57 protein-coding genes, 1 tRNA gene and 1 pseudogene (2 of these 59 cut by a window edge) are annotated in these 54992 nt (G+C 71.5%); 16 read left to right on the top strand and 43 right to left on the bottom strand.

The window, feature by feature from the left end:
• The 4 genes in view from E4V99_RS10620 to E4V99_RS10605 are tightly spaced (at most 32 nt apart) and all read right to left on the bottom strand, a layout consistent with a single transcriptional unit that may run on beyond the window.
• Positions 1 to 889: the 5' portion of an ABC transporter permease gene (locus tag E4V99_RS10620; RefSeq protein ID WP_135068491.1), read on the bottom strand. 164 nt of this gene lie to the left of the window's left edge; only the first 889 of its 1053 coding nucleotides appear in the window; its start codon is at positions 887 to 889; its stop codon lies off the left edge, out of view.
• Complete coding sequence (locus E4V99_RS10615; RefSeq protein ID WP_135117181.1) at positions 886 to 1857, bottom strand: ABC transporter permease; 972 nt, start codon at positions 1855 to 1857, stop codon at positions 886 to 888. Before E4V99_RS10615 ends, E4V99_RS10620 begins: the two co-directional genes overlap by 4 nt.
• Positions 1854 to 3350 (bottom strand): sugar ABC transporter ATP-binding protein, encoded by a 1497-nt coding sequence (locus tag E4V99_RS10610; RefSeq protein ID WP_135117180.1) that lies wholly within the window; start codon positions 3348 to 3350, stop codon positions 1854 to 1856. The genes E4V99_RS10615 and E4V99_RS10610 overlap by 4 nt, the downstream gene beginning before the upstream one ends.
• 32 nt (positions 3351 to 3382) lie before the next feature.
• On the bottom strand, positions 3383 to 4471 hold the full coding sequence (locus tag E4V99_RS10605; RefSeq protein ID WP_167747798.1) for a substrate-binding domain-containing protein: 1089 nt from the start codon (positions 4469 to 4471) through the stop codon (positions 3383 to 3385).
• A 202-nt stretch (positions 4472 to 4673) separates the two neighbouring features.
• Between E4V99_RS10605 and E4V99_RS10600 the strand changes: the two genes are divergently transcribed.
• Positions 4674 to 5423: a GntR family transcriptional regulator gene (locus tag E4V99_RS10600; RefSeq protein WP_135117178.1), complete on the top strand. Its 750-nt coding sequence runs from the start codon at positions 4674 to 4676 to the stop codon at positions 5421 to 5423.
• A gap of 30 nt (positions 5424 to 5453) precedes the next feature.
• Here the strand turns inward: E4V99_RS10600 and E4V99_RS10595 are convergent, their stop codons facing one another.
• Entirely contained in the window at positions 5454 to 6338 is an 885-nt protein-coding gene (locus E4V99_RS10595; protein WP_135117177.1) for a LysR family transcriptional regulator ArgP, read from the bottom strand.
• Positions 6339 to 6407: 69 nt separating this feature from the next.
• Between E4V99_RS10595 and E4V99_RS10590 the strand changes: the two genes are divergently transcribed.
• Positions 6408 to 7058, top strand: a complete 651-nt coding sequence (locus tag E4V99_RS10590) for a LysE/ArgO family amino acid transporter (RefSeq protein ID WP_135117176.1) — start codon at positions 6408 to 6410, stop codon at positions 7056 to 7058.
• Between the two features lie 26 nt (positions 7059 to 7084).
• The gene (locus tag E4V99_RS10585; RefSeq protein WP_135068505.1) at positions 7085 to 7360 is read left to right on the top strand and encodes an acylphosphatase; all 276 of its coding nucleotides are present in this window, start codon (positions 7085 to 7087) and stop codon (positions 7358 to 7360) included.
• A gap of 10 nt (positions 7361 to 7370) precedes the next feature.
• Here the strand turns inward: E4V99_RS10585 and E4V99_RS10580 are convergent, their stop codons facing one another.
• The 5 genes from E4V99_RS10580 to rplK form a co-directional block, all read right to left on the bottom strand.
• Positions 7371 to 8189 (bottom strand): amino acid ABC transporter ATP-binding protein, encoded by an 819-nt coding sequence (locus E4V99_RS10580; RefSeq protein ID WP_135117175.1) that lies wholly within the window; start codon positions 8187 to 8189, stop codon positions 7371 to 7373.
• On the bottom strand, positions 8176 to 8841 hold the full coding sequence (locus E4V99_RS10575; protein ID WP_135068509.1) for an amino acid ABC transporter permease: 666 nt from the start codon (positions 8839 to 8841) through the stop codon (positions 8176 to 8178). Before E4V99_RS10575 ends, E4V99_RS10580 begins: the two co-directional genes overlap by 14 nt.
• A 61-nt stretch (positions 8842 to 8902) precedes the next feature.
• The gene (locus E4V99_RS10570; RefSeq protein WP_135071396.1) at positions 8903 to 9706 is read right to left on the bottom strand and encodes an amino acid ABC transporter substrate-binding protein; all 804 of its coding nucleotides are present in this window, start codon (positions 9704 to 9706) and stop codon (positions 8903 to 8905) included.
• A 180-nt stretch (positions 9707 to 9886) separates the two neighbouring features.
• Positions 9887 to 10579: a 50S ribosomal protein L1 gene (gene rplA, locus E4V99_RS10565; protein ID WP_135068511.1), complete on the bottom strand. Its 693-nt coding sequence runs from the start codon at positions 10577 to 10579 to the stop codon at positions 9887 to 9889.
• Between the two features lie 13 nt (positions 10580 to 10592).
• Positions 10593 to 11024 carry a 50S ribosomal protein L11 gene (gene rplK, locus E4V99_RS10560; RefSeq protein ID WP_135068513.1) on the bottom strand — a complete coding sequence of 144 codons (432 nt, stop codon included), beginning with the start codon at positions 11022 to 11024 and terminating at the stop codon, positions 10593 to 10595.
• Positions 11025 to 11196: 172 nt separating this feature from the next.
• Here rplK and E4V99_RS10555 point away from each other — a divergent pair, with 172 nt between their 5' ends.
• Positions 11197 to 11721, top strand: coding sequence for a putative glycolipid-binding domain-containing protein (locus E4V99_RS10555; protein ID WP_135117174.1), 525 nt, complete (start codon positions 11197 to 11199; stop codon positions 11719 to 11721).
• Between the two features lie 9 nt (positions 11722 to 11730).
• On the opposite strand, the gene E4V99_RS10550 is transcribed toward E4V99_RS10555, so the two are convergent.
• Positions 11731 to 12324: a dihydrofolate reductase family protein gene (locus E4V99_RS10550; protein WP_135068517.1), complete on the bottom strand. Its 594-nt coding sequence runs from the start codon at positions 12322 to 12324 to the stop codon at positions 11731 to 11733.
• 28 nt (positions 12325 to 12352) lie between these two features.
• Between E4V99_RS10550 and E4V99_RS10545 the strand changes: the two genes are divergently transcribed.
• On the top strand, positions 12353 to 13222 hold the full coding sequence (locus tag E4V99_RS10545) for an AraC family transcriptional regulator (protein WP_135068519.1): 870 nt from the start codon (positions 12353 to 12355) through the stop codon (positions 13220 to 13222).
• A gap of 33 nt (positions 13223 to 13255) precedes the next feature.
• On the opposite strand, the gene E4V99_RS10540 is transcribed toward E4V99_RS10545, so the two are convergent.
• Complete coding sequence (locus E4V99_RS10540; RefSeq protein WP_135117173.1) at positions 13256 to 14239, bottom strand: WYL domain-containing protein; 984 nt, start codon at positions 14237 to 14239, stop codon at positions 13256 to 13258.
• An 87-nt stretch (positions 14240 to 14326) separates the two neighbouring features.
• On the opposite strand from E4V99_RS10540, the gene E4V99_RS10535 reads away from it, so the two are divergent.
• Complete coding sequence (locus E4V99_RS10535; protein WP_135068523.1) at positions 14327 to 14722, top strand: VOC family protein; 396 nt, start codon at positions 14327 to 14329, stop codon at positions 14720 to 14722.
• Between the two features lie 49 nt (positions 14723 to 14771).
• Here E4V99_RS10535 and nusG read toward each other — a convergent pair whose 3' ends face one another.
• From nusG to gabT, 9 genes and pseudogenes are all read right to left on the bottom strand, one after another.
• On the bottom strand, positions 14772 to 15965 hold the full coding sequence (gene nusG / locus E4V99_RS10530) for a transcription termination/antitermination protein NusG (protein ID WP_135117172.1): 1194 nt from the start codon (positions 15963 to 15965) through the stop codon (positions 14772 to 14774).
• A 62-nt stretch (positions 15966 to 16027) separates the two neighbouring features.
• The gene (gene secE / locus E4V99_RS10525; protein WP_135068527.1) at positions 16028 to 16303 is read right to left on the bottom strand and encodes a preprotein translocase subunit SecE; all 276 of its coding nucleotides are present in this window, start codon (positions 16301 to 16303) and stop codon (positions 16028 to 16030) included.
• A 46-nt stretch (positions 16304 to 16349) separates the two neighbouring features.
• Positions 16350 to 16422 (bottom strand) — tRNA-Trp (locus E4V99_RS10520).
• Between the two features lie 145 nt (positions 16423 to 16567).
• The gene (locus E4V99_RS10515) at positions 16568 to 17026 is read right to left on the bottom strand and encodes a hypothetical protein (protein ID WP_135068529.1); all 459 of its coding nucleotides are present in this window, start codon (positions 17024 to 17026) and stop codon (positions 16568 to 16570) included.
• Positions 17023 to 17913, bottom strand: coding sequence for a hypothetical protein (locus E4V99_RS10510; RefSeq protein WP_135117171.1), 891 nt, complete (start codon positions 17911 to 17913; stop codon positions 17023 to 17025). The genes E4V99_RS10515 and E4V99_RS10510 overlap by 4 nt, the downstream gene beginning before the upstream one ends.
• Positions 17913 to 19274: an NAD-dependent succinate-semialdehyde dehydrogenase gene (locus E4V99_RS10505; protein ID WP_135117170.1), complete on the bottom strand. Its 1362-nt coding sequence runs from the start codon at positions 19272 to 19274 to the stop codon at positions 17913 to 17915. The genes E4V99_RS10510 and E4V99_RS10505 overlap by 1 nt, the downstream gene beginning before the upstream one ends.
• Before the next feature lie 19 nt (positions 19275 to 19293).
• Positions 19294 to 19533, bottom strand: a pseudogene (locus tag E4V99_RS10500) (amino acid transporter); the annotation flags it as partial.
• A 67-nt stretch (positions 19534 to 19600) separates the two neighbouring features.
• The gene (locus tag E4V99_RS10495) at positions 19601 to 20962 is read right to left on the bottom strand and encodes an NAD(P)/FAD-dependent oxidoreductase (protein WP_135117169.1); all 1362 of its coding nucleotides are present in this window, start codon (positions 20960 to 20962) and stop codon (positions 19601 to 19603) included.
• A gap of 44 nt (positions 20963 to 21006) precedes the next feature.
• Positions 21007 to 22362, bottom strand: a complete 1356-nt coding sequence (gabT, locus tag E4V99_RS10490) for a 4-aminobutyrate--2-oxoglutarate transaminase (RefSeq protein WP_135117168.1) — start codon at positions 22360 to 22362, stop codon at positions 21007 to 21009.
• A 106-nt stretch (positions 22363 to 22468) separates the two neighbouring features.
• Here gabT and E4V99_RS10485 point away from each other — a divergent pair, with 106 nt between their 5' ends.
• Positions 22469 to 24001 (top strand): PucR family transcriptional regulator, encoded by a 1533-nt coding sequence (locus E4V99_RS10485; protein WP_245233159.1) that lies wholly within the window; start codon positions 22469 to 22471, stop codon positions 23999 to 24001.
• A gap of 102 nt (positions 24002 to 24103) precedes the next feature.
• Here E4V99_RS10485 and E4V99_RS10480 read toward each other — a convergent pair whose 3' ends face one another.
• Positions 24104 to 24952 carry an SDR family oxidoreductase gene (locus E4V99_RS10480; RefSeq protein ID WP_135068545.1) on the bottom strand — a complete coding sequence of 283 codons (849 nt, stop codon included), beginning with the start codon at positions 24950 to 24952 and terminating at the stop codon, positions 24104 to 24106.
• A gap of 66 nt (positions 24953 to 25018) precedes the next feature.
• Between E4V99_RS10480 and E4V99_RS10475 the strand changes: the two genes are divergently transcribed.
• Positions 25019 to 25603, top strand: a complete 585-nt coding sequence (locus tag E4V99_RS10475) for a TetR/AcrR family transcriptional regulator (protein WP_135068547.1) — start codon at positions 25019 to 25021, stop codon at positions 25601 to 25603.
• A 31-nt stretch (positions 25604 to 25634) separates the two neighbouring features.
• The gene (locus tag E4V99_RS10470) at positions 25635 to 26048 is read left to right on the top strand and encodes a DUF2834 domain-containing protein (protein ID WP_135117166.1); all 414 of its coding nucleotides are present in this window, start codon (positions 25635 to 25637) and stop codon (positions 26046 to 26048) included.
• A 175-nt stretch (positions 26049 to 26223) separates the two neighbouring features.
• On the opposite strand, the gene E4V99_RS10465 is transcribed toward E4V99_RS10470, so the two are convergent.
• Positions 26224 to 27459, bottom strand: a complete 1236-nt coding sequence (locus tag E4V99_RS10465; RefSeq protein WP_135068551.1) for a CoA transferase — start codon at positions 27457 to 27459, stop codon at positions 26224 to 26226.
• A 92-nt stretch (positions 27460 to 27551) separates the two neighbouring features.
• Here E4V99_RS10465 and E4V99_RS10460 point away from each other — a divergent pair, with 92 nt between their 5' ends.
• Positions 27552 to 28667 carry a CapA family protein gene (locus tag E4V99_RS10460; protein WP_135068553.1) on the top strand — a complete coding sequence of 372 codons (1116 nt, stop codon included), beginning with the start codon at positions 27552 to 27554 and terminating at the stop codon, positions 28665 to 28667.
• A 105-nt stretch (positions 28668 to 28772) separates the two neighbouring features.
• On the opposite strand, the gene E4V99_RS10455 is transcribed toward E4V99_RS10460, so the two are convergent.
• The 15 genes from E4V99_RS10455 to E4V99_RS10385 form a co-directional block, all read right to left on the bottom strand.
• Complete coding sequence (locus tag E4V99_RS10455; protein WP_135117165.1) at positions 28773 to 30383, bottom strand: ABC transporter substrate-binding protein; 1611 nt, start codon at positions 30381 to 30383, stop codon at positions 28773 to 28775.
• Positions 30380 to 31279 carry an alpha/beta hydrolase gene (locus tag E4V99_RS10450; RefSeq protein ID WP_135068557.1) on the bottom strand — a complete coding sequence of 300 codons (900 nt, stop codon included), beginning with the start codon at positions 31277 to 31279 and terminating at the stop codon, positions 30380 to 30382. Before E4V99_RS10450 ends, E4V99_RS10455 begins: the two co-directional genes overlap by 4 nt.
• A gap of 29 nt (positions 31280 to 31308) precedes the next feature.
• Positions 31309 to 32172: an ATP-binding cassette domain-containing protein gene (locus E4V99_RS10445; RefSeq protein ID WP_135068559.1), complete on the bottom strand. Its 864-nt coding sequence runs from the start codon at positions 32170 to 32172 to the stop codon at positions 31309 to 31311.
• Positions 32169 to 34148, bottom strand: coding sequence for a dipeptide/oligopeptide/nickel ABC transporter permease/ATP-binding protein (locus E4V99_RS10440; protein ID WP_135117164.1), 1980 nt, complete (start codon positions 34146 to 34148; stop codon positions 32169 to 32171). The genes E4V99_RS10445 and E4V99_RS10440 overlap by 4 nt, the downstream gene beginning before the upstream one ends.
• Complete coding sequence (locus E4V99_RS10435) at positions 34148 to 35080, bottom strand: ABC transporter permease (protein ID WP_240742899.1); 933 nt, start codon at positions 35078 to 35080, stop codon at positions 34148 to 34150. The genes E4V99_RS10440 and E4V99_RS10435 overlap by 1 nt, the downstream gene beginning before the upstream one ends.
• A gap of 135 nt (positions 35081 to 35215) precedes the next feature.
• Positions 35216 to 35689 carry a MarR family transcriptional regulator gene (locus E4V99_RS10430; protein ID WP_167747799.1) on the bottom strand — a complete coding sequence of 158 codons (474 nt, stop codon included), beginning with the start codon at positions 35687 to 35689 and terminating at the stop codon, positions 35216 to 35218.
• Positions 35690 to 35748: 59 nt separating this feature from the next.
• Complete coding sequence (locus tag E4V99_RS10425; protein ID WP_135068567.1) at positions 35749 to 36306, bottom strand: NYN domain-containing protein; 558 nt, start codon at positions 36304 to 36306, stop codon at positions 35749 to 35751.
• A 122-nt stretch (positions 36307 to 36428) separates the two neighbouring features.
• The gene (locus tag E4V99_RS10420) at positions 36429 to 37862 is read right to left on the bottom strand and encodes an AMP-binding protein (protein ID WP_135068569.1); all 1434 of its coding nucleotides are present in this window, start codon (positions 37860 to 37862) and stop codon (positions 36429 to 36431) included.
• A complete protein-coding gene (locus E4V99_RS10415; RefSeq protein ID WP_135068571.1) occupies positions 37855 to 38463 on the bottom strand; it encodes a phosphohydrolase in 609 nt (202 codons plus the stop codon). Before E4V99_RS10415 ends, E4V99_RS10420 begins: the two co-directional genes overlap by 8 nt.
• Positions 38456 to 40279, bottom strand: a complete 1824-nt coding sequence (locus tag E4V99_RS10410; protein WP_135117163.1) for a VWA domain-containing protein — start codon at positions 40277 to 40279, stop codon at positions 38456 to 38458. The genes E4V99_RS10415 and E4V99_RS10410 overlap by 8 nt, the downstream gene beginning before the upstream one ends.
• Positions 40276 to 40920: a potassium transporter Kef gene (locus E4V99_RS10405; RefSeq protein WP_240742705.1), complete on the bottom strand. Its 645-nt coding sequence runs from the start codon at positions 40918 to 40920 to the stop codon at positions 40276 to 40278. Before E4V99_RS10405 ends, E4V99_RS10410 begins: the two co-directional genes overlap by 4 nt.
• Positions 40917 to 42488 carry a MoxR family ATPase gene (locus E4V99_RS10400; protein WP_135117162.1) on the bottom strand — a complete coding sequence of 524 codons (1572 nt, stop codon included), beginning with the start codon at positions 42486 to 42488 and terminating at the stop codon, positions 40917 to 40919. The genes E4V99_RS10405 and E4V99_RS10400 overlap by 4 nt, the downstream gene beginning before the upstream one ends.
• Before the next feature lie 9 nt (positions 42489 to 42497).
• A complete protein-coding gene (locus E4V99_RS10395; RefSeq protein ID WP_135117161.1) occupies positions 42498 to 43568 on the bottom strand; it encodes an AAA family ATPase in 1071 nt (356 codons plus the stop codon).
• Positions 43561 to 44175, bottom strand: a complete 615-nt coding sequence (gene pnuC / locus E4V99_RS10390; RefSeq protein ID WP_135117160.1) for a nicotinamide riboside transporter PnuC — start codon at positions 44173 to 44175, stop codon at positions 43561 to 43563. The genes E4V99_RS10395 and pnuC overlap by 8 nt, the downstream gene beginning before the upstream one ends.
• A 35-nt stretch (positions 44176 to 44210) precedes the next feature.
• Positions 44211 to 45203 carry a hypothetical protein gene (locus tag E4V99_RS10385; RefSeq protein ID WP_135117159.1) on the bottom strand — a complete coding sequence of 331 codons (993 nt, stop codon included), beginning with the start codon at positions 45201 to 45203 and terminating at the stop codon, positions 44211 to 44213.
• Between the two features lie 90 nt (positions 45204 to 45293).
• Between E4V99_RS10385 and E4V99_RS10380 the strand changes: the two genes are divergently transcribed.
• Positions 45294 to 46493, top strand: coding sequence for a pyridoxal phosphate-dependent aminotransferase (locus E4V99_RS10380; protein WP_135068585.1), 1200 nt, complete (start codon positions 45294 to 45296; stop codon positions 46491 to 46493).
• Positions 46494 to 46639: 146 nt separating this feature from the next.
• Here the strand turns inward: E4V99_RS10380 and E4V99_RS10375 are convergent, their stop codons facing one another.
• From E4V99_RS10375 to E4V99_RS10355, 5 genes are read right to left on the bottom strand one after another with little or no spacing between them, the layout of a single operon-like run.
• The gene (locus E4V99_RS10375; RefSeq protein ID WP_135068587.1) at positions 46640 to 47776 is read right to left on the bottom strand and encodes a UDP-N-acetylmuramate dehydrogenase; all 1137 of its coding nucleotides are present in this window, start codon (positions 47774 to 47776) and stop codon (positions 46640 to 46642) included.
• A gap of 3 nt (positions 47777 to 47779) precedes the next feature.
• Entirely contained in the window at positions 47780 to 48175 is a 396-nt protein-coding gene (locus E4V99_RS10370; RefSeq protein WP_135068589.1) for a MaoC/PaaZ C-terminal domain-containing protein, read from the bottom strand.
• Complete coding sequence (locus tag E4V99_RS10365) at positions 48172 to 48624, bottom strand: MaoC family dehydratase N-terminal domain-containing protein (protein ID WP_135068591.1); 453 nt, start codon at positions 48622 to 48624, stop codon at positions 48172 to 48174. The genes E4V99_RS10370 and E4V99_RS10365 overlap by 4 nt, the downstream gene beginning before the upstream one ends.
• 37 nt (positions 48625 to 48661) lie before the next feature.
• Positions 48662 to 49456 carry a sulfite exporter TauE/SafE family protein gene (locus tag E4V99_RS10360; RefSeq protein ID WP_135068593.1) on the bottom strand — a complete coding sequence of 265 codons (795 nt, stop codon included), beginning with the start codon at positions 49454 to 49456 and terminating at the stop codon, positions 48662 to 48664.
• The gene (locus tag E4V99_RS10355; protein ID WP_135068595.1) at positions 49453 to 50304 is read right to left on the bottom strand and encodes a DUF2510 domain-containing protein; all 852 of its coding nucleotides are present in this window, start codon (positions 50302 to 50304) and stop codon (positions 49453 to 49455) included. Before E4V99_RS10355 ends, E4V99_RS10360 begins: the two co-directional genes overlap by 4 nt.
• 111 nt (positions 50305 to 50415) lie before the next feature.
• Between E4V99_RS10355 and E4V99_RS10350 the strand changes: the two genes are divergently transcribed.
• The 5 genes from E4V99_RS10350 to E4V99_RS10330 all read left to right on the top strand — a co-directional run.
• Positions 50416 to 51051, top strand: a complete 636-nt coding sequence (locus tag E4V99_RS10350) for an NAD(P)-binding domain-containing protein (protein WP_135068597.1) — start codon at positions 50416 to 50418, stop codon at positions 51049 to 51051.
• Between the two features lie 275 nt (positions 51052 to 51326).
• On the top strand, positions 51327 to 52583 hold the full coding sequence (locus E4V99_RS10345) for a SufS family cysteine desulfurase (RefSeq protein ID WP_240742900.1): 1257 nt from the start codon (positions 51327 to 51329) through the stop codon (positions 52581 to 52583).
• Entirely contained in the window at positions 52580 to 53014 is a 435-nt protein-coding gene (gene sufU, locus E4V99_RS10340) for a Fe-S cluster assembly sulfur transfer protein SufU (RefSeq protein WP_135068601.1), read from the top strand. The genes E4V99_RS10345 and sufU overlap by 4 nt, the downstream gene beginning before the upstream one ends.
• A 172-nt stretch (positions 53015 to 53186) precedes the next feature.
• Complete coding sequence (locus E4V99_RS10335) at positions 53187 to 54617, top strand: cystathionine beta-synthase (RefSeq protein ID WP_135071403.1); 1431 nt, start codon at positions 53187 to 53189, stop codon at positions 54615 to 54617.
• Positions 54614 to 54992 carry the beginning of a cystathionine gamma-synthase gene (locus E4V99_RS10330; protein ID WP_245233158.1) on the top strand. It continues 797 nt past the right edge of the window, so only the first 379 of its 1176 coding nucleotides appear in the window; it begins with the start codon at positions 54614 to 54616; its stop codon lies off the right edge, out of view. The genes E4V99_RS10335 and E4V99_RS10330 overlap by 4 nt, the downstream gene beginning before the upstream one ends.

The raw sequence follows: 54992 nt of genomic DNA, 5'->3' as shown, positions 1-54992 counted from the left end.
GGGCGCCGACGGACCAGCCGACGAGGTTCAGCAGCCCCGACAGCAGCACGAAGAAGAGGGCACCGGTCCAGGCACCGGTCGCGACCGGGCGTCCGCCGGAGATGAGGGTGCCGCCGATCACGACGACCGCGATCGAATCGAGCATGTAGGACGTACCCAGCTGCGTGCTGGGCGAGATGAACGCGGCCAGCAGGCCGCCCACCAGCCCGGCGAAACCGGCGCTGACGAGGTAGGCGGTCGCGGTGACGGCGACGACCTTGAGCCCCGCCCGCTCGGCGGCACGCTCGCTCTGGCCCACCGCGATGATCGACAGCCCGAGCCGGGTGTGGCGCAGCAGGAACCAGATGACCACGGTGACCAGCACGACGAGGAGGGCGATGAGGGGGATGCCGAGCACCTTGGCATTGACGAACGAGCGCAGCGCCGGATCCGCACCGCCCCGTGCGGCATCGGCGAGCAGCAGTGTCGCGCTGGTGACGACCAGACTCGTTGCGAGGGTGGCGATGATCGGGGGGACCCGCAGCAGCAGGATGGCTGCGACGCTGACGGCGCCCGCGGCGACTCCGGCGCCCGCGGCGGCGGCGAGGCCCACGACCGGTCCCGCCGTCGCTCCCACGGCCACCGAGACGTACGAGGTCATCGAGACGATCGTGCCGACGGACACATCGATGTTGCCGGGGCCGAGGGTGATGACGAGCATCTGCCCCAGTGCGACCAGCACGAGGAACGGCGCCAGCGAGAGCGCCTGGGTCAGCGGGTCGAGCGGCGCGCCGGGGCGCACCGCGACGATGACGGCCCACACCGCGAGCACGCCGATGAGGGACCACCCCCACGCGGGCCACGTGAGGCGGCGGCGCTCGGTCGGTACGGCGTTGTCGATGGCGCTCATCGGACGAACCTCTCGGTGATGATGCGGCCGGCCAGCACAGCGATGACGATGAGTCCCTGTGCGGCCGACTGCAGGCTGGAGGGCAGGTTGATGAGGCTCAGCAGGACGGTGATGAGCCCGAGGGTGACCGCCCCGAGCGTGGTGCCGATCGGCATTGCACGACCTCCGGCGAAGGTGCCGCCGCCGAGGATCACGGCGGCGATCGTCATGAGCGTGTACTCGCTGGCCGCGTTGATGTCACCCGACCAGGTCTGGGAGGCGAGCATGAGGCCGGCGAGGATCATGAGGATCGCGGCGATCACGTACGCGGCGATGCGGGTGGCGGCGAGCGATACGCCTGCCTTCTCGAGCGTCGGGGCCTGTGAGCCGAGCGCACGCATGCGCGTGCCGATGCGCGCACGACGCGTGACGTACCAGCCGATCAGCGTCGCGGCGATGATGAAGATCACGGGGGCCGGGAACCACGTGGGTCGCCACGTCGAGATGACCGACAGCCACGCGGGCGTCTCGCCTCCCGGCGTCGGGCGGATCTGCAGGCCGATGCCCAGCCACACGAACGACATGCCGAGCGTGATGATGATGGAGGGCACACCGCGCTGCTGCACGACGTACGCGATGACGGCGTAGGCGACGACGATCCCGACGATCGAGGCGAGCGCGAGCAGCGGCGCGTCCACGAAGAGCGTCGCGGCGATGACGGTGACCAGACCCACCAGGAACCCGATCCCGAGGTCGATGTCGCCGACGCTCATGATGATCATCTGCGCCTGCGCGGCGAGCACGAGGGGCACCGACGACATGAGCATGAGCGTCAGACCGGGAACGCTCAGGATGCCCGGCTGCAGCGTCGCGGTGATCGCGAAGATCGCCACCAGTGCCACGAGCGCGAGCAGAGCGGGCGATCCGTTCACGGCGCCGGCGCGCAGGCGCTGACCCGTGGAGGGGAACGAGACGGTGGCGGTGCTCATCGAGCGTCCTCCTGCGTGCGGTCGTCGCCGCCGAACGAGTCGGCGATGATGCGGTCTTCCGTGATGTCGTCGTCGGCGAGCTGGCTCACGATGCGGCCGGAGCGGAACACGTAGACGCGGTCGCAGTGCGCCATCTCGCTGTTCTCCGTCGAGTACCAGACGATCGAGCGGCCCCGGGAGGCTTCCACGCGCATGAGGGCGTAGAGCTCGTTCTTGGTGGCGACGTCCACGCCTCGGAAGGGGTCGTCCAGCAGCACCAGGGCCGCGTCCGTGGCGAAGGCGCGGGCGACGAGCACCTTCTGCTGGTTGCCGCCCGAGAGCGAGGTGATCGGCGCGCGGGCGCCGCCCTTGACGCTCAGGCGCTGCACCCATTCGTCCGCGAGCGCGCGCTTGCGGCCCGAGCGGATGACGCCGCCGGAGGAGAGCTGCCGGGAGGCCGAGACGGTGAGGTTCTCCGCGACGCTCCACAGCGGGAAGATGCCGCTGGTCTGACGGTCGCCGGGCACGTAGGCGCGGCGCTTGGCGACGGTGACCCCCCGCGCGCTGGTCCACAGCCGCCGCAGGAGCACGTCCTGTCCATGGCCGGCGAGCCCGGCCAGGCCGACGATCTCGCCCGGCTGCACGACGAAGGGCACGCCCTCCCCGGTGATGCGCGCGACCGTTCCGCCCTGGCGGATGTCGGCGCGCTCGGTGGCACTGACCCGGCGGACGGTGGCCGTGTCGGCATGCACTTCGCCGCCCATCGTGGACAGCAGAGCCTGTTCGGAGGTGGCACGTGCCGCGACGGTGTCCACGATCCGGCCGTCCTTCATCACGGCGATGCGGTCCGCGTTCGCCAGGACCTCCTGCATCCGGTGCGAGATGAGCACCATGGCGACACCGGATGCGGCGAGCTCGCGCAGGTGCGCATACAACTGGGCGGTGGCGTCGACGCTGAGCGACTCGGTCGGCTCGTCGAGGATGAGCATGGCGAGATCAGGCGTGCAGAGAGCGCGGGCGATCTCGACCATCTGCCGCTGCGCCATCGTCAGATCGCTCGTGCGGCGCACGATCGCGATGCCGTGCCCCGGGAAGACGTGATCGAGCTTCTCGGCGACGTGCCGTTCGGCGGTGCGCCGCCACGCCAGGCCCCGGGCGCCGCGATCGGAGAGGGCGATGTTCTCCGCGACCGTCAGGTCAGGGCACAGCGCCAGCTCCTGGTAGACCATGCGGACGCCGGCGCGAGCGGCCGCGGACTGGTTCCACGCCGCGCCGCCGCGCCAGCTCACGCTGCCGGCATCGGGCTGCTCGCGCCCGGCCAGCACGCGCATGAGGGTGCTCTTGCCGGCGCCGTTGTGGCCGACCAGTCCGAGGATCTCGCCCGCCCGCACGGTGACGTCGATCCCGGCGAGGGCCGTCGTGCTGCCGTACCGCTTGGACACGTCCTGCGCCGTCAGCACGACCTGCGTCGCCTCGGGCGAAGCAGAGGGGGGACTCTGCGTCACGGATGCCATCGGGTGCTCCTTCGAACTGGTCGGCCGGTCGGTCACTTCTGCAGCGCCGGTGCCTGCACGTCTTCGCCGTTCTCGAGCGCCTCGAGGGCGGCCTCGATCGACTCGTCATCCCACGCGATGGCGGCGTACTCGTCGGTGCCCAGCTCGGACACCCAGTAGTCGAGGTCCTCCTGCGCGATCTTCACCAGCGGCAGCACGACCTCGGCCGGCACGTCGTCACCGCGCTCCTTGGCGAGGGCGACGTAGATGGCGGCGACGACCTGGCCGGGGTCGGTGAGGGCGGCGAAGGAGCCGTTGTCGATGCCGCTGTCCTGCCAGAACTTCAGCGACTTGCCGTCGGTGTCGAAGACGACCACGGGTGCCTCACGACCGGCGGACTCGAACGCCTGCACGATGCCCATGCCGCCGATGCAGCCGGGCACCGCCGCGATCTCGGGGAGCGATCCGAGGATTCCGACGATCTCCTTCTGCGCGGTCGCCGAGTCGCAGAAGCCGTTGATCTCGGCGGCGACCTTCACATCCGGGTAGTCGGCGAGGATCTCCAGCTGACGCGCGTGGAACGCCTCCTCGGGCTGAGAACCCACGACGCCGCGGTTGATGACGATGTCGCCCTTGCCGCCGATCGCCTCGAGGGCGGGTTCCAGGGAGTCCGCACCCCACTGGCCGTACTCGTTGCGCACCACGGTGCCGCAGCTGGTCTCCATGTCGGCGTCGAGAATGATGACGTTGATGCCGGCGGTGCAGGCCTCTTCGATGACGGGCTTGAGCGCGCTGGAGGACGCCGGGATGACCATGAGGACGTCGGGGTTCTGCAGCATGAGGCTGCGGATCTGCGACGCCTGTTCGGTGGCGCTGTTCTCGCCGGGGGCGTTCACCACCGAGTAGTCCGACACGACGCCTTCGGCCTTGAGCTTGTCCGCCTCGGTCTCGAACTTGTCGATGAGCGTGAGGCGCCATCCGTTGACGAAGCCGTTGGACAGCGCGATCTTCAGCCCTTCGGGCTCGCCGCCCTCCGTGCCGTTTCCGGCGTCGGCGGTGCCGCCGCAGCCGGCGAGGAGCAGGGTCGCCGCGACGGTCGCGGCGACCGCGGCGCCGGCACGTCGGATGTGGGGGAACTTCATTGTCATTGCCTCCTGGTTCGCTTCGTCGCGAAGTGACGAACGCTGAGCGATCGGGCACCGCTCGGGACCTATTATGACCAACATGTCATGATGAGTTGGTAATGACTAAGATAGGCATGCGTCGCGGCGCTGTCAATCGACTCCGGCCTGCCGAGCACGCGCGATACGCTCTGAGCACTGGCGCCGGACCGAAGGAGCCGCCATGTCCACACCCGCGCCGTACCCCGTCCTCGACCGCGAGGCGGATGCGCCGCTGTGGCAGCAACTGGCCAGGGTGCTGCGTCAGGAGATCGAATCCGGGCTGCTCCGCGCCGATCAGGCGCTCCCCTCCGAATCCGAGCTCATCGACCGCTACAGCGTCTCGCGGACCGTCGTGCGGGAGGCCCTGGCCGAACTGGTGCGCGCCGGCCTCATCTACAAGGTGCGTGCGCGCGGGTCTTTCGTGGCGCCCCAGCGGCCGGATCTGAAGTTCATCGGCTCGATGGCGGGTTCCTCCGACGATCTGTCCACGACCGGGCGCAACGTCACCACGCGCGTCCTCGATTTCGAGGTGGGCCCGGCCAGCCCCGACGACGCCCAGGCGCTCCGCCTCCCCTCCGGCTCCCAGGTCGTACGCCTACGTCGCCTGCGCCGCGTGGACGGCACGCCCTGGCTTCTCGTGGACACGGTTCTCCCCTATGACCGCTTCCCGACCCTGGGCAGGGCGAACCTGGAGAACCGGTCCCTGTACGAGCATCTGCGCCGGCACTTCGGCGTCCACCCCAGCGGGGCGGACCGCTGGATCAGCGCCGTCGTACCGGGGGAAGAGGACGCCCGGTTGCTGGAGCTCAAGCCCGGCCAGCCCGTGCTGGCCATCGAGTCGCTGGCGTGGGACGACGACGGAGTGCCGTTCGAGCGCTACAACGCCCTGCACCGCAGCGACGAGTCGCGCTTCCACGTCGGCATCCGCTGACCAGGCGGAGCCCGACCGGCGAGCGGGCGCTCACGCGGCGGCCAGCACCCGCGCGCCCTCCTGCACGACCTCGTCGGCGATCTCGTCGAGGAGCGGGGAGGTGAGGTTCCACTGCTGCCAGAACAGGGGGACGTCCACGGGCGCGCCGCCCAGGAGGACGAGCTCGCCCGAGCGCACGTGCTCCTCCGACTGGAACGGCGGAAGCAGCCCCCACCCCAGGCCCAGCCGGATCGCCGTGGCGAAGTCGTGCGAGGCGGGGACGAGATGACGCGGAGGCGAACCGGCCGGCGCCTGATCGGCGAGCCAGCGCGACTGCAGGTCGTCACGGCGGTCGAAGTCCACCACCGGAGCCTGCGCGAGGGCGTCGCCGTCGACGCCGTCCGGGAACCAGCGCCGCGCGAACCCGGCGCTGGCGACCGCCTCGTACCGCAGCACGCCGACCGCGCGCACGCGACATCCGGCCACCGGCGCCTCCCGGGAGGTGATTGCCCCCATCACCGTCCCCGATTCCAGCAGGCCCGCCGTGAAGTCCTGATCGTCGCGGTGGAGCTGGAAGACCACCCGGTGACGCTCCGCCACCCGGGCCAGCGGCGGCAGGAACCACGTCGCCAGGGAGTCGGCGTTGACGGCGAGGGGCACGACGGCGGTCGCGGCCTCATCGGAGCCGATGCCGGCCAGGGCGTCGTGCTCGAGGAGGTCGAGCTGGCGGGCGAGGCGGACGACGGCCTGTCCCGCCTCCGTGGCGCGGACCGGCTTGGTGCGCACGAGCACGACGCGCCCCAGCCGGGCCTCCAGCGCCCGGACTCGCTGACTCACGGCGGAGGGGGTCACGTGCAGACGCCGGGCGGCGGCCTCCAGGGTGCCTTCATCGAGGATGACCGCGAGCGTGCGGGCCAGATCGATGGGGATGGACATGAAGACAGGCTAATGGTTCGGAAGAATCCTGAACTGGACGCTCCTCCGCGACCCGCCTAACGTCGACGTGTGCTCCCCTCCTTCCTCGCGGGCCTCGGCCTCGGTCTGACCCTCATCATCGCCATCGGCGCGCAGAACCTCTTCGTGCTGCGGCAGGGGCTGCGCCGCGAGCACGTGTTCGCCGTCGCCGCCGTGTGCGCCGCCTCGGATGCGGCGCTCATCGCGCTGGGGGTCTCCGGGCTGGGGCTGGCCCTCACGGCGCTTCCCTGGCTCGTGGAGGTGATCCGGTGGGCCGGCGCGCTGTTCCTGCTGGGGTACGGACTCCTCGCCGCGCGCCGGGCGATCCGCCCGAGCGGTCACGCGCTCGCGCCCTCCCCCGAAACCGAGCCGGCTCCCGGGTCGGCCGGCCGCGCCGGCACCGCCGTGCGCAGCCGCCTGGCGCCCGTGCTGCTGACGTGCCTCGCCCTGACCTGGCTGAACCCGCACGTGTACCTGGACACCGTGTTCTTCCTGGGGCTCGTGGCCAGCGGTCATGGGGAGGCACGCTGGGTGTTCGCCGCAGGCGCGATGCTGGGCAGCATCCTGTGGTTCTTCGGGCTCGCCTTCGGCGCACGCTACCTCAGCCGGTGGCTCGCCACGCCACGGGCCTGGCGCATCCTCGACGCTCTCATCGCGGTCGTCATGATCGCACTCGCCGTCAGCCTCGTGCTGGTGCCGTGAGCGGCGGCGTGCGTCACGATGGGGAGATGATGCGCGTGCACGTGATCGTCCGAGGCGAGGTCCAGGGCGTCGGCTACCGCTACACCGCCCGCCTGGAGGCCGACGCCCGGGGCGTGCGCGGCTGGGTGCGCAACCGTCGCGACGGCACGGTGGAGGCCGAGGTGGAGGGCGCGCCCGCCGCCGTCGAGGAGATGCTGGGCTGGATGCGACAGGGGCCGCCCGGATCGCGCGTCGACGAGGTGACGACGACCGAGACCGCGCCGGTGGGCGACGCCTCTTTCGAGGTGCACAGCACCGCCTGACCGCAGCCGGTCAGTCCTCCAGGGGCCGCAGGATGCTGTCGACGAACCGCCTCGTGCGTTCGTGCTGCGGGCGGGTGAACAGCTCGCCGGGCGTCCCGCGCTCCACGATGGCGCCGCGGTCGAAGAACAGCACCTCGTCGGCCACCTTCCGCGCGAAGGAGAGCTCGTGCGTGACGATCACCATCGTCCACCCCTCCTCGGCGAGCTCTTTGAGCACCGCCAGCACCTCCCCCACGAGCTCGGGGTCCAGGGCGCTGGTCGGCTCGTCGAAGAGCAGCAGGTCGGGTTGCAGCGCGAGCGCACGCACGATGCCCAGGCGCTGCTGCTGGCCGCCGGACAGCTCGAAGGGGTAGGCGTTGCGCTTCTCACCCAGGCCCACGCGCGCCAGCAGCGCCTCGGCGCGGGCCACCACCTCGCCTCGCCCGACGCCGTGGGCGTGCACGGGACCCTCGACGACGTTCTGCAGCACCGTGCGGTGCGGGAACAGGTTGTGGTGCTGAAAGACCATCGCGGAGCGGTCGCGCAGGGCGCGCCGGTCGGCCTTGGACACGCGCCGGCCGAAGTCGATCGCCGGGCCGCCGTCGAAGGCTACCCGGCCGGCGTCGGCGATCTCCAGCCCGTTGAGACAGCGCAGCACAGTGGTCTTCCCCGAGCCGCTCGGGCCGATGAGGACGACCACTTCTCCGCGGCGCACCTCGAAGTCGACGCCGTCGACGACGCGGTTCGTCCCGAAGTTCTTCTCCAGTCCGCCGACGGTGAGGAGCACCCGATCATCGGCGGCGGCGGGCGGGGCCAGCGGATCGCCGCCGGCGGGCTCAACGTGCGACATAGCGGTCGAGCCTCCTCTCGATCGCGCCCTGCCCCGTGGCCAGCACGAGGCAGAACACCCAGTAGATGAACGCCGCCTCGAGATAGATGATCATGAACTCGTACGTGAACGCGGCGATGTTCTCCGCGCGCCGGAACAGCTCGGTGACCAGGATGAGCGAGGCCAGCGAAGTGTCTTTGACCAGCGAGATGAAGGTGTTCGACAGCGGCGGGACGGACACGCGCGCCGCCTGCGGCAGCACGATGCGGGTGAGGGTCTTCGTCGGCGACAGGCCCACGGTGTGGGCGGCCTCCCACTGACCCTTCGGCACCGAGAGGATCGCCGCGCGGATGACCTCCGCGGCGTACCCGCCGACGTTGAGGGAGAACGCGATGACCGCCGCCGGCCACGGGTCGATCAGCACGCCCACCGAGGGCAGGCCGTAGAAGATCACGAAGAGCTGAACCAGGAGCGGGGTCCCCCGGATCACCGAGATGTAGAAGCGGGCGATGCCCGACAGCACGGGATTGCGGGCGAGGCGCAGCAGGGCGACGCCGAGCGCGAGGACCAGCCCGATCGCGAAGGACGCCAGCGCCAGCGGGATCGTCCCGGTGAGCCCGGCTAGCAGGAGGGGCCAGAACGAGTCGACGATGAGGGGCCACGCCTCCTCCATGACACTCCTTCCCGTCAGCAGGACGCCACGCGCTGCGTGACGCCTCTACTGCGTGACGTCTCTACTGGGTGACGTCGGCCCCGAAGTACTTCTCGCTGATCTCGGCGAGCACGCCCTCTTCGCGCAGCTCGGCGAGGGCCTCATCCACCGCCGCGACCAGCGCGTCCTTGTCCTGGGTGAAGGCGAAGGCGTTGTACGCGGGATCGTCCGTCTCGGCGGCGATCTTCAGCCCCGTCGGGCCCTCGCTGTTCTCGTAGTCCAGGAACGTGAGGCTGTCGTTGATGGTGGCGTCCACACGCCCCTGCTGAAGGAGGCTCACCGCCTGGGCCCACCCCTCGACGGGCTCGACGTTCGCGCCGCTGTCGGTGGCGAGTTCGTACCAGTTGCTCGTGAGGGACTGGGCGGTGGTCTTTCCGGCGAGGTCCTCGAAGCCGGCGATCGAGTCGTCGTCCTCTGTGACGACGATGACCCCGGGCGAGACCGTGTACGGCTCGCTGAAGAGGTACTTCTCCTCACGCTCGGGGTTGATCGACACCTGGTTGGCGATGACGTCGAAGCGACCCGCATCCAAGCCGGCGAAGATCGCGTCCCACTGGGTCTCCTGGAACCGGATCTCCAGCCCCAGCTTGTCGGCGACGGCTTCGGCGATCTCCACGTCGAACCCGACCAACTCGCCCGAGGCGTCGTGGAAGCTGAACGGCCGGTACGTCCCCTCGGTGGCGACGGTGAGGGTTCCGGCGGTGGCCAGGGCGTAGTCGTCCTCCGCGGGCGACGCTCCGGCCTGCTGCGCTCCCCCGCTGCAGGCGGTGAGGACGAGGACGGCGCCGAGGGCGAGGGCGAGGACGGTCGGGCGGGAGCGGAGCATGAGGGTTCCAGACATGAGTCGTCGGTGCCGCTGGGCACGCAGCGGCGTCGAGGGGGATATTTCAGTAGAACACGGACGCGGCACGACGGCGGCCGCACGTTACGCCACGTTGCTGCGCACGGCCGCCAGGATCGACGAAGGGGCCCCACCTCACGGCGGGGCCCCTTCGTTGTACGCGGATCAGGCGATGGCGTTGACATCCAGCGGGATGCCGGGGCCGAACGTGGTCGACACCGAACCCTTCTGGATGTAACGGCCCTTCGAGCTCGACGGCTTCAGACGCACGATCTCCTCGAGAGCGGCGTTGAGGTTCTCATCCAGCTGCTCGGCCGAGAACGACGCCTTGCCGACGATGAAGTGCACGTTGGCGTGCTTGTCGACGCGGAACTCGATCTTTCCGCCCTTGATCTCCTCCACGGCCTTGGCCGGGTTGGGCGTGACGGTACCGGTCTTCGGGTTGGGCATCAGGCCACGGGGGCCCAGCACCTTACCCAGCCGACCGACCTGGCCCATGAGCTCGGGCGTGGCGACGGCCGCGTCGAAGTCGGTCCAGCCGCCGGCGACGCGCTCGATGAGCTCGGACCCGCCGACCTCGTCGGCACCGGCCGCGATCGCAGCCTCGGCCGCGGGGCCGTTGGCGAACACGATGACGCGGGCGGTCTTGCCCGTGCCGTGCGGCAGCATGACGGTGCCGCGCACCATCTGGTCGGCCTTGCGCGGGTCGACGGAGAGCTTCAGCGCGACCTCGACGGTCGAGTCGAACTTCTTCGAGCCGGTCTCCTTGGCCAGGGCGACAGCCTCGGCCGGAGTGTAGAACTTGTCAGCCGCGATCTTCTCAGCGGCGGCGCGGAACGCCTTGGACTTGGTAGCCATGTTCGTTATCCCCTCAGTCCTCGACCGTGATGCCCATGGAGCGGGCGGTGCCGGCGATGATCTTCGAGGCGGCCTCGAGATCGTTCGCGTTCAGGTCGGGCTGCTTGGTCTCAGCGATCTGACGCACCTGGTCCTTGGTGAGCTTGCCCACCTTGGTCGTGTGCGGGGTCTGCGAGCCCTTGGCCACACCGGCGGCCTTCTTGATCAGCTCTGCTGCCGGCGGGGTCTTCAGGATGAACGTGAAGCTGCGGTCCTCGTAGACGGTGATCTCCACGGGGATGACGTTGCCGCGCTGCGACTCCGTCGCGGCGTTGTACGCCTTGCAGAACTCCATGATGTTGACGCCATGCTGACCGAGCGCGGGGCCGATCGGCGGCGCCGGGTTGGCGGCACCGGCGTTGATCTGGAGCTTGATCAGGCCGGTCACCTTCTTCTTCGGTGCCATGTGCTTCCTCACTGTCGTGCGCCGGGAGCGGCGCGCTGCCACGAACCAGGCGAATCCTGGCAGTGGTGGGGGGTGTCGTCCCGGTGACGGGCAACCACACAAGTATAGTCGCGGTTCGCACCGGTGGGAATGCGGCCGCCCGAGCCGTACAGTCACGACAGGGAGGAGGCGCATGCGCATCATGTGGCAGGGGGTGCTGGACCCCAGCACGGAGCGCCTCGCATTCGTCTCCGACGCGGAGGGCCTGTTCGCCGCATCCGAGGTGCGCACCGCCGATCATTCCTACTCGTATGACGTCGCACTGGACGAGGAGTGGATGTTCCGCACGCTCGAGGCTCGCCGCGACGGCGGGATGCAGCTGCTCCTGGAACGGACGGCCGACGGCTCGTGGCTGTGCAACGGGCATCCGCGTGCCGACCTGTCCGAGGCGATCGACATCGACCTGTCCTTCTCGCCGTTCACCAACACGCTGCCGATCCGGCGACTCGCCCTCGCCGTCGGCTCGTCCGCCGACATCGTCACCGCCTTCGTCGGGGCGGATCTGACCGTCACCGCCGACCCTCAGCGGTACACCCGCATGGACGAGCGGCGCTACCTCTACGAATCCCGCGACAGCGACTTCCGGCGGGAGATCACGGTCGACGACGACGGGTTCGTGGTCGACTACCCCGGCCTGTTCCGCCGGCTCCCCGTGTGACGCTCGCCCCTACGCCTGCGGGCCGAGGGTGTACGTGATCGCGAGGGTGCCCTTGCTCGTCGCCGCCACGTTCCGCAGCCCGAGTTCGCGCGGCGCCGGCAGCGCGCCGAAGAGGCGCTTGCCCTCGCCCAGCAGAAGCGGGTGCACGAACAGGCGCAGCTCGTCGATGAGTCCGGCAGCCAGCAACTGCCGGACGAGGTCGCCGCTGCCCAAGATCACGGTGTCGCCGTCCGTCCGCGTCTTCACCCCCTGCACCGCGTCGACGAGGTCGCCCTCCAACGGCGCCGAGCCGCTCCACGTGAGGTCGGGCCGCGTGCGGGTCGCGACGTACTTGGGCGTCGCGTTCAGACTCGCCGCCATCGGGTTCGCGGCGGGCTGGGACGGCCAGAAGGCGGCGAGCTTGTCGTAGGTCTTCCGCCCGAACAGGTACGCCGACGTCGATGCGAGGCCATCGGGATCCAGAACCTCGTGCAGCACATCGCCGTACCGCTGCCCCCAGCCGCCGTGCGCGAAGCCGCCCTCACGATCCTCGTCCGGTGACCCGAGGCCCTGCATGACCCCGTCTGCGCTCACGAACTCCACTGCCACCAGCCTGCTTACCATCCGTCTCTCCTCTCGTTAGGCTCCGATCATGCCCGCCGCGACCCCGCCGGAGCTTGAAGGAAATCGACCCGCAGCCACCTCGCGCACACGGGTGGCCCGCCACCGCCCGCACCCGCACCTGCGGGGCCTGGTCGCAGGGATCGTCGGTTTCCAGGAGCGCGCGTCCGGCCCGCTGGAGCGACGACAGCCGGCCGGAGCGCTGCTGCCGCTCGTGCTCTCCTTCGGCGACCCGCTCGAGGTCACTGCGCTCTCGGACGGAGCGGGGACCGGCACGTACTCGTCCTTCGTGGCAGGGTTCATGACCGGCCACGCCGCGACGCGATACGTCGGGACCCAGCGGTGCGTGCAGGTGTATCTGACCCCCGAGGGCGCCTCCCGGCTCCTCGGCGTCCCCGGCTCCGACCTGGCACGGCGGGTCGTCGCGGTCGACGACGTCGCCCCGTTCCTCGGCGGCTCGCTCCCCGACCGGCTCGACAGCGCGTCGAGCTGGGCGGAGCGCATCGCACTCGTCGAGGGCGAGCTCCTCTCGGCGCTGGCGGAGTCGGACGAACCCGATCCCCTCGTCGACTGGATGTGGGACCGCCTCCGCCGCTCCGGCGGCCGGGCCCGCATCGGCGACCTGGTCGCCCGCACGGGGTGGAGCCACCGCCACGTGACCACCCGCTTCGCGCGCCGGGTGGGGGTCGGTCCCAAGGCCGCCGCCGGTGTCATCCGATTCGAGCGCGCCGCCGCGGAGCTGGGACGAGTTCCCCTGCCGGATCTGGCGGTCCGTCACGGCTACGCCGACCAGAGCCACCTCACGCGCGAGATGCTGCGCTACGCCGGCGAGCCGCCCGCACGGCTGGCCGGAGGCGAGCGCCCCACCGCCTACACGGCCCTGGGCACGACGCCCGCATGAGCATGCCGCGGTGACGGAGACCGCGGCGAGCCGTCATGGCGTGGAGTCCGACCGTTCACCGTAGGTCGTGACGAGCCGCGCGCCGATCGCCGCCAGCTCACGGCGCACCACCTCGGGCTCGATGACCTCGACCTCCGCGCTCCAGCCGGCGAGCTGCTCCGCGAGCGCCCGCGCGCTCTGCGCCCGCACCTCCACGTGCACGCGTCCCCCGGCCTCGCCGCCACCGGCGACGGCGTATTCCCCGAACCACCGGCAGAACGCCGTGACGACCTCGGGCGCGACCGTCACGGTCGCCGCGACCGCCCCGCGGCGGGCGTCGACGATGGCCACCATGTCTCGCCACGCCTGCTCGGGCGAGAAGTCGTCGGGCGCGCGGCCGGGCCGGCTCAGCACGCGCAGCTCACCGATGCGGTCGATGCGGTACGTCCGCATCCGGGACACGTCGGCCACGTCGGTCCCCTCGCGCGGCGGCGCAGCCATCCCGTACCAGAGGTCGCCGCGGCGGCCCACCACCAGGGGGATCAGCGCGACCGCGGCGGGGCGGTCGCGATAGCGGAGGGCGACCGCGGCACCCGCGGCGATCGCGTCCTGCAGCAGCTGCGCGTACGGCGGGGCCGCCGGAACCGGCTCATCGCGCCCCCACGGCCCTTCGTGCACGGTCGCGGCGACGACGCGCTCGGCGGCATCCCGGAACGATCGCGGAAGAGCCTGAAGCATCTTCCTCTCCGCGCGCACGGCCGCCTCCGATTCGGCGCCGACGCGGGTCAGGCGCAGCATGAGCGCGAACGCCTCGGGGCCCGTCAGCCCGGTGAGATCCGTGCGCGCCCCGCCGACGAGCTGCCAGCCTCCGCCGCGGCCGACGCGCGGATAGATCGGCACCCCCGCATCCAGCAGCGCATGCAGGTCACGGCGGGCGGTCGGCACCGACACCTCCAGCTCTTCGGCCAGCTCGGCGGCGGTGACGCTCTCCCGCCCCTGCAGCAGGAGGAGTGCCTGGATGAGCCGGTCGGCGCGCATGACTCGAGGATTCCAGACAAAGTGATCGATAGCTGATCACTTTGCCGGGAAGAGTGGGATCATCCACCTCGAAAGAAGGAGAACGACATGTTCCGCGGACTGGCGAACCTCAACCTCGTGGCCTCCGATATGGACGCCGCCGTCGCCTGGTACTCCCAGGTCCTGGACGCTCCGCCGTACTTCGTGCGGCCCGAGACCGGACCCGTGCAGTACGCCGAGTGGCGGTTCGGCGACGACGAGGACGAACTCGCCCTCATGTCCAGCGCCTACCGGGCCGTGCTGCCGAGCCCGGGCGGGGCACTGGTGAGCATCCACGTGGACGACATCCGCGCGGCACTCGAGCGCCTCATGGCCGTCGGCGCGACGGAGGTCGACCCCGTCACCCCACGCGGGGAGGGCTGGTGGTCGGCGTCGGTCGCCGACCCGTTCGGGAATCTGCTCGGGCTCATCCAGAGCCCGCACTGGGCCGCGCAGCACCGATGACGCGAAACGCCCCGCCGGCCGGAGCCAGCGGGGCGTCGTCGCGACAGGGTCAGAGCTTGGTGACCTGGTCGAAGCTGAGCTCGACGGGGGTCTCGCGCTCGAACAGCGACACCAGCACCGTGAGCTTGCCGCTCTCGGGCTTGATCTCGCTGATCGTCCCGGGCAGGCCCGCGAACGAGCCCTCCTTGATCGTGATCGTCTCGCCGATCTCGAAATCGACCTCGGCGGGGATGCTGCGGGCCACCGCCTGGCCGCCCTTGGCGGTTCCGGACTTGGCCGGTGCGACCTCCTTGACCTCGACGAGGCTCTTCAGCATGTTGAAGGCCTCCTCGAAGCGCAGGGGCGTGGGGTTGTGGGCGTTGCCGACGAACCCGGTGACACCCGGCGTGTGGCGCACGACCGACCAGGTGTCTTCATTGAGCTCCATGCGCACGAGGACGTATCCGGGGATCCGGACGCGCGTGACCATCTTGCGCTGGCCGTTCTTGATCTCGACGACGTCCTCCATGGGGACCTCGACCTGGTAGATGTCATCCTCGACCTCGAGCGTCGACTTGCGCTGCTCGATGTTGGCCTTCACCTTGCGCTCGAAACCGGCGTAGGAGTGGATGACGTACCACTTGCCCGGCAGCATCCGCAGGTCGGCGCGGAACGCCTCGTACGGGTCCTCGTCCTCGTCGGTCTGGTCGTCCTCGGACGCGGTGTCGTCGGTGTCGGGGTCGACGGTGTCGTCAGGGTTGACGGTGGGGTCGAAGCCCTCGGGCTCCTCCGCCGCATTCGCCGGGTCGACGGAGGCCTCGACCTCGTCCACCACGCCCTCGGCCGCCTCGACCTCTTCCACGAACTCGCGGTCCAGCACCGGCTCGTCGGGCTCGCCGTTCACGTCGGGTCCGTCGTACGGGGTCACGTCGTCAGCCTCCTCGGCTTCTCGCTCGGCTTCTTCATCCGCGAGGGAATCGGTCAGGACCTCCGCGGCCGCCTCCACTTCGGATGCCTCGTCGATGGTCAGGGCGTCGTTGACGACCGCATCGGCTTCGGGGTCGTCGACGTCGATGTCCTCATCACCCAGCGAGTCGTCGGCGTCGTCGTCATCGTCGTCCACGACGTGGATGGCCAGGTGCTCGGCGGCCACGACGGAGCGCTCCTCGGCTGCGAGCTGCCCGCCCTCCTGGGCTTCGTCTTCCTCGCTGGCCTGCTCTGCGGCCGTCGCCCAGTCGGCGTCGTCGTGGTATCTCTCAGACAATGTGATCTCTTCCGTTGATGGGGCGGGCGTCACGGACGCTCCGCAAGCGCTCACGGCGCGGGTCAGGGGACGGATCCGCCCGGCACGCCGAACACGGCCGTGGTCACCCACACGAAGAGCACGTCCAGTCCGTAGACGAACGCCATCATGACGACGACGAAGCCGAGGACGACCGCCGTGAACTTCAGCAGCTCCGAGCGGGTCGGAGTGACGACCTTGCGCAGTTCCGCGAAGACCTGGCGGACGAACACGGCGATGCGTGCGAAGAAGCCGGGCTTCTTCTCACGCGGCACGTCGCGCTTGGCGACGAGCTCGCCGTTCGGTTCATCCTGGACCATCGAACCCACCTGAGTTGCTTTCCGTGTGCCAGCATGCGCCGGCGCGCAGGGCGGACAGGAATCGAACCTGCAACCTGCGGTTTTGGAGACCGCTGCTCTGCCAATTGAGCTACCGCCCTAGAGGCCGCAAGGGCCTCAGGATGCCCGCATTCCACTGCCGTGACCTGTCCGATGGGGTCGGCCCGACGGGCGGGCACGGCAAAAGAATGCAGACTTCAACTGCGCAGCAAGTCTACGTCATCCCCCGCACCCTCGCGAACGCACTCAGTCCTGGCACGGCGTGAATACGGCCGTGACCAGGACCGGATCATCGAAGGTGACGGTCACGACGACGCCGTCCGGCGACGCCCACGCGTGCTGCTCCGCAGCCTCGGCCGCGGGACGAATGCGGTCCCACGTCTCGGGATCGAGCGTCGCTGCCAGTGCCGCCATGGTCTCCTCCCCGGCCTCCGCCTCCGCGGTGATGGACAGCGTCGCGGTGGCCACGAGCGCGCGCCGGGATCCCTGGCCCCCCTCGCCGCACGGCTGCTCCGCCTCGGCCGCCGGCTCCACCGCACGCAGGACGGCCGGATCGGCGGCGGCCATCTCGCCGACGAGATCGTCGAAGACGACCCGCGCCTGCGCGCGCACGGTCTCGGGGTCGGGCCCGAATCCGCAGCCCGACAGCGCGAGCCCCAGCAGGAGCACGCCGCCCAGCACGGCGGCTCTGGATGGCCGGATCACGGGCGCACCACCTCCTGCACCTCGAACGCCTCGGGGTCGGGGGCGGCCACCGGGACTCCCAGCGCCGTGAGCTGCTCGAGCAGCCACCCGTCGTGCCACTGCGCGATGTCGCACGGAGCGGACGACAGCTCGTACGCCGTGGCGGGCACGCCGTGCTGGATCACCGCGCGGCAACTGGCGTCGGCCTCGATCTGCACGCGGTACGCGTCCTGCCCGACGCCGGTCTGCTCGGCGGCGGCGAACTGCGTGGAGAAGCGGTCCCACTGGTACCAGTGCATCGCCTCGTGCACGAAGATCGGCCAGATATTGGTGCGCGTGGCACCGGCATCCCACGCGAGGAAGATGCGGTTGCGGAACCTGCTGTCGTAGCAGCCGCCCAGGGCCACCCGGTACGTCTCGTCGGCCGCGGCGTACCCGCAGTTCTGCGGGCCGCCGTCGTACACGATCTGCACCGCGGTGCCGCCGATGCCGTCGAGCAGGGCCCGCGCCTCCGCGTCACCCCCGGGCAGGCTCTCTCCGCCGGGATTGGGGGCCGAGACCGCGGGCACCACGTCGCCGCCGCGGAACGCCGAGGTCGACTCCTCCGCCGCCGCCCACAGCGCATCGGCATCGCGGTACGCGGTGCGCTGGGACTCGATCCGCCCTGCCAGGTCGGCGGTGCCCTCGAACGTCGCCATCACGACGGCGTGCTGCCCGGCTGTCACGGCCCGGGCGGCGAGGGCGCGCTCGCGGGCGTCCGCCACCAGCCACACGGACGCGGCCGCCACTGCGATCAGGACGAGGGATGCGGTGAGGACGGCGCGCCGGATGATTCGGCGCCGCCGCCATCGACGGACCCCCTCGGCGAGGGCGTGCGCGACGCCGTCGTCGTGGCGGGCCTGCGTCATCACACCACGCGGATGAGCTTCTTGTTGACGAACTCGTCGGCGCCCAGGAGCCCCAGCTCGCGCCCCGTGCCGCTGCGCTTGACGCCGCCGAAGGGAAGCTCGGGAGAGTCGGCGAGGACGACGTTGACGTAGACCATGCCCGCGTCCAGGCGATCGGCCACCCGATCGGCCTGCTGCGGGTCGGTCGTGAACACGTACGAGCCCAGCCCGAACCCGGTGCCGTTGGCCACGGCGATCGCCTCATCCTCACCGGAGACGCGGTAGACCACGCCCACGGGCCCGAAGAACTCCTCGCGGTAGGCGTCCATGTCGGAGGTCACTCCGGTGAGAACCGTCGGGGCGAAGAAGGCGCCGTCGCGAGTGCCGCCGGTGACGACCGTGGCACCCTGCGCAACGGCTCGCTCGACCTGTTCCTCGAGTCGTTCGGCCGCCGCGAGGGAGGACAGCGGGCCCAGCACGGTGTCCTCGGCGAGCGGATCGCCGACGGTCGCCTCCGCCATGGCCGCGGTGAACTTCTCCAGGAAGGCGTCGTACAGGCCGTCCACGACGAGAAAGCGCTTGGCGGCGTTGCACGACTGCCCGGTGTTGTCCAGGCGCGCGTCGACGGCCGAGCGGACGGCGGAGTCCAGGTCGTCCGTGGACAGCAGCAGGAACGGGTCGGAGCCGCCGAGCTCGAGCGCGACCTTCTTGAGGTTGCGCCCGGCGACCTCGGCCACCGCGGCACCGGCACGCTCGGAGCCCGTGACCGAGACCCCCTGCACACGCGGGTCGGCGATGATGGCCGCGGCCTGCTCGTTGGTCACCCGCACGTTGACGTAGGCACCCTCGGGGAGCCCCGCATCCCGGTAGATCAGCTGCAGCGCCTCCGCGGACTCCGGGCACTGCTGCGCGTGCTTGAGCAGCACCGTGTTGCCGACGGCGAGGTTGGGGGCGGCGAAGCGCGCCACCTGGTAGTACGGGAAGTTCCACGGCATGATCCCCAGCAGCACGCCCAGCGGCGAGCGGCGGATGACGGCGGTGCCCTCGCCCTCGATCTCCAGCGGCTGGTCACCCGTGATCCGCTCGATGTTGTCGGCGTAGAACTCGGTGATGTCGGCGGCGAAGTCGGCTTCCCCCAGCGCCGCCTCCAGCGGCTTCCCCATCTCGCGGACGATGAGCGCGGCCAGGTGCTCGCGCCGCTCACGGTGCAGCTCGGCGACTCGGCGCAAGCGCGCGGCGCGCTGGGCGACCGGCGTGTGCGACCACACGTGGAACGCGTCGTGCGCGGCGGCGATGGCCCCGTCGACGCCGGCGTCGGTCAGCGTGTCGTACTCGGCGAGCTTCTCCCCGGTTGCGGGGTTGATCACGGCGTATTCGCTCATGACGGTCCTTTCTCCCTCATCACACAGTCTGCCGTCCGCGGCGCATGCTCGCCGGGGCGTCTTTGGACAGGGTCTCGCCACGGAAGAACGCGGGACGGCGGATCGCCTGCCAGATCATGATCACGATGCCCAGGCCGATGATGACCACCCCGAGCACGAAGACGCTGCCCACACCGAACCACTGCGTACCGCTGCCGTAGTCCGGATCCAGCGATTCGACCAGGGTGAGCACGAACAGCGCCGCGAGGATGACGCCACCCGCGCGGCCACGGCCAGCGCGTCGGCGCCGGCGTCGGTGGCGGTGTAGCCCACCACCACGGGGCGGGTCATGCGCGGGCCTCCGCGACGATGGCGCTCGCGGCCAGCCGCCCCATCCGGATCGCCCCGTCGACATGCTGGTACCCGGCGCCGGCGAGATCACTGCACGCGAAGTGGATGGGGCCCACGGGTGTGCGCAGGTCGGCGCCGTAGCGGGAGAGACCCCCCAGGTCGAAACTGGCGGCGTAGGCGCCGCGCGTCCATTCCTCGGCGCCCCAGTCGCTCTCGTAGTACACGACCGGGTTCTTCGCCTCGGGGCCGTAGTAATGCGACAGCGACTCGAGGATCCGCTCCTTGCGTTCGGCGGCGCTCAGACGGAAGAGGTCGTCGGCGTTGCGGTCGGAGACGAATCCGACCAGCGTGCCGCGGGAATCGCCGTGGTTGGAGTTGTCGTACGCCTCGTGGCACAACTCGTACGGGCTGAACGCGGTGCCCGACAGGCCCTGCTCCCGCCAGAACGGCCGGTCGTAGACGGCATGGACCTTGATCACGAACCCCATGGAGATGTGCTGGTGCATCTGCTGCTGCAGACGCGGAAGCGGCGGGACGAACGAGATCCGCGGGTACAGCACCGGCGCGAGCGCCAGGATCGCGAAGCGGGCGCGCACCGTCACGTCATCGGTCACCGCGGTCACGCCGCCGGCTTCCGCCCACGCCAGTTCGCGCACCGGACGACCGAGCAGGACGTCCTCCCCCAGGCGCTCGGCCAGCAGCAGCGGGACCTGCTGCAGACCTCCGACGACGCGTTTGTCGAGGATGAAGTCGGCGTCGACGAGGTTCGAGTACGACCCGGCGGATGCCGCCATGAGGAGAGACTGCAGGAGCGAGAAGGCGTGCGTCGGCTTGGTCAGCATCGCCGAGCCGGTCGCGAAGGCCAGATTCCGCACCGCCTCGTCGTCGTCGGTCTGGGTACGAAGCCACGCATCCCACGAGATCGCGTCCCACTCCGCCGCACGCGGATGCGCCCACGGGCGGTCGGGGTCGATCTCGGTGACCATCGCATCCAGGCGTTGGGTGATCTCGCCGATCACGCGCTCGGTCTCAGGCGAGACGGGGAAGACCTCGCCGGTGAACCGCGCGGCGGCGCCGTCGGGTCCGATGTAGACGCTGTCGCCGTCGCGGTAGCGGCTGTAGGTCTCCAGCCCCAGCTCGGCGAGCGCGTCGATGAGCGCGTCCTGGTCGGGTGAGACCCACTGCCCGCCGATCTCGAGCGTCGCACCCTCGATCACATCGGTCCACAGGCGCCCGCCCACGCGGTCGCGCGCCTCCAGCACCACGACCGACAGCCCCGCCTTGCGCAGCTCGTTGGCGGCGGTGAGCCCCGCCGCCCCCGCTCCCACGATCACGACGTCTCGCGTCAGTTCCCTCATCGACTTGTCCTCACCTCTCGTCTCGCCCGCCTGCACGTGCGACATCAGGCGGTCGCCAGCACCGAGGCGAGCACGTCCAGTCCCTCGTTCAGCAGGTCATCGCCGATGGCGAGGGGCGGCAGGAAGCGGATGACGTTGCCGTACGTGCCGCACGTCAGGACGATGACGCCCTCCGCGAGGCATGCCTTCGCGACGGCCGAGGTCAGCGCCGCGTCGGGCGCGCCGGTGGCCGGGTCGACGAACTCGGCGGCGACCATCGCGCCGCGTCCGCGCACGTCGCCGATGCGCGGGTCCTGCTCCTGCATCGCCCGCAGGCGGGTCTGGAGGATCTCCCCCACATCACGCGCGCGCCCGGCCAGGTCCTCCGTCTCGTACACCTCGATCGCCGCCAGCGCCGCCGCGCACGCGATCGGGTTGCCGCCATAGGTGCCGCCGAGGCCCCCGGCGTGCGCGGCATCCATGATCTCTGCCCGGCCGGTGACCGCCGCCAGCGGAAGCCCGCCGGCGATGCCCTTGGCCGTCGTGACGAGATCGGGCACGATGCCGAACAGCTCGCTGGCGAACATCGCGCCGGTGCGGGCGAACCCGCTCTGCACCTCGTCGGCGATGAACACCACGCCGTTCTCACGGCACCACTGCGCGAGAGCGGGCAGGAACCCCTCGGCGGGGACGATGAAACCGCCCTCGCCCTGGATCGGTTCGATCAGCACGGCGGCGAGGTTGTCTGCGCCGATCTGCTTCTCGATCACCGAGATGGCCTTCGCCGCCGCATCCGCGCCGCTCAGTCCGTCGCGGTACGGGTAGGACATCGGCGCACGGTACACCTCCGAGGCGAACGGGCCGAAGCCGCTCTTGTACGGCATGCTCTTGGCCGTCAGCGCCATCGTGAGGTTCGTGCGCCCGTGGTACGCGTGGTCGAACGCGACCACCGCCTGGCGCCCGGTGTGCTTGCGTGCGATCTTCACCGCGTTCTCCACGGCCTCGGCGCCGCTGTTGAACAGCGCGGACTTCTTCTCGTGGTCGCCGGGGGTGAGCCGGTTCAGCGCCTCCGAGACGGCGATGTAGGACTCGTACGGCGAGATCATGAAGCACGTGTGCGTGAACTGGGCGGCCTGCGCCTGCACCGCGGCGACGACGGCGGGATGCGCGTTGCCGACGGTCGTGACGGCGATACCCGAACCGAGGTCGATGAGGGAGTTGCCGTCGGCATCCACCACGACCCCTCCGCCGGCCGCGACCGCGGCGACCGGCACGGTGTGCCCGACGCCCGAGGCCACCGCGGCCGACTTGCGCGCGAGCATGTCCTGCGAGCGGGGACCGGGGAGGGCGGTGACCAGACGCCGCACCTGCGGGAGGTCGGGTCCGCCGAGGGGGATCGAGGGAGTGTCGATGAGGGTCATGACCGCGATCGTAGGGACGGGCGGGAACCCCGTGCACTCACCATCATGTACATTCGGCACCAACGCCTGTACGCCGCGGCGAGCTCCGCGGGGAGAGGACCGGAACGTGGTCGACCCCTCGGCATCCGCCGCCACAGTGCGGGCGCTGCTGTCCCGCGCCGATCTGAAGCTCCGCCTGGCCACCCCCGAGGCCGCACTGGAGCCGGCCGCCCTGGACCGCGCAGCGCGCTGGGTCCACAGCAGCGACCTCGCCGACCCGACCCCGTTCCTGTCCGAAGGGCTCGTCCTGCTCACCACGGGCACGCAGTTCGCCGAGGCGGGCGACGACGAGCAGACCCACCGGGCGTACGTCCGGCGCCTGCAGGACCGCGGCGTGGTCGCACTCGGATTCGGCAGCGAGGTCGTGCGCGACGGCATCCCGCCCCTGCTGGAGTCCGCGTGCCTGGAGGCACGGCTGCCGCTGTTCGAAGTGCCGTATCGCATCCCGTTCATCGCCGTCGCGCGTGCCAACGCGGAGGCTCTCGCGGCGGAGTCCTACGCGCGGCGCACGTGGGCCCTCGCCGCGCAGCGCGCCGTCGCGCTGGCCGCCCTCCGCCCCGACGGCCTGGACGCCACCCTCGCCGAGCTGGCCCGGCAGCTGGGGGCGTGGGTGGGCCTGTATGACGCGGCGGGGGGCCTCCGCCGCGAACATCCGGCCGGGCAGCTGGATGCGGCCACCCGCGGCGGTCTGGACACGGAGGTGTCGGCGGTCCTGCGCCGCGGCGCACGGGCGGGCTCGGCGCTGCACGTGGGGGACACCCCGTTCTCGCTGCAGACCCTCGGCCGCGGCGGGCACCTGCGCGGCGTGCTGGCGATCGCGTCGGGCCACCTCGACGCGGAGAGCCGGGCGGTCGTGACCTCGGTGATCGCGATGGCCGGGCTCGCTCTCGAGCAGAACGACGGCCTCCAGCGCGCCCAGGGCGTGCTGCGCGCCGGGGTGATCCACGCCCTGCTGGCCGGCGACGTCACGCTGGCCCGCCGGTTCGTGCGGGAGCTGGGGGACGCGCTCCCGTCCGCGCCCACGACGGTCTGCGTCGCGGAGGGCACGCCGGCGACCCTCGAGAACGCCGCGGAGTGGCTGGCGGTGGCCGCCGCCACCGATCCGGTCGTGTTCGGCCGCGGGCCGGACGGTCTCGTCGTGGCCGCCGCGCCGGAGTCGCCGCTGCCCGAGGCGCTCGTCGACCGCTTCCCCGTGCGGGTCGGGGTGTCGGCGCCCGCCGCGTGGGCGGAGTTCGCCCGCGCCCACGACCAGGCGCTCGCGGCCCTGCGCCGCCAGCGCGGCGCCGTCGCGCGGTTCGGCGAGACCGCCGCATCCGGAGTCCTCGGCGCGCTGGACAGCGACCTCGCCCGGGTGCTGGCCGCGGCATCCCTCGCCCCGCTGACCGATCACGACGCCGCCCGCGGGACCGAGCTGCTGCCGACGCTCCGGGCGTGGCTCGAGCACGACGCGCGCATCGACGCCGCCGCCGCCGCCCTGGGCGTGCACCGGCACACCGTGCGCACCCGCATCGCACAGGCCGAGTCCGTCCTCGGCAGCGACCTGTCGTCCTTCCCCGCCCGCGCGGAGCTGTGGGCCGCGCTGCAGGTGTCGGGTCTCTGACCCCGCTCGCTGACCCCGCGAGAGTGCATCACCTCGGCGAGAGTGCCCCGAATCCGGTGCACTCTCGCCGGGTCGATGCACTCTCGACGAGGCGGCACGCGGTCAGGCGGGCCGGCGGAACTCCTTCATGCGGCGCAGATAGCCGCGCACGCGCGTGAGACCGAGCGGCACGGGCCAGTCGTCGGCGCGGAAATACGCATCCGTCCCGCCGTCGACGAAGATGACCGCCCCGCACAGGAACTGCGCCGAGGGACCGAGCATCATGAGAACCCAGTCCGCGATGTGGGCGGGGTCGCCGAATCCGCCGACCGGCACGGGGAAGTTCTCGATCGCCTTGGCCTCCTCGGGCTCGGAGAGCTGCTTCTGAAGCAGCGGCGTGAGGATCGCACCCGGGGCGATCGCGTTCAGACGGATGCCGGCACCCGCCCACTCCGCCGTCACGGCGTTGCGACGCATCCAGCGGCTGACGGCGATCTTGGACCCGGCGTAGACCATGGCCGGTGCGTTCTTGCCCATGCGCCGGGCGACGCGGATGGCCCGCGCGCGGTCGCCCTTCAGCAGCGCCCGCACGACACCGCTCGGCACCGCGGGGACCGTCGTCGTGGAGTTCGACGAGAACACGACCACACGTGCGTTCCCGGCGGCGGCGAGCGCCGGACGCCACGCCTCCAGGAGCTCCACGACACCGGAGTAGTTGACCGCCGCGATGAGTTCTTCACGACCCGGCATCGGCCCCACCCCGGCGGCGAGGACGGCGCCGTCCAGGCGTCCTCCGGCACGCTCGAGCACGGTCCGTCCGGCGCTGGCGCGCCCCTCGGCGGTGGAGAGGTCGGCGACGACCTCGGCCTCGCGCAGGTCGACGCCGATCACTTCGTGGCCGGCCTCGCGCAGGCGACTGACGACCGCGGCCCCCATCCCCGATGCAGACCCGGTCACGACATACGTACCCATGATTCCTCTTTCCGACGCGCGGGTGATCTTTATGGCACCCTCTGCCATAAATAGTACGCTTCCGGCATGGACACGACCACTTCCGCCCGGCGCGGCCGTCCTCCCGTGGTGGATCGCGACGCCGTCGCGCGGGCGGCGATCGACCTGTGGTCCACGCAGGGATTCGCCGCCACGACCTGGGATCAGATCTCCGAGCGCACCGGCGTGAGCGTGCGCACCCTCATCCGCCGCTTCGGATCGCAGCCGGCGATCCTCGCCCGCCCGATCGAGGCGGCCACCGAGCGGTTGCGAGCGGCCCTGCGCGCCGCTCCCGCCGACGCCGACCCCTCCGACGTCGTGCACGCGGCGGTCGTGGCCTCGGTGTCGGAGGACGATGCCGTGCGGTCGGGGGGCCTCCCCTGGGTGCGCGTCGTCGCGGCCGAGCCACTCCTGCAGTCCTGGCTGCGCACCGCTTATGCGCCGTGGATCACTGAGCTCGCCGCATCCATCCGAGCGCGGGTGCCCGACATCGACGACGACACCGCGTTCGCCCTCGCGTGCGGATTCGAGGCCGTCGCCAACGCGGCGATGCAGGCGTGGGCGCGCGCCGGGGGCACCGACTCCCCCGCCGCCCACGTCGCCGCGGCGGTCCACCGCATCCGCATCGACTGAACGCACCGCGGGCAGGAGGACAATGCTCGCCATGACCGCATCCCGCTGGACCCCGCTGGCGATCGCCTACCTCGCGCTCGCCGTCGTGGGATTCGTCGCCACCTTCGCGCTGAACGCGTGGTCGGTCGTGCAGATGCGCGACTACCTCGGCGACCTCGTCGGCTCCGGCCCCGCGGTCGCCTCGATCGGCACCGATCTGCTCGTCGTCGCCGTCGCCGGGTGCATCTTCATCGTCGTGGAGGCGCGGCGCCTGGGGATGCGGCGCGCGTGGCTGTACATCGTCCTGTCGGCCGTCACGGCGTTCGCCTTCACGTTCCCGCTGTTCCACGCGATGCGCGAGCGGCGGCTCCACCAGGGTGCGCTCGACGTCTCCTCGCCGTTCAAAACTCAGGAGACACGCCGACCCGGCACCCGCGGCGGCCCCTCCGGAGACGGATTCTCCTGAGTTCTGAACGAGGCCAAGGCCGCCCCGGGGCCCGCCATCCGCGCAACCGCGACACTATTTTCCCACCGGTGCGCCCAGCCCCGTCGGAGCATCGCACCTACGTCGGAGAATGCGAGCCGGATGCTCCGACCTCGGTGCGATTCTCCGACGTAGGTGAGCGGCGAGGCGGCGTGCCTCAGAGCACTCCGGACTCGGCCAGGCCCTCCACGCGCTCGTCGGAGTAGCCCAGTAGATCCCGCATGATCGCCTGCGTGTGCTCGCCCAGGCCCGGCGCGGGCGCGGACAGATCGACCGTGCTGCGGGAGAAGACGACCGGAAGGCCCGATCCGTACAGCCCGTCGAAGTGACCGAACTTCGGATGCACCAGCGGAACCACCTCGCCCCGCGCCACGACCTGCGGATCACGCACGGCCTGCGCGGTCGTGCGCACCGCCGCCGCGGGCGCGCCGTGCTCCTCCAGGGCCGCCAGCGCCGCGTCCAGGGTCATCTCCGCGGCCCACCCCGCAATGAGGGCGTGGAGACGATCGGCGTTCGCGACGCGCGCGTCGCGCGTGGCGAAATCCTCCGACTGCAGCAGGTCGGTGCGCCCGATGGCCGCGAGGACACCCGCGGCGAACTGGTCGGTGGGCGCGCAGATGGCGAACCATCCGTCGCGCGTGCGGAACGTGCCGAACGGGGCCAGCCGGGGCACGTACGCACCGGTGCGCAGCGGGAAGCCGACCGATTCCAGCGCGTCGAACGGCTCACAGGCCACGAGCGAGGTGAGCGCACCGAGCATCGACACGTCCACGTGCTGCCCATGGCCCGTGCGTTCCACCTCGAGGACCGCCGACAGCGTGCCGATCACGGCGAACAGCGGCGCCACCAGGTCGCCGACGGGGAGCCCGAAGCGGATGGGGCCGTCCTCCGGCTCTCCGGCGGTGAGCATGACCCCGCTCAGGGCCTGGATGATCGTGTCCATCGCCTTGCGGTCACCGTGGTCGCCGGTGGCACCGAACCCGCTGATGGAGGTGTAGATCAGGCGCGGGTTGACCTCGCGCACGCGGGCGTAATCGATGCCCAGGCGCCGAGTGACCCCGGAACTGTAGTTCTCCACGAGGATGTCGGCGTTGCGCACGAGGTCGAACAGGACCTCGCGGCTGTCCGGATGCTTCAGATCCAGCGTGAGGCTTTCTTTGCCGCGCCCGCGCAGCATCATCGACACCGACATGTCATCGGGCGAGGTGCGGCGCAGGCTCAGGCCGTCCGCGCCGACATACGGGGAGTTGTTGCGTGACGAATCACCCCCTCGGCCGGGATTCTCCACCTTGATGACCCGTGCCCCCAATCCCGCGAGCAGCAGCGTCGCGTAGGGCCCCGCCAGTGCGGAAGTCAGGTCGATCACGGTCTTGCCTTCGAGCGGTCCGCTCATACTCACCCCGATGTGTCGGCGACAGCCACGGGCCTTCTTTGCCACCTCTGTCGATGGAGCCATAGTATCAAGTAACTTGATTGAGGAGTTTCATGAACATCCGCATTGCAGCCGTCGGCGACATCGTCCTCCAGTACGGCGACCCCGATCCGTACTTCGTCGCCAGCGCCCCCGTGACGCGCGCGAGCGACGTGGCCATCGGGCAGATCGAGGTGCCGCACACGACCGAGACCGACGTCACCGCGCTCACCGTCCCCTCGCCGCCGTCGGATCCGGCGCACCTGCGCGCGATGGCGGACGCGGGCTACGACATCGGCACCGTCGCCGGCAACCACGTCTTCGACCTGGGCACGAAGGGCGTCCTCGACACCCTCTCGGCAGCACACGAAGCGGGCATCGTCACCACCGGCACGGGCGCGAACCTGGCAGCGGCGATGGTGCCCGCCATCGTCGAGCGCAAGGGCGTGCGCGTCGGCGTCCTGAGCTTCAACTGCGTCGGCCCGCGGGAGTCGTGGGCCACGAGCAAGAAGGCCGGCAGCGCCTTCGTCAAAGTGCTCACCCACTACGACCTCGACGACCTGAACCCGGGCAACCCGCCCCAGGTCTACACCTTCGCCGACCGGCGGTCGCTGCAGCAGATGACCACCGCGATCGAGTCGCTCCGGAGCCAGGTCGACGTCGTCGTCGTCGCCCTGCACAAGGGATACGGCCACACCCCGGCCCGCATCGACGACTACGAGTACGAGATCGCGCACGCCGCCATCGACGCCGGCGCCGACGCCGTCGTCGGGCATCACTCGCACATCATGCGGGGCATCGAGATGTACCGCGGCAAGGCGATCTTCCACGGCCTGGGCAACTTCGTCACCGTCACCGACGCCCTCACCCCGAGCCCCGACAGCGACTCCGAAGAGCTCAAGGCGTGGGCGCGGCGCCGCGTGGAGATGTACGGCTTCTCCCCCGACCCGGACATGCCGGGGTACCCCTTCCACCCCGAGAGCCGCAACACCGCGATCGCGATCCTCGACGTCGACGAGAGCGGCATCCACGCCGGTTTCATCCCGTGCTGGATCGATGGCGACGCCGCCCCCGTCCCCCTGGCCCGCGGCGAGCGCGACTCCGTCGCCGACTACATCGAAGACATCTCCCGCCGGGCAGGACTGCAGACCCGCTTCGAGTGGGAGGGTGACGTCGTCCGCGTGTCATAGCGGCGCCACGACGACGGACGCCGAAACGGCAGGCCCCCACATCGGGGACCTGCCGTTTCGCATGTCGGTGTCGTGGTGGAGGCGGTGCCCCCACCACGACACGAGTCACTCGGCGGGCTGCCAGTTGTACTCCGGCTCCGGACCCACCGGCAGCATCACCGGGTTCTGCGGCGACGCCTTGACGTTGGTCACCTTCGGACCGACGTAGTTGACGAAGTGCTGCGTGAGGATCGGGACGGTCACCGCGACCTCCTGCCAGCGCTCGCTCATACGCTCGTACACGGCCTGACGCTCGTCGCCGGTGAGCCCCAGGCTCTCGGCGTACAGCTTCTCCATCTCCTCGTCGAGGAAGCCGAACGGGTTGGACATCGTGCCCGCGCTGCGCAGATCCGCGTACGCGTTGCCGACGCCGCCGTTGGTGGCCCACAGGACCGCCTCGTACTGCTTGGACTCGGCCTTCTCGGCGAAGGAGGGGATGCTGGTGGAGTCGACCTCCAGCGTGACCGAGATGCCGATCTCCTCGAGGGCGCTGGAGATGGCCAGCGCGATCTGCGACTGGTGGTCCTGCAGGCTGCTGTCCAGCACGGTCATCTCGAACCCGTCCTCGTACCCGGCTTCGGCCATGAGGCGGCGGGCCTCTTCGAGGTCGAACTCCCACCCGATGTCGTCGTTGTACCCGGCGGTGCCTTCGACCACGAGCTGGTTGCTGGGCGACATGTGCTCGCCGCCGAGCGCGTTGACGATCGCCTCACGGTCGATCGCGAGGGCGATCGCGGCGCGCACCCGCTCGTCGGCGAGGGCGGGGTTGACCTCGCCCCCAGCGTCGGCCAGTCGCAGCGCCCAGTTGTAGAACGGCGCGGACACGATCTCCAGGCCCGCCGACTCGGCCGTCGAGGCCAGCAGCGGGTTGCCGAGGCCGAAGTCGATCTGACCGGTGGATGCGGCGTTGAGCACGGCGTTCGGATCCGAGATGATCTGCACCTTCACCCGATCCCACATCTGCGCGTCGGGGTTCCAGTAGTTCGGGTTCAGCTCGTAGATGTACTCCGAGTCGGGCACGGACTCGTCCGCGTCGTAGACGTACTGCCCGGTCCCGTCCATCGTCTGCAGCAGCGAGGCCGGATCGGCCAGACCGTCGGGCCCGATGATGTTGCCGAGCATCAGCGTCTGCGTCAGCGACATCGGCGCATCGGCGAACGGGGCGCCGTACGTGATCCGCACGGTCGAGTCGTCGACGGCTTCGACGGCCTCGATCGGACCGACGCGCGGCATGTTGCCCCCGCCCTTGGCGACGAAGTACTCCATCGACGCGACCACCGCTTCCGCGGTCAGGGGCTCGCCGCTGGCGAACTGCACGTCGTCGCGCAGCGTGAACTCGAACACGCTGTTGTCTTCGGCGGTGAACTCCCACTCGGTGGCCAGCGACGGCTGCAGGCTGCCGTCGGGCGCCTGGTAGATGAGCGGATCGTAGGCCAGCACCGTGAAGATCGAGCCGCTCGCCGTCCCCTGCAGCGCAGGGTCCAGGCTCATGGGCGCGCCGCGGAACTGCAGCACGAGCTCTTCTCCGCGCTCACCCGTCTCGCCGCCGGCGGCGTCGCCGCCCGTGTCGGCGGTGGGGCTGCACGCAGCGAGGCCCGCGACCAGGGCGAGGGCAGCGGCGATGCTGCCTGCTCGTCGCAGCGCGCCGCGCCGTCGCGGCTGTCGTTGGGTCGTCATATCGTGTCCACCTTCTTGTCGTCGTGCGATTGGCGCGGCCGGGGCTCGGCCGTGCCGTTGAGTTCGTCCAGGAACACCCGGACCTCGCGGATGAGTCGCTCGGGGATCTCCTGAGTCATGAAGTGCCCCTCGCTCTCGAAGAACACCGCCTTAGAGTCGCGGACACTCGTGATGCCGCGCAGGGACGATTCCGGCGAGACGATGCCGTCGCGCATGCCCGCGAGCATGAGGGTCGGAACGCGGACGGTGCGCAGCACCGCGGCGAGCTCGTCGTTCGTCTTGGCCTCGGGGAAGGGCATCCCCTGGTTGATGCGCGATTCGTCCTCGTCGCGGGTCAGGGTCGTGGCCACCGCCGCATCCAGGAACCGGTCGCGCTCCGCACGGCGCTCCACCTCGTCCTCGTGCAGCCAGCCGCCGAGCTTCTCCAGCTGAGCGCGGATCGAGTCGGTGTCGCCGGCCAGCCGCGCCCGGATGACCTCTCGCCGCCCCTCGGAGGAGTCGGTCACCCCGAAGCGGTCGTGCGGCGTCCCCACGACGGAGACGAACGCCTTCAGGCGGTGCGGGTTGCGCACCGCGATGTACCATCCGATGCCGGCGCCGTGCGATGCGCCGGTGTAGACGAACCGGTCGATCCCGCGGGCGTCGGCGAAGGCCACGACGTCATCGGCCCAGCGCGTGAGCCACCCCTCGGTGGGCGGTTCCGCGGGGCGGGAGGAACGGCCGAAACCGCGGGCCTGGATCGTGTACACCTTGTACCCCGTCGGCGGTTCGGCGAGGTCTTCGGGATATCCGGTGCCGGCGAATCCCATCGCGCACGACAGGATCGTCTCCGGAGCGTCGTCGGGGCCGTACTCGTCGTACCAGAGCTCGGCGTCGTCGATCTTCTGCAGGGGCATACTTCTCCTCGGTGATGGCGGTCGGGGCGTCAGCGGAGCGTGCTCGCGATGGCGTCGGTGCGGGCGTCCAGCCCGTCCTTCTCCCGCGCGGCGTTGCGCTGTGCCTGCAGTTCGGGGTCGGGCACGGGCGCGGCGGCCAGCAGCCGCTGGGTGTACTCGCGCTGCGGATCCTCGTACACGCGCCCGGCGTCGCCCTGCTCGACGATCCGCCCCTGCTTGAGCACGGCGATCCGGTCGGAGAGGTAGTGCACGATCGACAGGTCGTGGGAGATGAAGAGGTAGCTGGCGCCCATTTCGTGCTGGAGTTCGGCCATCAGGTTGATGACTTCGGCCTGGATGGACAGATCCAGCGCGCTGACGGGTTCGTCGCACACCACGAGCCGGGGCGAGAGGATCAGCGCACGGGCGATCGCGATGCGCTGCTTCTGCCCGCCGGAGAACTGAGCCGGGAACCGCCGCGCCGCGTCCTCGCTCAGCCCCACCCGCCGCAGCATCGCGAACACGCGCTCGCGCACGACCTCCTTGGATGCCGGTTCGTGCACCTGCACGGGTTCGGCGATGGAGTAGCCGATGGGCTTGGTGGGATCCAGCGACGTGTGCGGGTCCTGATAGATGACCTGGAGCTCTTTCGTGAGCGCCCGGCGCTGCGTCTTGGACAGGCTCAGGATGTCGCGGCCGTCGTATTTGATGACTCCGCTGCTGGGGCGCACGAGGCCCAGTACCGCCTTGCCGATCGTGGACTTGCCCGAGCCCGATTCGCCCACGAGTCCGAGCGTCTCGCGGGGTGCGATCTGCAGGCTCACGTCATCGACGGCGAGGGTGCGACGCCGTCCGCGGCGGTACTCCACCGACAGGTTCTGCACCTCGAGGATCGGCGGCACGGTCGTGGTCATCGGACACTCTCCTCGATGCGGGCGGCGCGGGCGACGTCGATGCGGATGCAGCGGGCATCCCGACCCTCGCCGCGGTCCACCTGCGGGATGCGACCCACACGGCACGCGTCGGTGACGAAGCGGCACCGGGCGGCGAAATGGCAGCCCTCCGGCCACTGGCCCGGCGGCGGGACGACCCCGCCGATGGTGGGAAGCGGCTCTCCCTTGACGGCGTTGTGCGGATCGGATGCCTGCAGCGCCTGGGTGTAGGGATGCAGCGGATCGCGGAACATCTCCGACACGGTCGCGTGCTCGACCACCTGCCCGGCGTACAGCACCACGGCGCGGTCGCAGATGTCGGCGACGACCCCCCAGTCGTGGGTGACGAAGAGGATCGCCATGCCCATCCGGCGCTGCAGCGCCCGGAGCAGGTCGAGGATCTCGGCCTGCACGGTCACATCCAGCGCCGTGGTGGGTTCGTCGGCGATGAGCAGCTGCGGCCGGCCGGCGAGGGCGATGGCGATGGCCACGCGCTGCGCCATGCCGCCGGAGACCTGGTGGGGGTACAGCGAGGCGACGTGCTGGGGGTCGGGCAGGCGCACCGCTGCGAGCAGATCGACGGCGCGCTTGCGCGCGGCTCGCCAGCTGATCTTGTTGTGCGAGCGGATCACCTCGGCCAGCTGGAAGCCGATGCGGAACGCGGGGTCCAGCGCGACCATCGGCTCCTGCGAGATCATCGCCATCTTGGTTCCCCGCAGCGCGCGGTACTGCGCCTGGGTGTAGCCGGAGATGTCGGCGCCCTCGAACCAGATCCGGCCCGACACGACGCGTCCGCCCTCGGCCAGCAGGCCGAGCACGGCCATCGCCGTCACGGTCTTGCCCGAGCCGGATTCGCCGACGAGCCCGACCGTCTCGCCGCGACGGATGTCGAAGTCCGCGCCGTCGACGACGATCGTTTCGTCGTCCCCGGAGCCGAATGCCACCGTCAGGCCGCGGACGGACAGCAGCGCGTCCGCCGGGGCCGGGGCCACCGGATCGACCGCCGCCGCGGCGGCGACGCGGGCAGCCTGCGCCTGACCCCGCGCTGCGCGCGAGCGGGACGTGGACGGGCGCATCGGGCGCTGGATGCCCTCGGCGTTGGCGTCGCGCACCGCGTCGCCGAGGAGGCCGAAGGCGAGGGTCGTGAGGGTGATGACGCCGGCGGTGGGCACGATCATCCACGTGTGGAACTGCAGCATCGAGGAAGCCTCGCCCACCATCCCGCCCCACGTGGGCTCGGGCGGCGGCGGACCGAAGCCGAGGAAGGCCAGACCCGTCTGCACCCCCAGCGCGATGGCACTGAGCATGGCCGCCTGCACGATGATGACGCCGAGCGTGCGGGGGAAGATGTGCCGGACGAGGATCTGCAGACCACCGAGCCCGGTCGTGCGCGCGGCGTCGATGTACAACTCCTCCCGCACCCCGAGGGCGGCGCTGCGGATGACGCGCGCCGCGGAGGCCGACACGAGGACGCCGTAGACGACCATCGCGGCGGCCATGCTGTTGCGGAAGATCGCCAGCACCGCGAGGGTCACGATGAGGTTGGGGATGGCCATGTTGATGTCGATGCATCGCATGACGACGCGGTCGAACCATCCGCCGAAGTAGCCGGAAGCGATGCCCAGCGGAACCGCGATCACCAGGGCCACGATGAGCGCCTGCGCCACCCCGATGAGCGACTCCTGGCCGCCGTAGAGCAGGCGGCTCAGCAGATCCCGGCCGAGGGCGTCCGTGCCGAGGGGGTACTCCGCGGAGGGCCCCTGCCGCACGGCGGTGAGCGACTGCTTGAGCGGATCGTGCGGAGCCAGCACGGGTGCCAGCGCCGAGGCCAGCACGACGACGGCGAGATACACCGCTGCCCCCGCGCCCAGCGGCCGGCGCATAACGTCGACGAAGAGGTTCCGCCGGTTGCTCGCCACGACGCGCGGCGATCCTTGACGACGACGACGCGCAGCCATCAGGCGGCCCTCACCTTCGGGTTGAGAACCCCGTAGACGATGTCGACGAGGAGGTTGATGAAGACGGTGATGAGTGTGAAGAGCACCCCGATGCCCAGCAGAACGGGCAGGTCGTGGTTCAGCGTCGCCTGCGTCGCCATGGTCCCCAGCCCGGGGAGGACGAAGACGTTCTCGACGAAGACGGTGCCCGTCAGCGACGCGATCGCACCGATGCCCAGAACGGTCACGGCGGGGATCGCGGCGTTCTTGAGGACGTGCCGCAGCACGATCGACGTCTCGCTCACCCCGTTCGCGCGGAGGAAGCGCACATAGTCCTTCGCCAGCGCGTCCTTCGCGGAGTCGCGCACCTGCTTGGCCACGAGGGTCGTTCCACCCAGGCTCAGCGCGAAGACGGGCAGGACGAGCGTCCACAGCCATCCCCCGAGGCTCACGTGAAGCGGCACGTAGCCGGTGGCGGGGAAGATACGGACGGTGACCGCCAGCAGCGACACCGCGAAGATCGCGATCGCGAAGCCGGGGACGGCGAGTCCCACCAGCGAGATCGCGTCGAGCACGCGGCCGAGCCATCCGCCGCGCAGGGCGCTCGCCAGCCCCAGCACGATGCCGACCACGCCGATGGCGAGCGTGGAGAGCACCATGAGCGAGAGGGTGACGGGGAGTCGCCCCGCCAGGATCGAGGTGACCGGCTCGCCGCTGTAGATCGACGAGCCCAGGTCGCCCTGCAGCGCGTTGAGCGCCCAGTTGAAGTACTGCTGGATCGGCGGCAGATCCAGGCCGAGCTGCTTGCGCAGCGCGGCCACAGCCTCCGGCGATGCGTTCTCGCCCAGGATCGTGCGCGCCTGATCGCCGGGCACGAGAGAAGCCAGCAGGAACATGATGATCGAGACGACCAGCACCATCGGAATCACCAGGAGAAGGCGCTTGCCCAACATCCCAATCAAGTTCAGCCTCCTCGCCAAACGGCGGGCCTCCATGGCCCCTTCGGCGAGAGTATCAAGTGACTAGATATTGATCAAGTTTGATGACACAACAAATGTCTCGTGCTCACTGCGGGGGTCCGCGCGGAGCTATCGGGCAGGCGAGGAGATGGGGCTGCCCAGCCCCGCGGCGGCGAGGCGCAGCAGTGACATCAGCTCGCTGCGCTGCTCACCGGTCATCTCCTGACACATCTGGTTCTCCAGGTCGTTCGCATCGCGTTCGCACGCGTCGATCACCCGGCGCCCCTCGTCGGTGAGCTCGATGAGGAGCACGCGTCCGTGGTCTCGGGAGGGGTGGCGCTGCACGAGCTCGCGCTCGAGCAGCCCCTGCACGATCTGGTTGCCCGCCTGCGGTGTCACACCCGTCCACCGCGACACTTCGGCGCTGGAGAGGTTCGGCAGCCGCTTGAGGGCGAACATCGCGACGTACTCCGCGTGGCTCACGCCGTGCTCCTGGATCCGCCGCTGCAGCTGGCCGGAGAACTGCTTGGACACGTGCCGCAGCGCGTGCCGCAGCGTCGGCTCCGGGCTGACGGAGGGGGAGGGTTCCACACGACGTGTCACACACCGATCAAACCACCACATCGCCCCTCCGGGGCGTTCGCCGGCGTGACGCGGCGGGATCAGCGCAGGAACTGGGCTGGGTCGAATTCGTCGATCGGGATGATCCGCACGCGCGGCAGCTGCGCGTCGAAGGCGCCGACGTCGAACTCGAGGTCGTAGAAGCGCAGGCCGGGGATGGCGGCGAAGGCGGAGTTGCGGAACTCTTCGAACGCCAGCACGCCCAGGCGCCGGGATCCGTCGGCGAGCGCGCCGACGTCGTCGACGAAGTCACCATCGTGGCTGACGAGCATGACGTCGTCTTCGCGGTCGCGCAGCGCCTGCAGCGTCCGCTGGATGGCGATGTCGACGACCTTCTCGTGCTGCTCCCCCGACAGCGGCACCGGCTGGTAGCCGATCGCGAGCAGGGCCTGCACGAACGGCATCGGGAGGTTGGTGGAGGCGTTCAGGAAGAACAGGCCCCGCACCTCCTGGTTCCACGCGTCGGCGGCGAAGCTCAGGATGCGGTCCCACCGCGGCCGCTCCTCCGGCTGAGGACGGCGCCCCAGGATGGAGCCGCCCAGAGTGGCGTCGATGTTCTCGCCGTCCACGAGCACCCATGTCTTGCGGTCCTCGACCACGGCAGCCTCCTCCGCGCGCAGCGCGCACCCGCCTCATCCTATGCCGCGGCATCCGCCCGTCCCGCGGCCGCCCCGTCCATCCGTCGGCCGCGAGACTGCACGGACCCGACGAGACCGCGGCCTTATGTCGCGGTCTCGCCGGTGGGCAGCAGTCTCGCGGGGATGGGGGCGGGGGTGGGGGTCGCGGCGGGGGTGGGGGCGGGGGCGGCGGAGCGGTAGCGGCGGGGCTTGCCGTCGCCGAGGTCGGCGACGCGCTCGACGCGCTCGACCTCGAGCGGCTGGCGGAGGAGGGCGCGGAGGGCCTCGGCCACGGCATCCGCGTCGCCGCCGGCGATGCGCGCCCGCACCCGCCCGTCGGCGGACTGCTCGACGCTCCACCCGTGCGCGCCGTGCGCCTGCAGCTGCTGCGTGAGGTCCACGCACGGGATGCGGCCGCCCTCACCGCTGACGAACACGGTGTGCTCGCGGCCCTCGAGATCCGCGATGCCGACACCGCCGCCGGGAAGCGGCACGAGCCGCCCGAAATCGCCGGTGCGGTAGCGCACCAACGGCAGGAGCGGGTTCTCCCCCGCCGTCACCGTGATCTCCCCCACCTCGCCCTCGGCGACCGGACGCCCGTCCGGGCCGAGGGCCTCCACGAGCACGCGACGATCGAGCACCCGGAAGGGCCCGTCGTCGGTGCGCACGGCGAGGGGGCGGGTCTCGTGCAGTCCGTACACGTCGAAGACGGGGCATCCGAACGCCGCCTCCAGGTCGGCCCGCAGCGGTGCGGCCAGCGCCATCGCCCCCGAGAACAGCGCCAGCGGCCGGACGACACCCCGCAGGTCGGGGGCGAGGAGTTCGGCGAGGCTGGTCGGGTTGCCCGTGATGACCTGCGGGTCGGCGTCGCGGAGGAAGGCGGCGCGGTCGGATGCCGCCTCCCACGCATGCGCGGCGAGGTTGAGCCGCGCCATCGCGCGCTGGTCGAACCCGCTCACGAGCGACACGTACGTGAACGCCTGCCGCTGGTGCACGACCGAGACCAGCGCGAGACGCTCCCCGTCCGGTCGCCAGTGCACCCCGGCACCGGACACGAGCCCGACGAGGTGGTGGAAGCCGCGGGCGACCTCTTCGACGTCGTCGGGAATCCGCAGGGCCGCGCCCGTCGACCCCGAGCTCGTGCCGTGCAGGATGCGCCCGAGGTCGGCGTCCAGCGGCACGAACGCGGCGATGTCGGCGGCCAGATGCGCGCGGCCGATCGGCGGGAAGTCGGCGAGGGTGTGCAGACCCGGCATGCCCCGGTAATAGAGGAGCCTGCGGGCGGTCTCGAGGTGCTCCGCCAGCCACCCCTGCGTCGGCAGCGGCGTGCGCACCCGGTCGAGCATGTCGGGCGTGACGCGGTCACCGGTCTCGTGCACCCACCGCGGGGCGGCGGGATGTGTCCGCCAGCGGTGCAGGCGAGCCGCTCCGGCGGCGTCCATCGTGGGCCACCGCTCGGCGTCGGTGAGCACCGCCGCCCCGCCCGCGGCGTACTCGGCGAGCGCGAGCGGATCGTCGGATGCGACAGGGTCACTCACTGGAGTACCTCGCGGCAGCCTCCCTCGCCCGCGCCTCGTTGAGTCGGCGCGCGATCTCTGCTCGGTGCCGATGAGCCTCGTACGCCTCGGCGAGTGCGCTGTTGCGGCGCAGGGAGTCGCGCGCCTCCAGCAGCGCCCGCGCGGTGGCCGCATCCTCCCCCGCGGGGAAGTGCCCGCACCACAGCAGGAACATGCGCACGGCCTCCTCGCGACGCTCCTCGTCGGAGAGCCACTCGAGCGGGTCGGTGACAGGCGCCAGGCGCAGCGCGAGCACATCGACGGCGGATGTCCCGGTGACGTACTGCAGCGGAGGATCGAACGGCTCGACGGTGCTCTCACTGGCCAGGAGCCACAGGGCCAGCGCGGCGCCCTGGCGGACGCGCCGGTCCTGCGCATACGAGGCGGCCACGACGGGACGGCCCAGCACGTCACCGGCGAGCGCCTGGATCGAGACGCGATCGTCGAGGAACGCCCGCGGCACGCTCGACAGGCGCGCGGCGACGGCGGCGAGCGAGGGTCCCGGTCGCGCGGCCGCCCATGCCGCGTCGTCGGACTGCGCCATCGACACCCACACCTCGAGCAGTTCGCCGGACTCAGCCATGCAGCACCTCCGCCAGTCGTGCGCACACGCGGGGTGCGTCATCCATCCGCTCCAGGTACAGGGTGTCGTAGCCGGCTTCGCGCGCGAGCGGCTCGATGCGGCGCGCCCACGCCAGGACGACCAGCGTGCCGGTCGTGAGTTTGCCGCGCGTGGCGGCCGCGACCCCCGCGAACGGCTCGTTCCCGTCGCCGAACATCGAGGTGAGCCCGTCGTCCGACAGCACCACGAGGTGCCGCCGCTCGCCGTCGCGCGGGGGCGCCAGCGGCGCGTACCGACGCTGGAGGAGGTCGAGCGGGAAGGACGTCGAGCCGCCGAAGTACTCCGCGAGGTCGCCGACGACGCGGGCCGGATCGCGGACGAACCCATCGCCGCCGGCGACCTGTCCGGGGCCGGAGAAGCTCGTCACCCGCACGCGCCCGCCTCCCCGCAGCACCGAGAGCGCGAGGATCATCCCGGCCAGCACCGCCGGGGAGCCGGTGCGCGGGCGCGCCATGGAGCCGGAGGAGTCGATGTACAGGTCGAGCTCGACGCTGCCCTCCTGCGGCTCGGGGTCGTCGTCGAGCCAGGATCGGCGCCGCGTGGTGACCCCCGGGACCACGTCGGCTCCGGCCTGCAGCGTCGCGGCCCAGTCGAGGTCGGAGAGGTCGTCGCCGCTCTCCCACTTCTCCAGCGGGCCGGGCAGATCGGATGCGGGGCGCGCGGGGATGCGCTGGGTCACCGGACGCACCCATGGCGCCGCCTGCGCGCGGTACCACGCGGCCACGACGGCGTCGGGATCGGACGCCGCGTACAGCTCGAGCGTGCGGGCCACATCCAGCCGCTGGCCGCGGCCCGTGCCGTCGTCGGCGCGTCCGGCGCGGTCGGGTATCGCCCCGTGCAGGCGGGGGTCGCCCAGCACCCGGCCGAGTTCGCCGGCGGTCGCGGGTGCGTCGTCGGCGGCGCACGCTCCCCCGGGCACGCCGGCGGCGCCGCCCGAGCGGCGCTCCTCCACGAGGTAGGGGGCGGCCAGCACGCCGAAGCGCAGCGCGCCGCCCACCGGGTCGGCCGCGAAGGCGCGCACGATCCCGGCGAGCAGATCCGCGTCGAGCACCGGATGCGTCGTGATGGCGCCGTCCAGCTCCGCCGCGACCCGCTCGGCCTCGCGTCGGGCTGCCCGCAGGGCCACCTCCTTCTCGCGGAATCGCTCCGGGATCTTCTCCAGCGGGACCTCCGTGATCCGCGCCCGTGCGGTTGCCGCGGGGGGAGCTGCCGGCGGATCCGGAGTCGCCAGCGCCCCGGGCGGAAGGTTCCAGAGCAGTTCGTAGGTGCGCAGGTACAGCCACCACAGGCGGCTGGACGATTCGCGCGACGGGCGGTACAGGGCACGCCCCAGCCGGACGATCCCCGGCTCTGCTCCCTCGCCGTCGCGTCGCCGCTGGAGCAGGCCGACGCGCGTGTTCACGAGGAGGTCGGTCCACAGGTTGGACAGCAGCGCGACATCGTCGTCGCGCACCGATTCGGCCCCCGATGCCACAAGCGCCCGGGCGAGCTGATGGCGGATCTTGAGGGCATCGATGCGGGTGCTCGGCGCCAGCACGTGGTGGCCCAGTTCGTGGGCGAAGACGCTCTCCAGCTCACCCGCGCCACCGAGCTCGCGCACTCTCTCGGTGTCGACGGTGATCGAGGGCGGGAAGGTGAACCACGCCGGAGCGCCCTGGCCGGCTCCGGGCCTCAGCTCGGCGTCGTGCATGTGCACGCCCCACAGCGCCAGCGCGCGATCCCACGCTGCACGCGCGTCGCCGATCAGCGGGATCGACGTGGCCGCGCCCGGCGTCACGCGGCAGCCCGCACGTGCACCCACGCCAGGTAGGAATCGGGCAGGCACACGATCGAGGCGGGCCCGGCAGCGCCGGGGGCCTCGGGCTCCGCGTCCAGGCGCGACAGCTGCGACCCCCACACGTCGGCGTCCAGTCGCCACCACTCATCGCCCGCCTGGATGGCGAACGCGCCTTCCGCACTCAGCGTCATCCCGGAGACCGGTGGCGCCACCCAGGCACCGCCCAGTCCCGCGAACCCGCCCACGGCGCACACGTACCCGCTGGCGGCGGCACGCCCCGGCCACCAGAAGCGGTCGGTCCGCTGCCGCTCCGTGAACGCGTCGAGCTCGCCCGGCTCCAGGCCGAGAGCCGCGGCCGCGCCCGCGCGCCCCGCCGCCTCGAGGGTGGCGATGCGGGCGAGCGCGTCGTCGCGGTACGCCAGTGCACCCGATCGCCAGGCCGCGATCCCCGCCAGCGCGACGACGTCGTCGGCCCCGCCGGCCGCGCGCAGGGCGTCGGCGATGCCGGCGGCGAACCGCTCCGGATCGCCGCCGGCGCGGCGCACGTTCCGCCCGGCGACGGCCCAGTCCACGTCTGCGACCGGCTCCGGCGCTCCGGAGGGCGGGCTCTGGTCGGCGAGGTGCCCCGGCAGTCGGTTCACCGCTGCCGCTCCACCCATCGGAGGTAGGCCGTGTAGCGCTGGTGAAGGTACTTCAGGCTGGTGAGGTCGTCGAAATCGCGCCCGTACAACTTGCCGGTGGCCGAGATCGCCCGCACGCGGGCCTCGATCTCCGTGATGCGGCGGGAGGCGTCCACGGCGCTCAGCCCGTCCAGCCCGCCATCCAGCTGGGTGAGCAGATCGCGGACAGGGTCGTGGTGGCCGCGGCCGAGGGCGTCGAACTGACGGCACGACTCGGCGAAGAGGTCGGCGAGCCAGCTCATGAGATCGGTGGCGAGCTCCCGCTCCGCCCCGACGTCGAAGCGCGCATGCGTGGGGTTGGGCAGGAGCTTGCCGCGCAGCACGAAGGGCAGCACGGCGCCGACGTCGTCGACACCGACGGCGTCGCGCCCGCGGAACCAGGCGATGGCCTTGGCGTAGACGATGAGGGTCTGCAGCGCCCGGACGGAGAGCCCATTGATCGACTGCGCGCCCAGGTCGGCCGCCAGATCGGCCCCCGAGTTCGCCTCGATCGCCTCGGCCACGCGCCCGCCGGCGGTGGTGACGGTGTCCTTCGTGCGGTACTCGAAGCGCCGCCCGCCGGCCTGGACGAACTCGAAGTGGCTGAGGAAGAACTCCAGCCGTCGCCGCACCTGCGCCGGTACCGGCACGGCCCGGATCGCCGCGCGCATGCGGCTCTGCTCGTCGGGCGCGAAGACGAGCTCTGCGGGGACGTGCTCCTCGGGCTTCTCCCCCGCCTCCACGCGCGCCACCAGCTCGTCGAAGAACCGGCTGTTGAAGCTCGCGGCCTGGACGGTGACGTCCATCCGGTCGCGCAGTGCCTGGATGACGGGGAACGTGCCGCCGCCGGCGTCGTCGTTGGCGGTGAAGAACCAGCTCTCCACGCCGGAGGGCGGGGCGGTGCGATGCATCTGGTCGTGGCTTTCGACGTACCCCTCCGCCACCATCGTCAGCAGTGCCGACTGCGTCTTGGTGGGGATGCGGTTGTACTCGTCGATGATCTTGACCGGGCGGGTGAGCCAGTCCCGCCACGCGATCCCGATCTCGGCGAGGCTCTCGGCGTGAACCAGGTCTCGCGGCAGCGGGATGCCGACGAGGTCGCTGATCGTCAGCTGCGGCTGCCCCTGCTGGACGCCGCGGCGCACCTCCTCCGCCGATGAACCGGCCAGCACGCCCATCAGCACGGCGACGGTCGTCTTGCCGCGGCCGGGGCCGCCGATCAGCAGGCACTTCCCGCCCACGGCGAAGGTCAGCAGCGGAAGCAGCACGTTCGAGGAGAACGACGGCTCGGTGGGCAGCGTGAGCTCGGCGCCCGCGTCGCCGAGCGGGAAGCTCACGGGGGCGCCGGTGGAGAACTCCACGTCGTAGTAGGGCGAGATGACGGCGCGGTTGACGATCCAGTAGTAGGTGCGCCGCAGCTTCTCATCCAGTGGCACGTGGATGTCGACGTCGGGTTCGCGGAACAGGTCCTCCGCGGTGAGCTGGGACACCCCGGCGGATGCGGACGGGGTCGTCGGTGATTCGGAGACCTTGTGCCAGCGATCCGCCATTTCGCCAGCCTATCGGCCGGCCCGGCGCTGCAGAGCGAGCTGCTCCTCGACGGGCCGACCCTCCAGCGGCGCGGTGAACGACAGCGCTCGCGCGAGGGCGTCGTGCACGGCCGGAAGGACCTCGCGCACGCGCGTGGCGACGTCGCCGCGCACCTCCAGCCAGGGCACGGGCTGCCCCTGGAGCACCGCGCGGAAGCGGGCCTGCATGTGCGCGCGGATGTGCTCGCCGTCGCGGGTGCCGTCCTGGACGAAGGGGATCTCGTCGCCGGTGAGCACGTACAGCGCGGGCCGGTGCCCGGCGGCGCGCGAGAGGATGCGCGGTGCTGGTGCACCCACGTACCGCTCGTGCCACAGGGCGGTGGCGAGCACATCGGTGTCGCACACGAGCACCGGCGCCGGCACGCGTCGCAGCGCCGCATCCTCCATCGCGATCTGCCGGTCGACGATGAGGTCGAACTCGTCGCTGCGCCACGGGGTGGCGAGCCCGCCCGCACGCGTGACCGACAGCTCGCGGCCGTATTCGGGAACCCAGTGCGTGCCGAGTTCGTCGGCGAGGGCGGCGGCGAGGGTCGTGGACCCGGTGGATTCGGCGCCGAGCACCACGATGCGCGCCGCCAGGCTCGCGCGCACCGCGGGTGCGAGCTCGTGCCAGTGGGCGGCGAGGTCGGCGCGCACCGCCGTGCCCGACACGGGATTGCGCACGCGACCGGGATCGACCTGCACCCACGCCGCATGCATTCGCTTCGCCAGTTCCTCCCCGTACGCATCCGAGGTGAAGACGGCGTCGACGGGGGCGTCGAGGGCGCCCGCGATGACGGCCGTGTGCGCCTCCCACGCGGTCTCGGAGGCGAAATCGACGGGTGTGTCGTCGACGAACGCGACGACGTGCGCGGTGGGGTGCTCTTCGCGGATCCACTGCTCCCGCGTGGCGACGGCGACCGACTCGACCGACGACCCGATCAGCTCGACGGTGACCCGATCGCACGCGCGCAGGGCCGTGCGGATGAGGTGGGAGTGCCCCGCGTGCAACGGGTAGAACTTCCCCACGATCAGGCCGTGGCGGAACCGCCGCTCAGACACGCGCGTCCGCTGCATCCGTCCGGGTGTCCGCCGGGGCCTCGACCCCCACCCGCCGCCACGACCGCCATCCGAACACGCACAGCGCGATGAACAGGGCGTACAGGGCGGCGACGACCCACAGGCCCGTGACGATCGACAGCGCGACGAACGCGATGTCCACCCCGATCCAGACGAACCAGTTCTCCAGCCACTTGCGGTTGAGCATGTACTGCGCCACGAGGCTCGCCGACGTCGTGAGAGCGTCAGCGACGGCGACCTGCGAATCCGTGAAGGTCGACAGCACCCACGTCAGCAGGGCGGCGCCGGCGACACCGGCGACGATGAGCCACAGGATGGCTCGGCGGGGCGTGCGGGCGATGTAGTGGCGATCGTGCTCGACGCCGCGCGTCCACCGCCACCACCCGTGCACGCCGAGGGCGAGGTACACCAGCTGCAGCGCGGCCGCGGCGTACAGACCGGCGGGCAGGAAGACGGCGAGGAAGACGACGTTGTTCGCGATGCCCACCGGGTACGTCCACACGTTGCGGCGCGCCGCCAGGAACACGCATGCGGCGCCGGTGGCGAACCCGACGATCTGCATCCACTCCGCCAGAATCCACTCGATCACCCGACGAGCCTAGGGAACCGGCGGGCGCAGGCCCGTCAGCCGGCCTCCAGCAGCGTGGCGAGTTCGGGCGGCGCGGGCACGGCACGCAGGCTCGGGTCGACCAGGCGGCGGCATCCGTCGAGTTCGACGGTGAACGACGCGGATGCGGGCTGCCCGGCGATCAGCGGATGCGCCACCGCCAGACGGGTCGCCGTGCTGCGGCACGCGGGCGCGTCCGTCGCCGGCGCGCCAGCGGCGGCCGCGGCCGACGCGACAGCGGCACGGGCGTCGTCGGCGCCGAGCGTGCCGGCCCCCGCGAACGCGCCCTGCACCGCGGTACCGGTCTCGTAGCGACACACCAGGAGTGCGTCGATCTCGGCGGCGGCCGGCAGCGGGGCCGGCTCCCACGGGATCGTCGCGACCTCCTCGGGCTCGGGCGCGGGTGCCGACACGTCGAGCCCCGCCCCGCCCGCGAGCACCAGCATCCCCGCCTGCGTCGCGCATCCGGCGGCATCGGCGGCGCGCGATTCCACGAGCACCGCGGGGGTGAAGGTCTCCTCGGTCAGCCGCAGGCGCTCGATCGCGGCGTCCACCGCGGCGATGGCGCCGGGCTGCGGCTGACCGCATCCGTCCGCCGGGTAGGCGACCCGGACGTAGTGGCTTTGCGCGTCCGCGAGCCAGAACTCCGGCCCGGCGTACCCGATGGCCGTGCACGCGCCGAACCACCGGGCTCCGTCGGGCTCGGCCAGTGCCGCCAGCAGCGGCCCCAGGTCGCCGTCGAATCGCTCCAGCCGCGACCCGGACCACGTGCCGGCGTCGTCCTCGTCGGTGGCGTACGGGTCGCACCGGTACACCGCCACCGGGTCGAAGCCGTCCGGCACCGCCCCCGCCACCACGGTGGGGCCGGGGTCGGAGAAGGCCTCGGTGCACGTGATCTCGCCGACCGCCGTCGCATCCGGACGCGGCACGGGAAAGCCCGGAATGCCGGCGCAGCCGCTGAGCATCGCGGCCAGGACGACACCGGCCACCAGCATCCGTGCGCGCCGCATCGCCACCCCCTCCGCGTCACGATATGCCACGGCCCGCCGGCGGCGGGCAACGACCCTGTAACGAACGCCGCGCGCCGGTAGGCTCGTGCCGTGACATCCCGCGCCCCCCTCTCCCGCAAGCTGTCCGCGATCGCCGAGTCCGCCACGCTGAAGGTGGATTCGAAGGCCAAGGCCCTGCAGGCCGCGGGGCGTCCGGTCATCTCCTACGCCGCTGGCGAGCCCGACTTCGCCACGCCGCAGTTCATCGTGGATGCCGCGGCCGAGGCGCTCGCCGACCCCGCGAACTTCCGCTACACCCCCGCCGTGGGCCTTCCCGTTCTGCGCGAGGCCATCGCCGCCAAGACGCTGCGCGACTCCGGCCTGGAGGTCGAGGCGTCGCAGGTCATCGTGACCAACGGCGGCAAGCAGGCGGTGTACCAGGCCTTCCAGACCGTGGTGAACCCCGGCGACGAGGTGCTGCTGCCGGCGCCGTACTGGACCACCTACCCCGAGGCCATCGCGCTGGCCGACGGCACACCCGTCGAGGTGTTCGCCGGGGCCGATCAGGACTACAAGGTCACGGTCGAGCAGCTCGAAGCCGCCCGCACCGACCGCACCACGACGCTCGTGTTCGTGTCCCCGTCCAACCCCACCGGCGCCGTCTACACGCCGGAGGAGACCAAGGCGATCGGCGACTGGGCGCTCGCGCACGGGCTGTGGGTCATCACCGACGAGATCTACCAGAACCTCGTGTACGACGGCGCGCACGCCGCATCCATCGTCGAGGCGGTGCCCGACCTCGCCGGCCAGACGATCCTCGTGAACGGGGTCGCCAAGACGTACGCCATGACCGGATGGCGCGTGGGCTGGATGGTGGGGCCCGCCGACGCGATCAAGGTCGCCGCGAACCTGCAGTCGCACCTGTCCAGCAACGTCAACAACATCGCCCAGCGCGCCGCGCTCGCGGCCCTCAGCGGACCCCAGGACGAGGCGGAGGGCTTCCGTCTCGCCTTCGACCGGCGCCGGCGGCTCATCGTGTCGGAGCTGGCGAAGATCCCCGGCGTGACGGTGCCCGAGCCCCTGGGGGCGTTCTACGTGTACCCCGACGTGACGGGTCTGCTCGGCCGCGAATGGCGCGGCAAGACGCCGACCACCTCGCTCGAGCTGGCCGACCTCATCCTGGAGGAGGCCGAAGTGGCCGTCGTGCCCGGTGAGGCGTTCGGTCCCAGCGGCTACCTGCGCCTGTCGTACGCCCTGGGCGACGACCAGCTGCTCGAGGGCGTCCAGCGCCTGCAGCGCCTCTTCGCCTGACCCGGGCTCTCCGCTCGGAGGCCCGGGCCGCCCGCATCCGCGAGACTGCGCGCACGTGTCGAGACCGCGACATCATGTCGCGGTCTCGCCGGTGGCGTGCAGTCTCGCGGATGGTGGGTGGGGCGGCGGGCGGGCGGGGGCGGGGGTCAGAGCTCGACGTTCACCAGCACCGGCTCGGGCTGGAGGAGGAGTCCGAACTCCGACTGCACGCGCTGCTGCACGAACCGGGCGAGCTCGGCGAGCTCCTCGGCGCTCGCGCCGCCCCGGTTGGTCAGGGCGAGCGTGTGCTTGGTCGACAGCCCGGCACGGGACCGCGGCAGGCGGAAGCCCTTGCCGAGCCCGGAGTGCTCGATGAGCCACGCGGCGCTGACCTTCACCTCGGGTGCGGCGGCGGCGAGGGCCGGGACGACCCCGTCGAACTCGGCGAGCGGGATCACCAGCACGGTGTCGAGATCGGGCGACACCGGCCAGCGGGGGCACTCGGCCGGCAGCGTGCGCGCGAACGCGTCGGAGACGATCGCGTTCTGGAAGAACGATCCGGCGCTGGTGGTGTCGGGGTCGCCCGGATCGAGCACCATCCCCTTGCTCCGGCGGATCGCGAGCACGCTCTCGCGCACGTAGCTCAACGGCACGGCGGCGTCGGGGGCCAGACGCAGCGCCGTGCGCAGCTGCTCTCCGGCGATCGGGCGCGCCCGGTCGCCGACCTCTTCCAGCTCGAACGTCACGCTGAGGATCGCCGCGGAGCGTGCGGGGACCGAGCCGTAGTGGTGCTTGAGCACCGACGTGCGGAAACCGAGCCCCAGCTCGGATGCCGGCACGACCGACACGTCGCCGGTGTGCTCGTCCAGCAGCTCCACCTCCACGAGTGTCTGGACGATCTCCTGCCCATAGGCGCCGATGTTCTGCACCGGGGCGGCCCCGACGGTGCCGGGGATGCCCGACAGCGCCTCGACTCCGCCGAGCCCCTCCGCGACGGTGTACGCCACGAGCTCGTCCCAGTCGTGGCCGGCCTGCACACGAAGCCGCGCGGTGCCCGGGCGCGATCCGGGAAGCCGCTCGATGCCCCGCGTGCGCACGAGCACGACCGTGCCGGGAAACGGCTCGTCGCCGACGAAGAGGTTCGAACCGCCGCCCACGAGCAGCCACGGGTCGCCGTCGGCCCACACGGACCGCAGCGTCGCGATCAGCTCGTCGGTCGTGGTCGCTTCGACGAGGCGGTGGGGTGCGCCGCCGGTGCGCAGCGTGGTCAGCTGCGCGAGGGGGACGGGTGAGAGCTCGGGCATGGGTCAGGCGCGCACGCGCACCTGGGCCTTGCCCAGCACGGTCGTCTCGGCGTGCGTCACCGTGAGATCGATGCGCACGACGTCTTCATCCACCGCGCCCAGCTTCGCCACGATGTGCAGATCGGCGCCGTTGTCGGGGTGCACCACGACGGGCCGCGTGAAGCGGACGCCGTACTCCAGGATCCGGCCGGGATCCCCCAGCCATTCCCCGATCGCGCCGACGGCGATGCCCATCGTCAGCATCCCGTGGGCGACCACTCCGGGCAGCCCGACCTCGGCGGCGACGTCGTCGCGATAGTGGATGGGATTGAAATCCCCGGATGCTCCGGCGTAGCGCACGAGCGATTCCCGCGTCAGGTGCACCGTGCGCTCGGCGACGACGTCTCCCACGGCGCTCATGCGGGCTCCCCCGATCCGACCAGGAGCACCGTCGTGGCCGTCACCACGTGCGCGCCGGCGGCATCGGTCATCTCGGTCTCGCTGGTCACCATCGCGTTGCCTCCCACGGTGCGCACCCCGCCGACGGTGAGCGTCGCCGTCAGCTCGTCTCCGGCGACGATGGGGCGCGTGTAGCGGAACCGCTGCTCGGCATGGATCGTCCGGGCCAGTTCGATGCCCGCATCCGGCTCGCTCAGAAGCTGCTGCAGAGTCAGGTCCTGGATGACCATCGCGAAGGTCGGCGGTGCGACGACATCGGCGTACCCGAGCGCGCGCGCCGCGTCCGGATCGGTGTGCGCGGGCGCGTCGGCGAAGACGGCGCGGGCGAACTCGCGCACCTTCTCCCGGCCGACCAGATAGGGAGCGGTCGGCGGGAACGTCCGGCCGACGAGCTGGGGATTGACGGGCACGCGTCCAGTCTACCGAGGGCGTCGGGGGCGACCGCGGTCAGCGCTTGCGACCGCGAACCGCCTTGATCGCCATCTGCACGGCGATGAAGACCAGGAACGCTGCGAACAGGATGTTGCCGACGAACGGATCGACGATCGTCGCCAGCCACGCCCCCACGGCCGTCGTGGTGCACGCCGCGAGCCCCACCAGTCCCGCCGCGGCGAGGTCGACGTTGCGGCGGCGGAGGTTGCCGATCGTTCCCGAGATCGCGGTGGGGATCATCATCAGCAGCGACGTGCCCTTGGCCTCCAGGTCGCTCGTGCCGAACAGCAGCAGCAGCGCCGGCACGACGATGATGCCGCCCCCGACTCCCAGAAGCCCCGCGAGGACACCCGTGATGAGGCCGAGTGCGGCCAGACCCGCCCCCGTCAGCCATGTCAGCTCGAGCGTGGCCTCGCGCGAGGGGATGACGAAGAAGAGGCTCACGATGACGCCGACGAGGAAGGCAACGAAGGCCCACCGCAGCGCCGTCTGCGACATGCGGGGCAGGAGCCACGTGCCCACCTGCGCACCGATGACCGCGCCGGCGGCGAGGATGAGCGCCGGGATCCACGCGACCGAGCCGGAGACGGCATAGGAGATGACCCCCACCGCGGCGGTCGGGACGATCGCTGCGAGCGACGTGCCGGCGGCCCGGCGCTGGTCGAACCCGAGCAGCAGGACCAGCAGGGGGACGATGACCGTGCCGCCGCCCACACCGAACAGGCCGGAGAGGAGTCCTGCGAGCAGGCCGATGCCGACGCACGCGAAGACGAAGCGCGCACCCCGGCGCGGAGGCGCGGACGCGTTCATCCGGCGTACTCGAGGGCGTCGATGGCCCAGCGGTCGCCCTCCAGCACGAGTTCGTAGCGCAGCGTGTCCTGCACCGGCTCCGGCTGGTCCAGCGGCTCGCCGTTCTGGTCGTACAGCGAGTCGTACGTCTCGAGCGTGACCACCTCGATGCGGTCATCGCTGAGGACGGTGACCTCGGTGACCTCCAGGTCGTAATCGTCGGTGGACAGGCCGAACGATTCGGCGTCGGCGGCGAACGCCTCGCAATCGGCCACGCCGATGCTCTCGCGGTACGCCTCGGTGGTCGATCGCTCGTAGGCGTCGCAGTCCGCGTCGCCCCACGCCTCGTCGTAGAGTTCGACCGCTTCGACTGCCGCCGCCTCTTCCGGGCTGCCGGTGGTCGCCGCAGTCGTCGTGAACAACCCGACGATGATGGGGACCAGGATGAGGGCGAGCACGATGAGCAGCAGCACCACGCCGCCGAGCACCGTCCACAGGATCCAGAGCTTGGACTTGGGCTTGGACTGATCCGGCGCCGGGGGTCCGGGCTGCGGCGGCATGCCGACGGGGGCGCCGGGCTGCGGGGCTCCCGGGTACTGCGGCGGGTAGGCGGGGCCTGCCGGCGTCGCGGCATCCGATGCGGCGGGGCCGTCGATGACAGGCGCCGCGTGGGCATCCGACGTCACGGGAGCATCGGCGGACTCCGCGGGTCCGCTCGCCCCGGGGGTGGCCGCAGCGGGTGCCGCATCCGCCTCGGCCGCGGGCTCCGGAGCCGCCTGCGGCTGCACGTGCTCGGTCCACTGCGCACCGTCCCACCAGCGCAGGGCGCCATGGCCGTCGTCGTACCATCCGGGGGGTGTCGTGCTCATGAACCGTCTCGTTTCGGCGGGATGCGGAGTATTCCGTTCACCCTATCGCCGCGCCCGCACCGCGACCGTCGCCGCGGGAATGAGCCGGGACCACCCCGGGTTGGCACCGCTATGACTCGTGTGGGCATCATCGGAGCAGGCAACATCGGTTCGACCCTGGCGCGCGGGTTCGCCGCGCGGGGATACGACGTCGTGATCGCCAACTCGCGCACTCCCGACACCCTGTCGGATCTCGTCGCCGAGCTGGGCGATCGTGTCACCGCGGCGACTGCCGAAGAAGCGGCGGCGGCAGGTGATTTCGTCGCGGTCGCCGTGCCGATGGCCGCGTACGCGTCCCTCCCAGTGGCGCCCCTCGTCGGCAAGATCGTGCTGGATACGACCAACTACTACTGGGAGTTCGGCGGGCACATCCCCGCGCTCGACAGCGGCGACACGACCACATCCGGTCTGGTTCAGTCGCACTTGGCCGGCGCGAAGGTGGCCAAGGCGTTCAACCACATCCGCAGCGGAGACATCCTCACCCACGGCAGGCCGACCGGGACGCCCGGCCGCCGCGCGCTCGTGACCTCGAGCGACCACCCGGAGGCTGCCGAACTGGCCGCGCGCGTATACGACGAGTTCGGCTACGACACGGTGAACGTCGGACCTCTGAGCGAGAGCTGGCGCGTGGAACGCGATCAGCCGGCCGCCGCCTCGCCGCAGACGCGGTCTGAGATTCAGCAGAACCTCGCTCGCGCCACTCGATAGAAGCGCCACGCGAGGGAGGGGGAGGTTCGCGGCCCCCGGCGGCGGAAGCCACTGCCGACGGGGGCCGTCCTCCCCACGGGCCGAAGAGACGCGGTGACCCGAACACCGGTCTGCGGCTGATCCGCGGGGGTCGAACACCACGAACGTATCCCGGCGAGAGCGGTCGCCCCGGGCCGTTGACGCACGGCGGGCGAACCTGATACACGCCCGCGGCGGCGCCGGACGAGAGAGACTGGATGCAGGCCCATGCGGCCGATGACGGAGGAACCATGACGATGCCACGCTCGACGGCGATGCGCCAGGCGCGCGCCGACTTCCCGTTCGTCCAGCGGCGGCCGGGACAGGTGTACCTCGACTCCGCCGCGACGTCCCAGCCGCCGGCGGTGGTCCTCGATGCCCAGCGCACATTCACCGAGACCGCCTACGCCGCCGTCCACCGCGGCTCCAGCGCCGCCACCGGATCGGCGACCACCGCGTTCGAATCGGCACGTGCCCGCATCGCCCGCTTCGTCGGCGCCGGCGATGACGAGATCGTGTGGACCGAGAACGCCACCGACGCCATCAACCTGCTCGCGTGGTCGCTCACGGATGCCGCACACGAAGGCGGCGAGGGCGCCTGGGTGCTGCATCCGGGCGATGAGATCGTCATCACCGAGGCGGAGCACCACGCCAACCTCGTGCCGTGGCAGCGGCTGGCCGCGCGCACCGGCGCGATCCTGCGCGCCGTGCCGGTGGACGATGACGGGCTGTGGACGCTCGACGCCATGGCCGGCGTCGTGTCCGAGCGCACCCGGCTCATCGCCTTCGCCCACGTCTCCAACGTGACCGGATTCGTCGCACCGGTGGAGGACGTCGTCGCCCTCGCCGCCCGCCACGGCGCGCTGACCTTCCTCGACGCGTGCCAATCCGCCCCGCATCGTCCGCTCGACCTGCACGGCCTCGGCGTGGATTTCGCCGCCTTCTCCGCGCACAAGATGCTCGGGCCCACCGGCATCGGCGTCCTCTACGGCCGCACAGAGCTCCTCAACGCCCTGCCGCCCGGGCGCACGGGCGGCTCTGCGATCACGACCGTGACGCTCGAGTCCGCGGGCTTCCTCCCCGCACCGCACCGGTTCGAGCCGGGCACGCAGCCGGTCGTGCAGGCCGTCGGCTTCGCCGCCGCGGCGGACTATCTCGACGATCTGGGCTTGACCGCGGTCGCCGAGCGCGAGCACGAGCTCGCGCAGGCGCTCGTGGACACCGTCGTGCGCGTCCCCGGCGTGCGGATTCTCGGCCCCGCGCCCGGCGCCGAGCGCGCCGCCCTGGTGAGCTTCGTCGTCGACGGCGTGCACCCCCACGACGTCGGGCAGTTCCTCGACGACCGCGGCGTGACGGTGCGCACCGGCCACCACTGCGCCCAGCCGCTGCACCGCCGGCTCGGCGTGCCGGCCACGACCCGCGCCAGCGCCTACGTCTACACGACCGACGACGACATCGCCGCCCTCGGCGAAGCCCTCGCCGAGGTGCGCGGATTCTTCGGAGCCGACCGATGAGCGATCTGAACGACCTGTACCGCGAGGTCATCCTCGATCACAGCCGGCGTCCGATCGGCCGCGGCGACGTGTCGGGGTTCGCCACGACTCACCACGAACTGAACCCCACGTGCGGCGACGAGATCACCCTCGGCGTCGAGGTGGCCCCCGACGGCCGCATCAGCGCGCTGGCGTGGGACGGATCGGGATGCAGCATCTCCACGGCATCCGCGTCGGTCATGTCCGATCTCGTCCGCAACAGCACGCGCGAGCAGGCGGTGGAGCTGATCGCCGATTTCCGCGCCCTCATGCGCGGCGGCGGGGAGGTGGAACCGGCGGAGAGCCTCGGGGATGCGGCGGCGTTCGCAGGAGTGTCGCGCCTGGTGACGCGCGTGAAGTGCGCGATGCTCCCGTGGGTGGCGCTGGAGGCCTGCCTGCGCACGGCCCCGTAGCGGCGGCGGAGCGCCCGGGCCGGATGCCGGGACCGCAGGTTGCACGAAAGCCGGCCGCCGATATGCTGGTGCCGTGCAGACCTGTCGTTGTTGTCGCTGAGCGCGTTCGCGCCCCTTCGCCGACCTCTGCCCATCCCGCGTCCGAACGCGGCCCACTGAAGGAATGCACCCCGTGCGCTACGCCTCGAGCGTGACCGACCTCATCGGCGACACCCCCCTCGTCCGCCTCAACCGTGTGACCGACGGCATCGCCGCCACCGTGCTGGCGAAGATCGAGTTCGTCAATCCCGGCGGATCGTCCAAGGACCGGATCGCCGCGAACATCATCGACGCCGCCGAACGCAGCGGCGCGCTCGGCCCCGGCGGCACCATCGTCGAGCCCACCAGCGGCAACACGGGCGTGGGGCTGGCGCTGTACGCGCAGCAGCGCGGGTACCGCTGCGTGTTCGTCGTGCCCGACAAGGTCTCCGACGACAAACGCGCGGTCCTGCGCGCGTACGGCGCCGAGGTCGTCGTCGCGCCTACCGCGGTCGCGCCGGACGATCCGCGCTCCTACTACAGCGTCTCGCGGCGCATCGTCGAGGAGACCCCCGGCGCATTCATGCCCAACCAGTACGACAACCCCAACGGCCCCCGCAGCCACTACGAGAGCACGGGTCCGGAGATCTGGCGCGATACCGACGGGGCGCTCACCCACTTCGTCGCCGGCGTCGGCACGGGCGGCACGATCAGCGGCACCGGGCGGTACCTCAAGGAGGTCTCCGACGGTGCCGTGCGCATCGTCGGCGCGGATCCCGAGGGCTCGGTGTACTCCGGCGGCACGGGCCGCCCCTACTTCGTCGAGGGCGTCGGCGAGGACTTCTGGCCCGGCGCCTACGACCCGGCGGTGGTCGACGCGGTCGAGGCCGTCAGCGATGCCGAGTCGTTCGCGATGACTCGGCGCCTCGCGCGCGAGGAGGGGCTGCTCGTCGGCGGCTCCAGCGGCATGGCCGTGGTCGCGGCACTGCGGGTGGCGCGAGACCTCCCTGCCGAGGCCGTGGTCGTCGTGATCCTGCCCGACAGCGGGCGCGGATACCTCGCGAAGGTCTTCTCCGATCCCTGGATGCGGACGCACGGGTTCGCTGTGGATGCGCCGGCCTCCGGTCGCACGGTGTCGGATCTGCTCGCCGAGCGCGGCGAGCGCGCGCTCCCGGTGATCGCCGCATCCGCCACCGCCGGCGAAGCGCTGGCAGCGCTCGGCCGCGCGGGCGTGGACGTGGCCCCCGTGGCATCCGCCGCCGATCCCGTGCTCGGCGAGGTGTCGGGCGCCGTGCACGCGACGACGCTGCGCGCGGCCTCCCCCGGCACTCCGGTCGCCGATCTCGTCGCCGCTCCGCTCCCGCTCGTGGGCGTGGGGACACCCGCCGACGAAGCGATCGAGCTCGTCTCGACCGCCGGGGCCGTGCTCGTGGCCGCCACAGGTCGCCCCGTCGCCCTGCTCACGACCGCCGACCTTCCCGCCGCCGCGGTCTCCCCCGCATCCGTCATCCCCGCTTCCGCGCCCGCTTCCGCTTCCGCTTCCGCGCCCGCTTCCGCTTCCGCTTCCGAAGGAGCCTCCTCGTGATCGCCGATTCCGCCGCACATTCCTCCGACGGCCTCGCCTTCGACAGCCTCGCCGTGCACGCCGGGCAGTCGGCCGATCCGGGCACCGGCGCGGTCATCCCGCCCGTGCACTTCTCCACCACCTATGTGCAGGACGGCATCGGCAACCTGCGCGCCGGCTACGAGTACGGCCGCAGCGGGAACCCCACGCGCCACGCGCTCGAAGAGCAGCTGGCTGCGCTGGAGGGCGGGCGCCACGGAGTGTCGTTCGCGTCCGGGCTCGCCGCGGAGGACGCGCTGCTGCGCGCGGCCCTCCGGCCGGGTGACGAGGTGCTGCTCGGCAACGACGTCTACGGCGGCACGTACCGGCTCCTCTCCCGCATCCTCGGGCCGTGGG

The organism is Microbacterium sp. dk485 (assembly GCF_004570445.1).
Classification (GTDB): domain Bacteria; phylum Actinomycetota; class Actinomycetes; order Actinomycetales; family Microbacteriaceae; genus Microbacterium; species Microbacterium wangchenii.
The sequence above is the reverse complement of the archived record's forward strand: the minus strand, read 5'-3'. Positions and strand labels throughout refer to the sequence as shown.

Excerpts from the sequence above, each read along its gene's own strand:
- E4V99_RS10455 (WP_135117165.1), bottom strand. The coding sequence starts at position 30,383 with ATGACGACCCAACGACAGCCGCGACGGCGCGGCGCGCTGCGACGAGCA.
- E4V99_RS10585 (WP_135068505.1), top strand. The coding sequence starts at position 7,085 with ATGATGCGCGTGCACGTGATCGTCCGAGGCGAGGTCCAGGGCGTCGGC.
- E4V99_RS10610 (WP_135117180.1), bottom strand. The coding sequence starts at position 3,350 with ATGGCATCCGTGACGCAGAGTCCCCCCTCTGCTTCGCCCGAGGCGACG.
- E4V99_RS10385 (WP_135117159.1), bottom strand. The coding sequence starts at position 45,203 with ATGCGGCGCGCACGGATGCTGGTGGCCGGTGTCGTCCTGGCCGCGATG.
- sufU (WP_135068601.1), top strand. The coding sequence starts at position 52,580 with ATGAGCGATCTGAACGACCTGTACCGCGAGGTCATCCTCGATCACAGC.
- E4V99_RS10445 (WP_135068559.1), bottom strand. The coding sequence starts at position 32,172 with ATGACCACGACCGTGCCGCCGATCCTCGAGGTGCAGAACCTGTCGGTG.
- E4V99_RS10360 (WP_135068593.1), bottom strand. The coding sequence starts at position 49,456 with ATGAACGCGTCCGCGCCTCCGCGCCGGGGTGCGCGCTTCGTCTTCGCG.
- E4V99_RS10595 (WP_135117177.1), bottom strand. The coding sequence starts at position 6,338 with ATGTCCATCCCCATCGATCTGGCCCGCACGCTCGCGGTCATCCTCGAT.
- E4V99_RS10575 (WP_135068509.1), bottom strand. The coding sequence starts at position 8,841 with ATGGAGGAGGCGTGGCCCCTCATCGTCGACTCGTTCTGGCCCCTCCTG.
- secE (WP_135068527.1), bottom strand. The coding sequence starts at position 16,303 with ATGGTCCAGGATGAACCGAACGGCGAGCTCGTCGCCAAGCGCGACGTG.
- E4V99_RS10440 (WP_135117164.1), bottom strand. The coding sequence starts at position 34,148 with ATGGCTGCGCGTCGTCGTCGTCAAGGATCGCCGCGCGTCGTGGCGAGC.
- rplK (WP_135068513.1), bottom strand. The coding sequence starts at position 11,024 with ATGGCACCGAAGAAGAAGGTGACCGGCCTGATCAAGCTCCAGATCAAC.
- gabT (WP_135117168.1), bottom strand. The coding sequence starts at position 22,362 with ATGACCCTCATCGACACTCCCTCGATCCCCCTCGGCGGACCCGACCTC.
- E4V99_RS10435 (WP_240742899.1), bottom strand. The coding sequence starts at position 35,080 with ATGTTGGGCAAGCGCCTTCTCCTGGTGATTCCGATGGTGCTGGTCGTC.
- E4V99_RS10580 (WP_135117175.1), bottom strand. The coding sequence starts at position 8,189 with ATGTCGCACGTTGAGCCCGCCGGCGGCGATCCGCTGGCCCCGCCCGCC.
- E4V99_RS10545 (WP_135068519.1), top strand. The coding sequence starts at position 12,353 with ATGCCCGCCGCGACCCCGCCGGAGCTTGAAGGAAATCGACCCGCAGCC.
- E4V99_RS10470 (WP_135117166.1), top strand. The coding sequence starts at position 25,635 with ATGACCGCATCCCGCTGGACCCCGCTGGCGATCGCCTACCTCGCGCTC.
- E4V99_RS10450 (WP_135068557.1), bottom strand. The coding sequence starts at position 31,279 with ATGCCCCTGCAGAAGATCGACGACGCCGAGCTCTGGTACGACGAGTAC.
- E4V99_RS10400 (WP_135117162.1), bottom strand. The coding sequence starts at position 42,488 with ATGGCGGATCGCTGGCACAAGGTCTCCGAATCACCGACGACCCCGTCC.
- E4V99_RS10570 (WP_135071396.1), bottom strand. The coding sequence starts at position 9,706 with ATGCTCCGCTCCCGCCCGACCGTCCTCGCCCTCGCCCTCGGCGCCGTC.
- E4V99_RS10460 (WP_135068553.1), top strand. The coding sequence starts at position 27,552 with ATGAACATCCGCATTGCAGCCGTCGGCGACATCGTCCTCCAGTACGGC.
- E4V99_RS10550 (WP_135068517.1), bottom strand. The coding sequence starts at position 12,324 with ATGGTAAGCAGGCTGGTGGCAGTGGAGTTCGTGAGCGCAGACGGGGTC.
- E4V99_RS10540 (WP_135117173.1), bottom strand. The coding sequence starts at position 14,239 with ATGCGCGCCGACCGGCTCATCCAGGCACTCCTCCTGCTGCAGGGGCGG.
- rplA (WP_135068511.1), bottom strand. The coding sequence starts at position 10,579 with ATGGCTACCAAGTCCAAGGCGTTCCGCGCCGCCGCTGAGAAGATCGCG.
- E4V99_RS10605 (WP_167747798.1), bottom strand. The coding sequence starts at position 4,471 with ATGAAGTTCCCCCACATCCGACGTGCCGGCGCCGCGGTCGCCGCGACC.
- E4V99_RS10480 (WP_135068545.1), bottom strand. The coding sequence starts at position 24,952 with ATGGGTACGTATGTCGTGACCGGGTCTGCATCGGGGATGGGGGCCGCG.
- E4V99_RS10475 (WP_135068547.1), top strand. The coding sequence starts at position 25,019 with ATGGACACGACCACTTCCGCCCGGCGCGGCCGTCCTCCCGTGGTGGAT.
- E4V99_RS10465 (WP_135068551.1), bottom strand. The coding sequence starts at position 27,459 with ATGAGCGGACCGCTCGAAGGCAAGACCGTGATCGACCTGACTTCCGCA.
- E4V99_RS10510 (WP_135117171.1), bottom strand. The coding sequence starts at position 17,913 with ATGACGCAGGCCCGCCACGACGACGGCGTCGCGCACGCCCTCGCCGAG.
- E4V99_RS10495 (WP_135117169.1), bottom strand. The coding sequence starts at position 20,962 with ATGAGGGAACTGACGCGAGACGTCGTGATCGTGGGAGCGGGGGCGGCG.
- E4V99_RS10535 (WP_135068523.1), top strand. The coding sequence starts at position 14,327 with ATGTTCCGCGGACTGGCGAACCTCAACCTCGTGGCCTCCGATATGGAC.
- E4V99_RS10350 (WP_135068597.1), top strand. The coding sequence starts at position 50,416 with ATGACTCGTGTGGGCATCATCGGAGCAGGCAACATCGGTTCGACCCTG.
- E4V99_RS10375 (WP_135068587.1), bottom strand. The coding sequence starts at position 47,776 with ATGCCCGAGCTCTCACCCGTCCCCCTCGCGCAGCTGACCACGCTGCGC.
- E4V99_RS10355 (WP_135068595.1), bottom strand. The coding sequence starts at position 50,304 with ATGAGCACGACACCCCCCGGATGGTACGACGACGGCCATGGCGCCCTG.
- E4V99_RS10615 (WP_135117181.1), bottom strand. The coding sequence starts at position 1,857 with ATGAGCACCGCCACCGTCTCGTTCCCCTCCACGGGTCAGCGCCTGCGC.
- E4V99_RS10555 (WP_135117174.1), top strand. The coding sequence starts at position 11,197 with ATGCGCATCATGTGGCAGGGGGTGCTGGACCCCAGCACGGAGCGCCTC.
- E4V99_RS10345 (WP_240742900.1), top strand. The coding sequence starts at position 51,327 with ATGCCACGCTCGACGGCGATGCGCCAGGCGCGCGCCGACTTCCCGTTC.
- E4V99_RS10505 (WP_135117170.1), bottom strand. The coding sequence starts at position 19,274 with ATGAGCGAATACGCCGTGATCAACCCCGCAACCGGGGAGAAGCTCGCC.
- E4V99_RS10415 (WP_135068571.1), bottom strand. The coding sequence starts at position 38,463 with ATGGCTGAGTCCGGCGAACTGCTCGAGGTGTGGGTGTCGATGGCGCAG.
- E4V99_RS10370 (WP_135068589.1), bottom strand. The coding sequence starts at position 48,175 with ATGAGCGCCGTGGGAGACGTCGTCGCCGAGCGCACGGTGCACCTGACG.
- E4V99_RS10600 (WP_135117178.1), top strand. The coding sequence starts at position 4,674 with ATGTCCACACCCGCGCCGTACCCCGTCCTCGACCGCGAGGCGGATGCG.